This window comes from Luteibacter sp. 329MFSha (assembly GCF_900111665.1).
GTDB lineage: Bacteria > Pseudomonadota > Gammaproteobacteria > Xanthomonadales > Rhodanobacteraceae > Luteibacter.
Genome location: NZ_FOJE01000001.1, coordinates 1,720,357 through 1,775,953, shown reverse-complemented (window position 1 = coordinate 1,775,953; position 55,597 = coordinate 1,720,357). Strand labels below are relative to the sequence as shown.

Annotated in this window: 54 protein-coding genes (1 of these 54 cut by a window edge); 29 read left to right on the top strand and 25 right to left on the bottom strand. The window is 69.0% G+C overall.

Annotation, left to right across the window (positions count from 1 at the left end; genetic code table 11):
* The 7 genes from BMW54_RS07975 to BMW54_RS07945 all read left to right on the top strand — a co-directional run.
* On the top strand, positions 1–114 hold the 3' portion of the coding sequence (locus BMW54_RS07975; protein ID WP_090054446.1) for a hypothetical protein. 99 nt of this gene lie to the left of the window's left edge; the window shows 114 of its 213 coding nt (coding positions 100–213); its start codon lies beyond the left edge, outside the window; it ends in the stop codon at positions 112–114.
* A gap of 162 nt (positions 115–276) precedes the next feature.
* On the top strand, positions 277–477 hold the full coding sequence (locus BMW54_RS07970; RefSeq protein ID WP_090054444.1) for a hypothetical protein: 201 nt from the start codon (positions 277–279) through the stop codon (positions 475–477).
* 88 nt (positions 478–565) lie between these two features.
* Positions 566–1,291 carry a FadR/GntR family transcriptional regulator gene (locus BMW54_RS07965; RefSeq protein WP_090054442.1) on the top strand — a complete coding sequence of 242 codons (726 nt, stop codon included), beginning with the start codon at positions 566–568 and terminating at the stop codon, positions 1,289–1,291.
* A gap of 326 nt (positions 1,292–1,617) precedes the next feature.
* The gene (locus BMW54_RS07960) at positions 1,618–2,544 is read left to right on the top strand and encodes an aldose 1-epimerase (protein ID WP_175472806.1); all 927 of its coding nucleotides are present in this window, start codon (positions 1,618–1,620) and stop codon (positions 2,542–2,544) included.
* A 4-nt stretch (positions 2,545–2,548) separates the two neighbouring features.
* The gene (locus BMW54_RS07955; protein WP_254779153.1) at positions 2,549–4,795 is read left to right on the top strand and encodes an alpha-galactosidase; all 2,247 of its coding nucleotides are present in this window, start codon (positions 2,549–2,551) and stop codon (positions 4,793–4,795) included.
* Between the two features lie 100 nt (positions 4,796–4,895).
* Positions 4,896–7,118, top strand: a complete 2,223-nt coding sequence (locus tag BMW54_RS07950; RefSeq protein ID WP_090054436.1) for an alpha-galactosidase D — start codon at positions 4,896–4,898, stop codon at positions 7,116–7,118.
* A gap of 164 nt (positions 7,119–7,282) precedes the next feature.
* Complete coding sequence (locus BMW54_RS07945) at positions 7,283–7,492, top strand: hypothetical protein (protein ID WP_090054434.1); 210 nt, start codon at positions 7,283–7,285, stop codon at positions 7,490–7,492.
* A 5-nt stretch (positions 7,493–7,497) separates the two neighbouring features.
* On the opposite strand, the gene BMW54_RS18800 is transcribed toward BMW54_RS07945, so the two are convergent.
* Complete coding sequence (locus BMW54_RS18800; RefSeq protein ID WP_175472805.1) at positions 7,498–7,656, bottom strand: hypothetical protein; 159 nt, start codon at positions 7,654–7,656, stop codon at positions 7,498–7,500.
* A gap of 374 nt (positions 7,657–8,030) precedes the next feature.
* Between BMW54_RS18800 and BMW54_RS07940 the strand changes: the two genes are divergently transcribed.
* Positions 8,031–8,684: a response regulator gene (locus tag BMW54_RS07940; protein ID WP_090054433.1), complete on the top strand. Its 654-nt coding sequence runs from the start codon at positions 8,031–8,033 to the stop codon at positions 8,682–8,684.
* A 95-nt stretch (positions 8,685–8,779) separates the two neighbouring features.
* On the opposite strand, the gene rne is transcribed toward BMW54_RS07940, so the two are convergent.
* On the bottom strand, positions 8,780–12,190 hold the full coding sequence (gene rne, locus BMW54_RS07935; protein WP_090054431.1) for a ribonuclease E: 3,411 nt from the start codon (positions 12,188–12,190) through the stop codon (positions 8,780–8,782).
* Between the two features lie 350 nt (positions 12,191–12,540).
* On the opposite strand from rne, the gene BMW54_RS07930 reads away from it, so the two are divergent.
* Complete coding sequence (locus BMW54_RS07930) at positions 12,541–13,488, top strand: RluA family pseudouridine synthase (protein ID WP_090054429.1); 948 nt, start codon at positions 12,541–12,543, stop codon at positions 13,486–13,488.
* Positions 13,489–13,500: 12 nt separating this feature from the next.
* On the opposite strand, the gene BMW54_RS07925 is transcribed toward BMW54_RS07930, so the two are convergent.
* Positions 13,501–14,901 carry a CPBP family glutamic-type intramembrane protease gene (locus BMW54_RS07925; protein WP_090054427.1) on the bottom strand — a complete coding sequence of 467 codons (1,401 nt, stop codon included), beginning with the start codon at positions 14,899–14,901 and terminating at the stop codon, positions 13,501–13,503.
* Between the two features lie 2 nt (positions 14,902–14,903).
* Positions 14,904–15,245 carry a 4a-hydroxytetrahydrobiopterin dehydratase gene (locus tag BMW54_RS07920; RefSeq protein ID WP_090054425.1) on the bottom strand — a complete coding sequence of 114 codons (342 nt, stop codon included), beginning with the start codon at positions 15,243–15,245 and terminating at the stop codon, positions 14,904–14,906.
* Positions 15,246–15,384: 139 nt separating this feature from the next.
* On the opposite strand from BMW54_RS07920, the gene BMW54_RS07915 reads away from it, so the two are divergent.
* Positions 15,385–15,978, top strand: a complete 594-nt coding sequence (locus tag BMW54_RS07915) for an NfuA family Fe-S biogenesis protein (protein ID WP_090054423.1) — start codon at positions 15,385–15,387, stop codon at positions 15,976–15,978.
* Between the two features lie 148 nt (positions 15,979–16,126).
* On the opposite strand, the gene BMW54_RS07910 is transcribed toward BMW54_RS07915, so the two are convergent.
* The 6 genes from BMW54_RS07910 to BMW54_RS07885 form a co-directional block, all read right to left on the bottom strand.
* On the bottom strand, positions 16,127–16,477 hold the full coding sequence (locus BMW54_RS07910) for a c-type cytochrome (protein ID WP_090054421.1): 351 nt from the start codon (positions 16,475–16,477) through the stop codon (positions 16,127–16,129).
* Between the two features lie 17 nt (positions 16,478–16,494).
* A complete protein-coding gene (locus BMW54_RS07905) occupies positions 16,495–16,815 on the bottom strand; it encodes a c-type cytochrome (protein ID WP_090054419.1) in 321 nt (106 codons plus the stop codon).
* 96 nt (positions 16,816–16,911) lie between these two features.
* On the bottom strand, positions 16,912–18,144 hold the full coding sequence (locus BMW54_RS07900; protein WP_090054417.1) for a TraB/GumN family protein: 1,233 nt from the start codon (positions 18,142–18,144) through the stop codon (positions 16,912–16,914).
* Positions 18,145–18,166: 22 nt separating this feature from the next.
* On the bottom strand, positions 18,167–19,057 hold the full coding sequence (locus tag BMW54_RS07895; protein WP_090054415.1) for a carbon-nitrogen hydrolase: 891 nt from the start codon (positions 19,055–19,057) through the stop codon (positions 18,167–18,169).
* Positions 19,058–19,102: 45 nt separating this feature from the next.
* A complete protein-coding gene (locus tag BMW54_RS07890; protein WP_090054413.1) occupies positions 19,103–20,137 on the bottom strand; it encodes an agmatine deiminase family protein in 1,035 nt (344 codons plus the stop codon).
* 94 nt (positions 20,138–20,231) lie between these two features.
* Positions 20,232–20,516 (bottom strand): hypothetical protein, encoded by a 285-nt coding sequence (locus BMW54_RS07885; protein ID WP_254779255.1) that lies wholly within the window; start codon positions 20,514–20,516, stop codon positions 20,232–20,234.
* A 231-nt stretch (positions 20,517–20,747) separates the two neighbouring features.
* On the opposite strand from BMW54_RS07885, the gene BMW54_RS07880 reads away from it, so the two are divergent.
* The 7 genes from BMW54_RS07880 to BMW54_RS07850 all read left to right on the top strand — a co-directional run bounded on the left by BMW54_RS07880 (position 20,748) and on the right by BMW54_RS07850 (position 28,519).
* Complete coding sequence (locus BMW54_RS07880; protein WP_090055812.1) at positions 20,748–22,637, top strand: ATP-binding cassette domain-containing protein; 1,890 nt, start codon at positions 20,748–20,750, stop codon at positions 22,635–22,637.
* Positions 22,638–22,639: 2 nt separating this feature from the next.
* Positions 22,640–23,551 carry a hypothetical protein gene (locus BMW54_RS07875; RefSeq protein WP_090054409.1) on the top strand — a complete coding sequence of 304 codons (912 nt, stop codon included), beginning with the start codon at positions 22,640–22,642 and terminating at the stop codon, positions 23,549–23,551.
* Entirely contained in the window at positions 23,548–25,260 is a 1,713-nt protein-coding gene (gene recJ / locus BMW54_RS07870) for a single-stranded-DNA-specific exonuclease RecJ (RefSeq protein WP_090054407.1), read from the top strand. The genes BMW54_RS07875 and recJ overlap by 4 nt, the downstream gene beginning before the upstream one ends.
* Before the next feature lie 96 nt (positions 25,261–25,356).
* Complete coding sequence (locus BMW54_RS07865; protein WP_090054405.1) at positions 25,357–25,698, top strand: hypothetical protein; 342 nt, start codon at positions 25,357–25,359, stop codon at positions 25,696–25,698.
* On the top strand, positions 25,698–26,672 hold the full coding sequence (locus BMW54_RS07860) for a multidrug resistance efflux transporter family protein (protein ID WP_090054403.1): 975 nt from the start codon (positions 25,698–25,700) through the stop codon (positions 26,670–26,672). The genes BMW54_RS07865 and BMW54_RS07860 overlap by 1 nt, the downstream gene beginning before the upstream one ends.
* A 55-nt stretch (positions 26,673–26,727) precedes the next feature.
* On the top strand, positions 26,728–27,183 hold the full coding sequence (locus BMW54_RS07855; RefSeq protein ID WP_090054401.1) for a hypothetical protein: 456 nt from the start codon (positions 26,728–26,730) through the stop codon (positions 27,181–27,183).
* 103 nt (positions 27,184–27,286) lie between these two features.
* A complete protein-coding gene (locus BMW54_RS07850) occupies positions 27,287–28,519 on the top strand; it encodes an MFS transporter (RefSeq protein WP_090054399.1) in 1,233 nt (410 codons plus the stop codon).
* Here BMW54_RS07850 and BMW54_RS07845 read toward each other — a convergent pair.
* From BMW54_RS07845 to BMW54_RS07835, 3 genes are read right to left on the bottom strand one after another with little or no spacing between them, the layout of a single operon-like run.
* The gene (locus BMW54_RS07845; RefSeq protein ID WP_217642619.1) at positions 28,494–29,384 is read right to left on the bottom strand and encodes a LysR family transcriptional regulator; all 891 of its coding nucleotides are present in this window, start codon (positions 29,382–29,384) and stop codon (positions 28,494–28,496) included. The two genes, BMW54_RS07850 and BMW54_RS07845, sit on opposite strands and share 26 nt — an antisense overlap.
* A 5-nt stretch (positions 29,385–29,389) precedes the next feature.
* Positions 29,390–30,256: an acyl-CoA thioesterase II gene (gene tesB / locus BMW54_RS07840; protein ID WP_090054397.1), complete on the bottom strand. Its 867-nt coding sequence runs from the start codon at positions 30,254–30,256 to the stop codon at positions 29,390–29,392.
* Positions 30,257–30,305: 49 nt separating this feature from the next.
* Positions 30,306–30,860 carry an N-acetylmuramoyl-L-alanine amidase gene (locus BMW54_RS07835; protein ID WP_090054396.1) on the bottom strand — a complete coding sequence of 185 codons (555 nt, stop codon included), beginning with the start codon at positions 30,858–30,860 and terminating at the stop codon, positions 30,306–30,308.
* Positions 30,861–30,905: 45 nt separating this feature from the next.
* Between BMW54_RS07835 and BMW54_RS07830 the strand changes: the two genes are divergently transcribed.
* The 9 genes from BMW54_RS07830 to BMW54_RS07790 all read left to right on the top strand — a co-directional run bounded on the left by BMW54_RS07830 (position 30,906) and on the right by BMW54_RS07790 (position 40,328).
* Positions 30,906–31,424: an alpha/beta hydrolase gene (locus tag BMW54_RS07830; protein WP_090054394.1), complete on the top strand. Its 519-nt coding sequence runs from the start codon at positions 30,906–30,908 to the stop codon at positions 31,422–31,424.
* The gene (gene rlmKL / locus BMW54_RS07825) at positions 31,421–33,565 is read left to right on the top strand and encodes a bifunctional 23S rRNA (guanine(2069)-N(7))-methyltransferase RlmK/23S rRNA (guanine(2445)-N(2))-methyltransferase RlmL (RefSeq protein ID WP_090054392.1); all 2,145 of its coding nucleotides are present in this window, start codon (positions 31,421–31,423) and stop codon (positions 33,563–33,565) included. Before BMW54_RS07830 ends, rlmKL begins: the two co-directional genes overlap by 4 nt.
* Before the next feature lie 77 nt (positions 33,566–33,642).
* Complete coding sequence (locus BMW54_RS07820) at positions 33,643–34,062, top strand: hypothetical protein (protein WP_090054390.1); 420 nt, start codon at positions 33,643–33,645, stop codon at positions 34,060–34,062.
* A gap of 223 nt (positions 34,063–34,285) precedes the next feature.
* On the top strand, positions 34,286–34,912 hold the full coding sequence (locus tag BMW54_RS07815) for a GNAT family N-acetyltransferase (RefSeq protein WP_090054388.1): 627 nt from the start codon (positions 34,286–34,288) through the stop codon (positions 34,910–34,912).
* The gene (gene folC, locus BMW54_RS07810; protein ID WP_090054386.1) at positions 34,909–36,174 is read left to right on the top strand and encodes a bifunctional tetrahydrofolate synthase/dihydrofolate synthase; all 1,266 of its coding nucleotides are present in this window, start codon (positions 34,909–34,911) and stop codon (positions 36,172–36,174) included. Before BMW54_RS07815 ends, folC begins: the two co-directional genes overlap by 4 nt.
* A gap of 88 nt (positions 36,175–36,262) precedes the next feature.
* Entirely contained in the window at positions 36,263–37,303 is a 1,041-nt protein-coding gene (locus BMW54_RS07805) for an SPOR domain-containing protein (protein ID WP_090054384.1), read from the top strand.
* 43 nt (positions 37,304–37,346) lie between these two features.
* Complete coding sequence (locus BMW54_RS07800; RefSeq protein WP_090054382.1) at positions 37,347–37,979, top strand: CvpA family protein; 633 nt, start codon at positions 37,347–37,349, stop codon at positions 37,977–37,979.
* A gap of 16 nt (positions 37,980–37,995) precedes the next feature.
* Positions 37,996–39,474 (top strand): amidophosphoribosyltransferase, encoded by a 1,479-nt coding sequence (gene purF, locus BMW54_RS07795; protein WP_090054380.1) that lies wholly within the window; start codon positions 37,996–37,998, stop codon positions 39,472–39,474.
* A gap of 53 nt (positions 39,475–39,527) precedes the next feature.
* The gene (locus BMW54_RS07790) at positions 39,528–40,328 is read left to right on the top strand and encodes a ferritin-like domain-containing protein (protein ID WP_090054378.1); all 801 of its coding nucleotides are present in this window, start codon (positions 39,528–39,530) and stop codon (positions 40,326–40,328) included.
* A 181-nt stretch (positions 40,329–40,509) separates the two neighbouring features.
* Here BMW54_RS07790 and BMW54_RS07785 read toward each other — a convergent pair whose 3' ends face one another.
* The 9 genes from BMW54_RS07785 to BMW54_RS07745 all read right to left on the bottom strand — a co-directional run bounded on the left by BMW54_RS07785 (position 40,510) and on the right by BMW54_RS07745 (position 51,172).
* A complete protein-coding gene (locus tag BMW54_RS07785) occupies positions 40,510–41,238 on the bottom strand; it encodes a UDP-2,3-diacylglucosamine diphosphatase (RefSeq protein ID WP_090054376.1) in 729 nt (242 codons plus the stop codon).
* Positions 41,235–41,981 (bottom strand): peptidylprolyl isomerase, encoded by a 747-nt coding sequence (locus BMW54_RS07780; protein ID WP_090055808.1) that lies wholly within the window; start codon positions 41,979–41,981, stop codon positions 41,235–41,237. Before BMW54_RS07780 ends, BMW54_RS07785 begins: the two co-directional genes overlap by 4 nt.
* Before the next feature lie 65 nt (positions 41,982–42,046).
* Positions 42,047–43,564, bottom strand: coding sequence for a Ppx/GppA phosphatase family protein (locus BMW54_RS07775; RefSeq protein ID WP_090054374.1), 1,518 nt, complete (start codon positions 43,562–43,564; stop codon positions 42,047–42,049).
* Positions 43,565–43,608: 44 nt separating this feature from the next.
* Positions 43,609–44,130, bottom strand: a complete 522-nt coding sequence (locus BMW54_RS07770) for a hypothetical protein (RefSeq protein ID WP_090054372.1) — start codon at positions 44,128–44,130, stop codon at positions 43,609–43,611.
* On the bottom strand, positions 44,127–45,272 hold the full coding sequence (locus tag BMW54_RS07765; RefSeq protein WP_090054370.1) for an MGDG synthase family glycosyltransferase: 1,146 nt from the start codon (positions 45,270–45,272) through the stop codon (positions 44,127–44,129). Before BMW54_RS07765 ends, BMW54_RS07770 begins: the two co-directional genes overlap by 4 nt.
* Positions 45,269–47,341, bottom strand: a complete 2,073-nt coding sequence (gene ppk1 / locus BMW54_RS07760) for a polyphosphate kinase 1 (protein WP_254779150.1) — start codon at positions 47,339–47,341, stop codon at positions 45,269–45,271. The genes BMW54_RS07765 and ppk1 overlap by 4 nt, the downstream gene beginning before the upstream one ends.
* A gap of 100 nt (positions 47,342–47,441) precedes the next feature.
* Complete coding sequence (gene phoR, locus BMW54_RS07755; protein ID WP_090054365.1) at positions 47,442–48,719, bottom strand: phosphate regulon sensor histidine kinase PhoR; 1,278 nt, start codon at positions 48,717–48,719, stop codon at positions 47,442–47,444.
* 58 nt (positions 48,720–48,777) lie between these two features.
* Positions 48,778–49,467: a phosphate regulon transcriptional regulator PhoB gene (gene phoB, locus BMW54_RS07750; RefSeq protein ID WP_045827901.1), complete on the bottom strand. Its 690-nt coding sequence runs from the start codon at positions 49,465–49,467 to the stop codon at positions 48,778–48,780.
* An 88-nt stretch (positions 49,468–49,555) separates the two neighbouring features.
* Positions 49,556–51,172, bottom strand: coding sequence for a M48 family metalloprotease (locus BMW54_RS07745; protein WP_090054364.1), 1,617 nt, complete (start codon positions 51,170–51,172; stop codon positions 49,556–49,558).
* A 158-nt stretch (positions 51,173–51,330) separates the two neighbouring features.
* Here BMW54_RS07745 and grxC point away from each other — a divergent pair, with 158 nt between their 5' ends.
* The 3 genes from grxC to BMW54_RS07730 all read left to right on the top strand — a co-directional run bounded on the left by grxC (position 51,331) and on the right by BMW54_RS07730 (position 53,121).
* Positions 51,331–51,600, top strand: coding sequence for a glutaredoxin 3 (gene grxC, locus BMW54_RS07740; RefSeq protein WP_090054362.1), 270 nt, complete (start codon positions 51,331–51,333; stop codon positions 51,598–51,600).
* The gene (locus BMW54_RS07735; RefSeq protein WP_090054360.1) at positions 51,600–51,989 is read left to right on the top strand and encodes a carboxymuconolactone decarboxylase family protein; all 390 of its coding nucleotides are present in this window, start codon (positions 51,600–51,602) and stop codon (positions 51,987–51,989) included. The genes grxC and BMW54_RS07735 overlap by 1 nt, the downstream gene beginning before the upstream one ends.
* 109 nt (positions 51,990–52,098) lie before the next feature.
* Positions 52,099–53,121, top strand: a complete 1,023-nt coding sequence (locus BMW54_RS07730) for an isocitrate dehydrogenase (protein ID WP_090054359.1) — start codon at positions 52,099–52,101, stop codon at positions 53,119–53,121.
* A 50-nt stretch (positions 53,122–53,171) separates the two neighbouring features.
* On the opposite strand, the gene BMW54_RS07725 is transcribed toward BMW54_RS07730, so the two are convergent.
* From BMW54_RS07725 to thiD, 3 genes are all read right to left on the bottom strand, one after another.
* Positions 53,172–53,702 (bottom strand): hypothetical protein, encoded by a 531-nt coding sequence (locus tag BMW54_RS07725; protein ID WP_090054357.1) that lies wholly within the window; start codon positions 53,700–53,702, stop codon positions 53,172–53,174.
* A gap of 72 nt (positions 53,703–53,774) precedes the next feature.
* A complete protein-coding gene (locus BMW54_RS07720) occupies positions 53,775–54,701 on the bottom strand; it encodes an aspartyl/asparaginyl beta-hydroxylase domain-containing protein (protein WP_305791354.1) in 927 nt (308 codons plus the stop codon).
* Between the two features lie 100 nt (positions 54,702–54,801).
* Positions 54,802–55,578 carry a bifunctional hydroxymethylpyrimidine kinase/phosphomethylpyrimidine kinase gene (gene thiD, locus BMW54_RS07715; RefSeq protein WP_090054352.1) on the bottom strand — a complete coding sequence of 259 codons (777 nt, stop codon included), beginning with the start codon at positions 55,576–55,578 and terminating at the stop codon, positions 54,802–54,804.
* Positions 55,579–55,597 lie beyond the last annotated feature (19 nt).

The following is a 55,597-nucleotide window of genomic DNA, read 5'->3' as shown; positions in this document are numbered from 1 at the left end:
CCGGGTTCGGCGGCGCGCGAGGAAGACGTGGTGGGGCCGTTCCCCGACGAGGTATCGGCGCGCGAAGCCGCGCGCGAAGCGGGCAGGGCCCGGATCGATCGGCTGCGCGGGTAACCCTGCGCCACCGCGCGCCGGATCCTGATCGTCCTCTTCCACGACGGACGTGGGCGCTTGCCGGAATTGCCTGCAACTTGCGGCGTATCCGAGGGCCGTTTTCACGCGGCCGGCCGACATGCTGCGGCACTATTTCGTCAGGGGATCCACGGGGACGAATCGATGTGGGGCTTGCTCACACCGGAGCAGCAAGAGGCGTTGCTCAAGCTCAGCGATACACGGCACATGTGCGTGGGGACATTGTCCGAAACGGCGTGCCGCGAACTGCAGGCACAGGGCCTGGTCAGGCAGAACGACGACGGTTGCTGGCGCCTCAGCGCCAGCGGACGCGAGCTCGTGCTGGGTGCGGCCCAGCGGACCTGACGATCCGGCAATGCGAATGACGCAGCGCGACACCGCCGCGTTGCGCTAAGGTGGCTCGCAGACAGCCCTTCGCATTCGGGAGCAATGCATGGTCAAGCCCGTCGCCGCGCGCGGCCTGCACAATCTGGTGGTTCAGCAACTCGGCCGGTTGATCGTCAGTGGCGAACTGGCGCCCGGATCGGGGTTGCCGCGCGAGGAAGTGCTCGCCGAACGCCTGCAGGTGAGCCGCACCGCCTTGCGCGAGGCCATGAAGGTGCTGGTGGCGAAGGGACTGATCGAATCACGGCAGCGCACGGGCGCCAGGGTGCGCGACGAGGTCAACTGGAACCAGCTGGATGCCGACGTGCTCGGCTGGCGTTGCGCCTCCATGCCCACGGACAGTTTCGTCGAGAAACTCGTTGAGATGCGCGAGCTGATCGAGCCCGGTGCGGCGGCCGCGGCGGCGAAGCGCAGGACGGAAGCCCAGCTCGCCGATCTCAAGGCCGCGTACGAGGCGATGGCCGCGTCCGCGGACCTCGATGCGTGGGCCGAGGCGGACCTCGCCTTCCACCAGGCGCTGCTGAAGGCAACGAACAACGAGCTGATGGTCTCGTTGTTCTCGGTGATCGAAACGGCGCTGGGCACGTTCTTCCTGCTCTCCGCTCGCAACGCCGGGAATTTCAAGGCCGCCTTGCCCTATCACCAGGAAGTCTACGAGGCGGTGCGGCGCAAGCGCCCGGAAGTGGCGCGCAAGGCGATGGCGTCGATGGTGGCCGAGTCGCGCGAGAACATGGGCAAGCGGCCCCGGAAGAGGCGCGCCTCCGCCGAAGCGTGATGCATGTCGCATTCGCCAGGCGTGCCGCGCGGTGGCGTCTCGAGCCACCGCCGGCAGCAGGGAACGGCGAACCGCATGGTATGACTGCCGTCATCGCGAATGCTGCGACGCAGCTTGCGCCTCGCTACTCATAAAATACTACAATTAAGTCGCTAGATAATCCGCGGCACCCGAGTTCCAAGGGCGCCATTCGGGTGCCGTGCGAAAGCGCATCGACGCCGTGCACGTCGCCAGGGGAAATGCCGGACATCGACGGCCGTCCGATCGCAGCGCAGGCGACGGGCTCACCATCGTGGCCCGGTCTTCATGGATGCCACCGTGTGACGATGAGCTTGTCTGACGCGCTCCGGATCGGCAACGAAAGGCTCAGCCTGTCGGTTCTGCCGCGCGCAGGTGGCGGCATCGTCGCCTTCGATGCGCTCGTCGACGGCCACAGTGTGCCGCTGATGCGTCCGACCCTTCCATCGGACGTCGACGCCGCCGGCGTCGTCGATCCCAACCGCCTCGCCTGTTACCCCCTGCTGCCGTGGAGCAATCGTATCGCCCACGGCGGCTTTTTTTACGGCGGGCGACGGGTGGCATTGGAACTCAACCGTGCGGGCGACGCCTGGCCAATCCATGGCAGCGCGTGGCAGCGAGCCTGGACGACGCTGACCCACAGCGCGGACACGCTGCTGCTCGTGCTCGAGGACAGCACGCCCGACGCCTACGCGTACCGGGCGACGCTCGGCTACCGGCTCATGGGCGATACGTTGCGCGTCACGCTTCGCGTCATCAACGCCGGGCCCCACGCGCTGCCGTTCGGCCTCGGACTCCATCCATTCTTCCCGCTGCACGGTGGCGCCCGGCTCCACGCGCCCGCCACGGAGGTCTGGCTCAACGATGGCCACGATCCGATGCCCGTGCGCCGCGAGGCCGTGCCCGCGGCGTGGGATTTCAACGGCACGGTGCCGTTGCCCGCGGGTGGGCTCAACCATGCGTTTCAGGGATGGGATGGCCGGGCCACGATCGAATGGCCGGATCAATCGCTGCGTCTGCACGTGTCGTCGGATGTCGACACCTACGTGATCTACGTGCCGGAAGGCGAGGCGTTCTTCTGCTTCGAGCCCGTGGACCATCCCATCAACGCCGTCCACCTGCCCGGAGGCGCGATCGCCAACGGCATGACGGAGCTCGCGCCGGGCCGGAGCCTGGAGCACGCGTTCGCGTTTCGCGTGGAGGCGATGGATCGCACGCCACGAACCATGAGGTGAAGTGATGTTTTCTTCTTCGATGATCCGCGTGGCGGCCTGTCTCGCCGGCGGCCTGCTCGCGGTCCCCGCGATCGCCGCGACCCAGGGCGATGCTTCCGCGCGTTTCGACCCGTCGCAGCGTGTGTTTCGTCTGGACGCGGGTGCTGTGACCTACGCGATGGGCGTCAACGCCGACGGCATGCTGCAGACCCTCTACTGGGGCGCGCGCCTTCCGGCCGACGATCCCCTCGGCCCGGCGCTTCCCGCGCCGGAGCGTTCGTCGTTCGACTCCGCAGGCGCGCTCACACCGCAGGAATACGCGGGATGGGGCGGCAATCTGACCGCGACACCGGCGCTGAAGGTGAAGTTCGACGACGGCAACCGCGACCTGGTGCTGCGTTACGACAGTCACCGTCTCGAGAAGGACGCGCTCGCCGTGACGATGCGCGACGCGAAGGCGGGGGTGACCGTGATCCTGCGTTACACGGCGGACGAAGCGACCGGCATCGTCGGGCGCTCGGCGCACATCGAGAACACGGGCAAGCAGGCACTGACCATCGACAGCGCCGCCGCCGCGACGTGGAACCTCCCTCGCGCGCCGGATTACTCGCTGCGCTACCTGACGGGCACCTGGGCGGGCGAGTGGCACCTGCAGACGCGTCCGGTGACGCCAGGCGCGACCGTGCTCGAGAGCCGACGCGGAAGCACCGGCGACGAGAACAATCCGTGGTTCGCGATCGGTCGCGGCGACGCGTGGAACGAAGAGCACGGCGACGTCTGGTTCGGCGCGCTCGCCTGGAGCGGTTCGTGGAGCATCCGCGTGGAAGAGGACATCCTCGGCCAGGTGCGCGTGGTGGGCGGATACAACCCGTTCGACTTCGGTTATCGGCTCAAGCCCGGCCAGTCGCTCGACACGCCGGTGTTCTACGCGGGTTACACGAAGGACGGTGTCGGCGAGGCCTCGCGCCTGATGCACGCGTTCGAGCGCGATCGCGTGCTTCCCGGTGGCGCGTCGGCGCCACTTCGTCCGGTGCTGTACAACTCGTGGGAAGCCACGGAATTCAAGGTCGAGGAGCCGGGGCAGGAAAAGCTCGCGGAGAAGGCGGCGGCGCTTGGCGTCGAGCGCTTCGTCGTCGACGACGGCTGGTTCGGGGCGCGTGACAACGACCATGCGGGGCTGGGCGACTGGGTCGTGAATCGCCGAAAGTTTCCGAACGGCCTCAAGCCGCTGATCGACAAGGTCCATGGGCTCGGCATGACGTTCGGTCTCTGGGTCGAGCCCGAGATGGTGAACGCGGACAGCGACCTCTATCGCGCGCATCCCGACTGGGTGCTCAACTTCGCCGGAAGGCCGCGCAGCGAAGGGCGCCATCAGATGGTGCTCAACCTCGCGCGCGAGGACGTCAAGGCGCACGTGCTCGACGTGCTCGACCGCCTGCTCACCGAGAACGACATCCAGTTCCTCAAGTGGGATTACAACCGGAACTGGTCCGAGCCGGGCTGGCCCGAAGTCGCGCCCGAGGAGCAGCAGAAGGTCTACGTGACCTACGTGCGCAACCTCTACGACATCCTTCGCCAGTTGCGCGCGCGGCATCCGAAGGTGGAGATCGAGTCGTGTTCGGGCGGTGGCGCGCGCGTCGACCTCGGCATCATGGCGCTCACCGACGAGGTATGGCCCTCCGACAACACCGATCCGTCCGATCGCCTCTCGATCCAGGACGGCTTCAGCTACGCGTACGCACCCGCGACGATGATGGCGTGGGTGACGGGTTCACCGAACTGGGTGAACAACCGCGTCAGTTCGCTCGACTTCCGTTTTCTTTCGTCGATGCAGGGCGGCCTCGGCATCGGCGCGAACCTGCTCGAGTGGACGCCGGCGGAAGAGGCGACCGCGCGCGGCTACGTCGCGGCGTACAAGACCATCCGCGAAACGGTCCAGCGGGGCGACCTCTATCGCCTCCTCTCGCCGCGCGATCGGGCGCCCTGGTCGGCGACGCTGTCCGTCGCGCAGGACCGGCACCAGGCCGTGCTGTTCGCGTTCCAGCGCCAGGGCGAGGAAGCGCGTCCGTTCCCGACGCTCGCGCTGCGCGGCCTCGATCCGAAGGCGCGTTACCGCTATCGCCTGATCCACGGCAAGGTCGCGCCAGGTACCCCGGAGGTCGCCAGCGGCGCGTACTGGATGCAGCGCGGTATCGACATCGCGATGCGCGGCGACCTGCAGGCCGCCGGACTCGTGTTCGATCGCGAGGGCGCACCACGCGGATCGCGCTGACCTGCCCGCGTGCGCCGCCCTTTCGCGGCGCACGACACGTTCGACGAAGCTTTTCGATCGGTGCCCCGCCCCGGGGCGCCGCAACCATCGGAGTGCGCCAATGAACGCCAGTCATGCCGTGCCACCGTTCCCGCCCAGCCGTCGCCGCGAAAGCCGGCGACATCTCCCGAACCTCGCGCGCACCGCGCTCGCATGCGCGCTCGTCGCGTTCGCGGCCGATGCCTCCGCGCAGGTCAACGGGGCAGGGCAGAAGCCCTACCTCGGCTGGAGCAGCTTCAGCCAGCAGACCATCGAACCCGCGTTCCTGACGCAGGCGAACATGCTGATCCAGTCCGACGCGCTCGCATCGTCCGGATTGCAGGCGCATGGTTACACGTACATAAACCTCGATTCCGGCTGGCAGGGAAGCTTCGACGCGAACGGCCGACCCACGCCCGATCTCGCGACGTTCCCCGACATCAAGGCGATGGTCGACCATATCCACCGCAACGGGCAGAAGGCCGGCATCTACTGGATTCCCGGTGTCGAGGAGCCGGCGGTGCAGGCCAACTCGCCGATCCTCGGCACGTCGCTGCACATCCAGGACATCCTCGCGTTGCCACACCGCGCCGGCAACGCGTTCGGCGGGCCGGGCGAGAATCCGTACCATTACAAGATCGACTTCTCCAGGCCCGGCGCGCAGGAATACATCGACTCCGTCGTCGCGTTGTTCTCGTCGTGGGGCTTCGATTTCATCAAGCTCGACGGCGTCACGCCCGGCTCGTACAGCGACGACCTCTCGATCGACAACCGTGACGACGTGGTGGCCTGGTCGAAGGCGATCGCTCGCACCGGGCGGCCGATCTGGATGACGATCTCCTGGCAGGTCGACAAGGACTACCAGGACATCTGGATTCCCCATTCCAACGCGCGCCGCATCGACGACGACGTCGAATGCGAAGGGCGTTGCGCCACGCTGACGAACTGGCCGCGCATCGAGAAGCGCTTCCGTGACCTGCCGGGTTGGCAGGACGCCACGGGCCCCACCAAGGGCTGGAACGACCTGGATTCGCTCGACATCGGCGACGGCGAGCGTGACGGGCTCACGCTCGAGGAGAAGCGCTCGGCGGTGACGCTGTGGGCCATGGCCAACGCGCCGATGTACCTCGGTGGCGACCTGACAAAACTGGATCCCGCGGGCAAGGCGCTGGCGACGAACGACGAGGTGATCGCCGTAAATCAGTCGGGGCGGCCGGCGAAGCAGGCGCTCGGCGGCGACCTGCCGGTATGGGTGAGCGATCTCGGCAACGGCCGCTACTACGTCGCGCTGTTCAACATGAACGCGACGAAGGCGGTCGTCGAGTTGCCCTGGAAGACGATCGGCATCATCGGCGCGAAACGCACGCGCGACCTCTGGCGTCATCGCGAACAGGGACCGTCACTGGGAAGTTATCGCACGGAGCTTCCGGCGCACGGGACGCAGCTGCTGCTCGTCGACGCGCTGCCCGGGCAAGTGCCGTCGGAGCCGTCGACAAGCTACGAAGCCGAAACCGCATCGCTGTCGGGTAACGCCGCGCCGGCCTCGTGCAGCGGTTGCTCGGGCACGACGAAGGTGGGCGGCTTGGGTCTCGGCGCCGAGAACGCCGTGAGCGTGGACAACGTGTACGCGCCGCGAGACGGTACGTATCTGATGCAGATCGACTCGCTTACGCTCGGCCTGCGTTCTTACCTTTACCAGGTCAACGACGGCCCGCTGCAGACCTTCAATTCGGGCGGCGGCAGTTTCCAGCTTCCGTCGAGCAGCACGGTGCCGGTCTGCCTGCGCCGCGGTTACAACCGTATCCGGTTCGGCAACGCGGCGAGCTATCCGCCGGACCTCGATCGTATCGTGGTACGCGGTCGCGGGGATGCGGCGCTGCCGGCGTCGGCGACCTACGAGGCCGAGGCCGCGCAACGCGGTGGCGCCGTGACGGCGGGCTTCAGCAACTACTTCTCCGGTCTCGCGAAGGCGGGCAACGTGGGCGGTGGCATCGCCAACGACGTGGTGTTCCCCGCCGTCACGGTACCCGTGTCCGGGAAGTACCAGCTCGAGATCGATTACGCGACGAACGGGCCGCGCTCGCTGTACCTCACCGTCAACGGGGGCGCGCCGACGAAGCTCGACCTCGACGGCAGCAGTTTCGACGATCCGGTGGCGAAAGTGCTCGACGTGTCGCTGAAAGCGGGTACGAACACGATTCGCCTGGGCAATCCGGATGCGCCTGCGCCGGACCTCGATCGCATCGTCGTCGCGCCGCAGGTGTTGCCCGCATGGCTTGGCGCATCCGCCCGCAACTGTCGCTAAGGTGGAAAGCACGTCGCGGCGCGTCACGCCGCGACGTGTTCGTCGCCGATCGAGCCGTGAAATCGACGAACGTCGTGGAGATCGTCTAGCTCTCCGCTTCACGCTACCCGAATGCACGCATCGCGAGGCTACGCTTACTCGCGGAATGCAACGGGGAGACAGTCATGGCTACCGTCACAGAGGGTTCGCACGTCAACACCATCGGCGCGCTCGCGGCGGGCAAGTTGCTCGCGAAGGCGACGGGTGGGCGGTGGGGGCCGGCCATCCTCATCCTCGCCGGCATCGTGATGCTGAGGAAGCGCGCCGCCGCACAGGCGGCGCGCCGGGAGCGGGCCGATATCGCGGATGCGGGCGGTGTCGATCCGCTCCGCTAAAGGTCTCAGGAACCTTCTTTCTTCTTACGCTGGTTGTCTTCACCGGAACCGTCGAGGGCATCGCCGGAGGCGTCCGTGGGACGCTGCTCCGTGGGGCCCTTACGCTCTTCCGGCGGAATGTCCTGACCGGGCGTTTGTGGCGGGCGATTTTTCTCATTAGCCATGATGGATACTCACCTTTTCGGGGGGAAGTTCCACGATGACGCCGGGAGGCTCATCGTCGCGTGGCCGGCGCGTGATCGAACTGTCGCCGAATGGGCGCCCATGTTCTGAAAATGCTTGGGGCGGGCGCTGCGCAAGGGCAAGGCAGTTGCGCGTCAGGCCTTGCCTACAAGCGGCTGCGCTCAGGGATGACGCGGCCATCGGGTGATCACGCCTCACGCGCTTCGGCAAATCCCGCTACAGCGTGCGGCGGCCGACCCGGATCATAGCGCCACGCTGGTTGTCTCGCCTGCACATCTGGCATTGTATGCATCAGCAGGCGGCGCGCGGTCGAATCCATGCGCCCGAAGTACAGTCGGCCCAGGGAGGGCATTGAATGATTAGTGTTGTTTTGGTCGACGACCATGAACTGGTCAGGACCGGTTTCCGGATGATCCTGCAGCAGCAGGCGGATATCCGGATCAGGGGGGAAGCGAGTTCGGCGGAAGAGGGCCTGCGCCTCATCCGCGCGCAGTCGCCGGATATCGCACTCATCGACGTGCACATGCCAGGCATGAGCGGGGTCGAGCTGACGGAGCGCATCGTGCGTGCCAAGCTTCGCACGAACATCGTCATTCTGACGGTGGTCGACGACGCACGTTTTCCGAAGCGCCTTCTGGACGCCGGTGCGCTTGGCTACCTCACGAAGGGATGTTCGTCGGACGAACTGCTTACCGCCGTGCGCTCGGTCGCGTCGGGGCGCCGCTACCTCGCGCCGACTGTCGCTCAGCAGCTCGCGCTGGCCACGCTCGATGGCTCGGATTCGCCGTTCGACGCGTTGTCCACGCGAGAGATGGAGGTCGCGATGATGCTCGTGCGTGGCATGCCGCTCACCTCCATCGGCGAGCGGCTCAATCTCAGCCCCAAGACGGTGTCGACTTACAAGCAGCGGCTCATGGAGAAACTGCATGTCGACCACGTCGTGGGCCTGGCCCATCTCATGACCATCCATGGATTGCTCGACACGCACAATCACCAGGTCGGTAGCTGAGTTCGGGTTCGATCACGCATAAAAAACGCCGGGCAATGCCCGGCGTTTTTTATGCGTGATCGGACGGGAAGGGCAGGACCCTTCCCGTCGCACGATCAGTGCTCGCTCTGCTCGCCCTGCGGCTCCTGACGCGGACGCGTCAGCAGATCGCCCTGAGCGGGCGGGGTCCAGGCCGGACGGTCCGCGTTGGCAGGCGGCGCATGCGACACCGGCGACACGTTCGACGCCTCGGGCAGCTTCGGCGTCACGGGCGCGGGCGGAGCGGCCGGCGCGGTGGCCGGCGACGCAGCAGCCGGAGCCGGAGCCGCAGCAGCCGGAGCCGGAGCCGCAGCAGCCGGAGCCGCCGGAGCCGCCGGAGCCGTGACGATTTCCGGTGCGGGAGCGGCAGGTTTGGCCTGCGGCTTCTCGGGCGCCGGCGAGGCGTCCGCCACGGGCTCCACAGGTGCCGCGTCCGCGATGGGCGCCTCATCGGCCTCGGCCACCGGGTCGGGCAGGATGCCACGAGCCGGCGCGTCGAGGACGGACGCCGGCGGCGTGCGTTCGGTGGTTTCGATGGCCGCGGGAGCCTTCGCCACGGTTTCGGCGACCTCGGAAACCACCGGCTGAGCAGGCTGCGTCGCCGGGGCCGGAGCCTCGGTCGTCACGGCCGCCGTTTCCGTCGAAGCGGACGGGGTTGCCGCCGGGACTGGAGCGGATCCGGACACCGGTGCGGTCTTGAGCGGGGCGTCGGATTCCGTCTGGCGCCGTTCCGTGGTCCGCGTTTCGGCCGAATCCGCGGGGGTGGCCACGGCGTCGACGTCCACCGGCGCGTGCGGCGCCGGAGCGGCGTGCCCCGGGATCGGCGGCAGCTTGGGCAGCGACGGCAGCGTCAGCGCGGACGGCACGGACTCGTCGTCGGCGGGCTCGGCCGGGCGGCTGGCCACGGCGGAGGGTGCTTCGACGGCGAACGCGCTTTCCGCGGCGGCGGCGGTGTCGAGCATGGGCGGGATGCTCGGGCTCGCGCGGCCCGTCGTTTCGACGGCCTCGTCGTCGCCCTCGTCATCGTCGCCGTCATCGGCGCCCGGGGCGCCTTCGATGGCGCCAGCCTGCGCACCGTCTTCCTGGCGGCGACGGCGGCGACCACCACGACGGCCGCGACGGCGGCGCTGGCCACCCTCGGTGTCCTTCGTGCCTTCCGGCTGCGCATCGGCGGCTCCGGCGACGGCCGTGGCCTCGCCCTCGACGATGGGCGCATCGGTCGGCAGTTTCTCGTCCGCCTTCGTGACCGGCGCGCTGGCCGGCTTTTCGGCGGCCGGGCGCGACGCGACGGGCGCGCTCGCCTCCGCGGCGCTCACGGTCGTCACCGCGACGGCCGAGGTGGCGAGCGTGGCGGCCTTCTCGATGTCCTTGCCCGGCTTGTCGGCCTGCGGCTGACGCTCGCCGCGCGGCTGCTGCTGACGGCGGTTCTCGCCCTGCGCGGCCGGCGTTTCGGTGCGGCCCTGGCGGCCCTGACCCTGCTGACCGTCCTTCGGCCGGTTCTGCTTTTCTTCGCCCTGGCGCGGCTGCTCGCCCCGACCCTGGCCCTGCTTGTTGCCCTTGGCCTGCGGCTGACCGCGACCCTGCTGGGCGCCGTCCTTGTCCTTGCGCTGACCCTGGCCACGCTGCTCGTTTCCGCCCTTGTTGCGCGGCTCGTTGCCACGACGCTCGTCGCGACGACCGCCGCTACGCTCGTTGCGGCCGTTCGGGCGCGACTCGTCGCGACGGGTGGAGGAGGCCGTCTGGGCGGCCGCCGGTGCGGGCGCCGCGGCGCCGCCTCCGAAAAGGCTGCCGAAGAGGCGCGAGAAGAAACCGCCCGCCGGCTGGGCCGGCGCGGCGGGACGGGCCACCGGCGCGACTGGAGCCGCTTCGGTCTCGTCGTCGCGCAGCGGCGCGGGGGTGGACGGCACGACACCCGTGACCAGCGGCTGCTCGCCGCTGCCCAGGGCCTGGCCCATCTTCGGCAGCGCGGTCGCGACGGTCGGGGTGGTGCGCTCGTAGCTGGGCTTGCTGTGCTCGCCCATGTCCGCCTCGCGGATGCGGGTGATCTCGAGGTGCGGCGTCTCCAGCTTGTCGTCGGCGACGACGACCACGTGAACGCTGTGGCGCAGCTCGATCTCGACGATGCTGGCGCGCTTCTCGTTGAGCATGAAGTTGGCGACCGACGGCGGCGCCTGCACCAGGACCTGCCCGGTGTTGTCCTTCATCGCGTGCTCTTCGATCAGGCGCAGGGTCGACAGCGCGAGCGATTCCACGCTGCGGATGTGGCCGTGGCCTTCGCAGCGCGGGCAGACGATCTGGGTGGCTTCGCCAAGGCTCGGGCGGAGGCGCTGGCGCGACATCTCCAGCAGGCCGAAGCGCGAGATGCGACCGATCTGGACGCGGGCGCGGTCGGCCTTGAGGGCCTCCTTCAGGCGCTCCTCGACCTCGCGCTGGTGGCGCGGGCTGTCCATGTCGATGAAGTCGATCACGATCAGGCCGCCGGCGTCGCGGATGCGCAGCTGGCGGGCGATCTCGGTGGCGGCCTCGAGGTTGGTGTTGAACGCCGTCTCCTCGATGTCGCTGCCCTTGGTGGCCTTCGACGAGTTGATGTCGATGGCGGTCAGGGCTTCGGTCTGGTCGATGACGATCGAGCCGCCGGAGGGAAGGCGGACGTTGCGCTCGAAGATGCTCTCGATCTGCGTCTCGATCTGGTAACGCGAGAACAGCGGCGTCGGGTCCTGGTAGAGCTTCAGCTTGCGCAGGTTGTTCGGCATCACCTGCTGCACGAAGTCGCGGGCGTCGCTGAACAGCGATTCCTCGTCGATCAGGATCTCGCCGATGTCGTTGCGCAGGTAGTCGCGCAGCGCGCGGATGAAGAGCTTCGATTCCTGGTAGATCAGGAACGGCGCCTTCTGCGAGTTCCCGGCGGCCGAGATCGACTTCCACAGCTGCAGGAGGTAGTCGAGGTCCCACTGGAGCTCTTCGGCGTCGCGGCCCATGCCGGCGGTGCGCACGATCAGGCCCATTTCGTCGGGCACCGTGAGGTGCTCCATCGCTTCCTTCAGCGCCTGGCGGTCTTCACCCTCGATGCGGCGCGACACGCCGCCGGCACGGGGGTTGTTCGGCATCAGCACCATGTAGCGGCCGGCGAGGCTGATGAACGTGGTGAGGGCGGCGCCCTTGTTGCCGCGTTCTTCCTTCTCGACCTGGACGATGATCTCCTGGCCTTCCTTCAGGAGTTCGCGGATGTTCGATTTGCCTTCCGCGTTCGGATTGAAATACTCGCGGGCCACTTCCTTCAGCGGAAGGAAGCCGTGGCGCTCGGCGCCGTAATCGACGAAGCAGGCTTCGAGGGAGGGTTCGACGCGGGTGATGCGGCCCTTGTAGATGTTGGCCTTTTTCTGTTCCCGGGACGGGATTTCGATGTCGAGATCGTAAAGGTTCTGACCATCGACGATGGCCACACGCAACTCTTCGCGCTGAGTCGCGTTGATCAACATACGCTTCATTGTGGGTTCCTCGGCCTTGCCGCGCGGCCGCGCGCCGCGGTGGCGCCCGTTTGGCGGCCTGCCGGGGATCGCGCCGCAGCGGTGAGGCTTCAAGCGGCATGGGATCCGGGACCGATACCTGGACCCGGCGTGATTCGTGAATAAGCGCCTTGCAACCGGTCCGCGTCCCTACGGATTAGCCGGACAACCGCAACCCGAACCGCTACGATGTGGGGTGTCCTCGCCTACCGGCCCCTCGGACGGAATGGCGCGACACTCGCCCTACGCGGCGATACAGGCACCCCGCGAGAGATGAGTCTTCAGCGGAGCCTGGCGCTCGCCGAGTATCCTATCAATTTCGAGTTTTATCAATGCAGACGGCAACTTCCCTCGACGGCGGCCAAGGTGTGCGCCTGGTCGAAATCGGTCCCGAGCGGGACGGTCAGCGCGTGGACAACGCCCTGATGACCCTCCTGAAGGGGGTGCCGCGCAGCCTGGTGTACCGCATCCTGCGCACGGGGCAGGTGCGTATCAACGGCAAGCGGGCGAAGCCGGAAACGCGCCTCGCGGCAGGCGACATGCTGCGCATTCCGCCGGTTCGCGTCGCGGAGCGTGATGAGACCGTGGCCCCGTCCGGCATGGTCCGCGCGGTCGCCGACTCGGTCATCTTCGAGGACAAGCACTTCCTCGTGATCGACAAGCCGGTCGGCATCGCGGCCCACGGCGGCAGCGGCGTCAGCCATGGGGCGATCGAACTGCTCCGGGCTGCCCGTCCCAACGAACACCTCGAGCTCGTCCACCGGCTGGACCGCGACACCAGCGGCGTGCTCGTGCTCGCGCGCTCGCGATCCGGCCTGACGGGCCTGCAGGAGCTCATCCGCGAGAACCAGGTCGTCAAGCAGTACCTCTGCCTGATGACCGGGACGCCCCGCAAGGCGAAGTTCGACGTCAACGCGCCGCTGCTGAAGTCGGTGATGCACGGCGGCGAGCGCATGGTGCGCGTGGACGACGCCGGCAAGCCGTCGCTGACCTTCTTCCAGGAGCTGGAGCAGTATCCGGCCTCGCGCCTCATGCAGGCCACGCTGGGAACGGGGCGCACGCACCAGATCCGCGTCCACGCCCAGTACATCGGCCATCCGCTGGCCGGCGATCCGAAGTACGGCGACGAGGAGGCCAACAAGCGCTTCCGCGCCAAGGGCCTGAAGCGCATGTTCCTGCACGCGTCGCGGATGAGCTTCGACCTCGGGGGTAGGAACTACGACTTCTCGGCGCCCCTGCCGGACGATCTCAAGGCGTTCCTCGACAACCTCCGCGGGTAAACGGCGTGGCGTCTAGTTGAGGAAGCGCCCGCTGACCTCGAGCGAGCGCAGGATGCCGCCCGCCAGCCCGGCCTGCACCAGCAGGGCGCTCGCGGCGTGGGCGAGGGCGACGGGAAGCAGCGAGCGATGGCGCAGGAACCACCACGCCCAGCCCAGTTCGGCGACGAAGCACAGTTGCATGAGCACGCCGTTGGGGGTGTGCAGGAGCGCGAAGGCCAGCGCGGTCAGCAGCACGGCCCAGGCCCGGGGCAGGGCACGGTCGAGCAGCGCCCCGGCGACGGCCAGCACCAGCCATTGCTGGAAAACGGCCCAGGCGACGTAGACGAGGGCCCGTCCCGGCAGGGGCCACGCCAGGCGATGGCCGACGAGGGCGACGAGCGCCGCCGCGACGACGACGGCCAGGAAGGGCCAACCGGCGCTTCGCCAGGCCCCGCCCCAGTGCCATGCCGGCGGGTCGTGGCGCCACGCGAGCAGCGCGGCGTAGGCCACGCCGAGGCCGAAGGTGGCGATGCCCGCCAGCGCTGGCCTGCCGTCGAAGCCGAGGCTGGCGATGAACCACAGCGGCCCGGCCAGCACGAGCAAGGCCTTGGCGATGTCCTTGGCCCGTTGCGCCCCGGGCCGCCGCCAGGCGACGGCGGCGACGATCAGGAGCGCGGCGTAGACGGCCGGCGGTACCTCCTCGAGCCAGGCGGGCGCCGGCCGGCGCAGGCCCTGGTCGAACGTGACGAGGGGATCGGCGGCGCGCTGATTGTCCCGCCATGCCAGCAGCGCCTCCGCGCCGAGGCGCCCGGGAAGGCTGCCGGCGTGGGGTTCGACGATCCCGGACGAGGGCAGCAGGGCGGCCGAGCGCAGGACGACCGAGGTGCCGACAGGCATGACCACCCCGAGCCGGAGCATCGCCGCGCGCGTGGGCGCCGCGATCGGACGGCCGTCGTCGTCGCGCCAGTCCAGTGCCGGGAGGGCGATCCGCCGTCCCGCCGCCCCGGGCATCAGCTCGCCGACGTCCGCATGGCGCGTCGGCTCGTCGAGACCCTCGCGGACGGCCAGGAACGCGTGTACCGGGGCCGACGCCGCGACCTGAAGGTGCAGTTCGTCGATGCGGCGGATGTCCGCGGTGCGGAAGAGGGGGAACCCGACTTCGGCGGCCGAGCCATCGGTCGCCCGAAGGGTGAGTCCGTCGCGGCCGCCCTCGACGGTCGCGCCACCGAACGCACGGCCGGCGATGACGTCGTCGGGCGCGCGGAACCGCCACGACCATGGCGAGCCGCCCGCTTCGAACGTGGCGCGCTCGGCGGCGCTGTCGCGCTCGATGGCGCCGCGGACCACCACCGCGGCCAGCCGCGGCATCAGGGCGAGCAGCGCCAGCGCGACGATCGTCGCCGCGATGAACGACCATGGGCGGCCGGCGCGCACCGTCAGCGGTCCAGCAGGGCCTCGACCCGGGCGGCGCAGATGAAATCGTTGAGCGACAGCCCACCCACGTCGTGCGTGGACCAGAGGAGATGGCAGTGCCCGTAGCCTGCCTCGAGGTCGGGATGATGGTCCTCCTGGTTGGCCATGAATCCGACGGCGTTGATGAAGCCGAGCGTGTGGTGGAAATCGGGGAAACGGAAATCCTTCACGATCGCCTTGCCGTCGGGGCTGAGCTCCCAGCCGGGCAGGTCCGCCAGATAGCCGTCGATGGCGGCGCGATCGAGGGCGTTCTCCGCGCCCTTGCGGGGCTGGCAGTGCTGGGAGGCGAGCGGGGAGAGCGTCATGGCGGCGGATCCGTGCGTCGGGAAGCGCGAAGGGTCGCCGCGCGCGGTTGAATTGTCAAAAGCGGGCGCCCACGTGCAAAAGCGTACTAAAATGGTGCTGTTTCCGGCATCCCCGGGCCGGACCCCTTTCGGAGCCCCCATGATCGACATCTCGGAACGCGCCCAGGCGCACTTCCAGCGCCTGGTGGCGCAGCAGAACGAAGACGGCCTCGGCATCCGCCTGCGCGTCGTCGCGGCCGGCACGCCGTCGGCGCAGTGCGAGCTCGAATTCTGTCCGGCCTCCGAACTCACGGGTGACGAGTGGACCGTCGAATGCGACGGCTTCAACCTCTACGTCGACACGGAGAGCATGCGCTGGCTCGACCCGGCCACCATCGACTACGAAACCACGGCCACCGGCAGCCAGCTCAACATCCGCGCGCCGCGCATCAAGGGCGACGCGCCGGGCGAGGGCGCCGGCATGGTCGAGCGCGTGCAGTTCGTCCTGGAGTCCGAGATCGCGCCGCAGATCGCCTCGCACGGCGGGCGCATCTCGCTGGTCGAGGTCACCTCGGACGGCGTCGTCGTGCTCCGCTTCGGCGGCGGCTGCCACGGCTGCGGCATGGTCGACGTCACGCTGAAGAACGGCGTCGAGAAGACGCTGCGCGAGCGCATTCCGGAAATCACGGAAGTGCGCGACGCGACCGATCACGAAACGGGCGACAAGCCGTACTTCGCCCGCGCCGCGGGCTGATCGTCACGAAACGTCCGAAGGGCCGACGGTGGGAGCCGATCGGATCGGCGATCCCGCGGCAGCGGGCCAAAGACGAAAGACGCCGCCCCCTGTGCCAGACTCGAAAAAGCCCGCTCGCGCGGGCTTTTTCGAGTCTGGCACAGGGAGCTCAATCCCCCTGCACGTGCCCTTCGAGGCCGCTCAGCTTCGAGGGCATGCTGCTGAAATACGCCGACACATCGTCGATGTCCTGATCCGACAGCGTGGCCGCGAAGCCCTTCATGATGGCGTTGCCGCGGCGGCCGTCCTTGTATTCGTGCAGCGCCTGCGCGAGGTAGTCGGCGTACTGGCCCGCGAGGCGCGGATACTGCGGATCGACCGAATTGCCGTCCGTGCCGTGGCAGGCAACGCACGTCGCGATCTTCGTCTTGCCCCGCGCCGGGTCACCGGCGGCGAAGGTCTGGGTGGCGGTCAGCGCGAGCAGCGCACCGATGGCAATCAGGGAAAACCCACGGGTCATCGTTCGTCCTCGGCGGCTTACTTGGCGAGACTGGAGAGGTAGGCGGCGATGTCGGCGATGTCCTTGTCGGACATGCTCTGCGCCTGGGCGCCCATCGTCGGATGCTTGCGTTCGCCGGTCTTATAGGCCTTCAGCGCGTTGACGAGGTACAGCTCGTTCTGCCCCGCGATGTGCGGCACGTGGTAATCGGGATAGGCGTTGGCGTAACCCGGCACGCCGTGGCAACCATGGCAGGTGTAGACCAGCGTACGGCCCCTGGATTTGTCCCCTTCGGCATGCGCGGCGGATGTGGCGCACAAAGCTACAGCGATCAGTCCAACCAGATGCAGACACTTCATTAAGAGTTCCCTGGGTGCCGGGCGGGGCCGGGGTTGAATAGCCGTCGGAGTATAGAGGCGTGTCGCGACGGCGGACAACTCAGGGAGCCCGGGGCGTCAGAACAAGCTGCGGATGATGTGGATGCCCGCGATGTATTCGCCGGCGATCGTGCCGATGCTGACGAGGAAGAAGTTGAGCAGCGTGCGCGCCACGCGGTTCTTCCACCAGCCCGTCCAGTGCGTGATGTCGTCGCGCAGGCGTTCGAAGTCGAGGACGCGCGGCTTGCGCACCCAGGCTTCCGCCATGGCGCTGATCGCGCCGGACGGAATGCCGGGGCGGAACGGTTTCAACGGTGCCGCGACGAACGCCGCCACGATGGAGAGGGGATGCGCGCCTGCGATGAGCGCGCCGAGCGCCGAAAGGCCGCCGGTGAGCAGGATCCAGTTCTTCAGCGCATCGACGCCGAGGCTCGGGCTGCGATAGAAGGCGTACGCGATCGCGGCGAAGATCGCCAGCACGATGCCGACCGCGAGCACCTTGGGCCACTTCGCGGCCGGTGGCGTCACCGCCAGTTCGTCGGATAGCGCGCGAGCGTCGCCCTGCTGTCCGGCGAGTTCGGCGCTCATGCCCTTCAGGTGACCCGCGCCGATGACGACGAGCACCTTGCGGGTGGGCGCCGCGGCGTCCATGGCCGCGCCGTTCTCGCGGAGCTTCGCCGCCATGAATTCGTCGCGCTCGGCGATCAGCGCGCGATAGAGCGGCGCGGATCCCGAGGCGAAGTCGCTGAACGCGCTTTCGAGGAGATCGGCCTGCTTGAGCTTCTCGATGTCCTCCTCGGCGATCTCCTCGCGCTCGAACACGCTGCCGAGCATCCCGGCCAGCAGGCCGAAGCGCTGGAAGAAGCCGACGCTGCGCCACGCCCGCTTGAGCGTGGTGCCGACTTCGCGGTCGACCAGCCACACGGGGATGCCACGCGCGTCCGCGCCGTCCATCGCCGCCTTCATCTCGGCGCCCGGTTCGATGCCGTATTGCGCCGCGAGGCGCTTCTGGAACGAACCCAGCACGAGGCTCGCCGCCACCATCCCCGCCTTGCCCTGGCGGATGATCTGGAACAGGTCCATCTGCTTGAAGGCTTCCGGATCGCGGACGCCCTGGGCCCGGCTGGGGCAGAGCTCGACCGCGACGGCGTCGAAGCGTTCGGCTTCGAGCAGCGCGTCGACCGCCTGCACGCTCGCGCGCGACACGTGCGCCGTGCCGAGGATGACGTACTCGACGCCGTCGCGCGTCATGCGCTCGATGGGCTGGCCTTCCAGGGCGGCGGGCAGGGTGACGTTCTCGGCCGGAATCATGCGGTCGGTGGTCCTTGTGGGATCAGTCGCGGAAGCGTTTGGTGAGGTCGCCGTAGGCGTCGATGCGGCGGTCGCGGAGGAACGGCCAGATGCGGCGGACGTGCTCACTGCGCTCCATGTCCACGTCGCAGATCAGCAGCTCGCGGCCGTCGGTGCCCGCCTGGGCGAGGAACTCGCCCTGCGGGCCGGCGACGAAGCTGGAGCCCCAGAACTGGATGCCGCCGCCCACGCCCGACGGATCGGCCTCGTAACCCGTGCGGTTGCACGAGAGCAGCGGCAGGCCGTTGGCGACGGCGTGCCCGCGCTGCACGGTGATCCACGCTTCGCGCTGCCGTGCCTTCTCCTCGTCGGAATCGCTCGGATCCCAGCCGATGGCGGTCGGGTAGAACAGCAGGTCCGCGCCGGCCAGCGCCATCAGGCGCGCGGCTTCCGGATACCACTGGTCCCAGCAGACGAGCACGCCGAGCTTGCCGACGGACGTCTGGATCGGATCGAAACCGAGGTCGCCCGGCGTGAAGTAGAACTTCTCGTAGAACGCCGGGTCGTCGGGGATGTGCATCTTGCGGTACTTGCCCGCGATCGCGCGCGAGCGGTCGAACACCACGGCGGTGTTGTGGTACAGGCCCGTGGCGCGCTTCTCGAAGATCGAGGCGACGACCACGAGCTTCAGCTCCTCCGCGAGCGCGCCGATGCGGTCCGTGCCCGGGCCGGGAATGGTTTCCGCGAGGTCGAACACCTCGACGCTCTCGCGCTGGCAGAAGTACGGGCCGTTGTGCAGCTCCTGCAGCAGCACGAGTTCGACGCCGGCCTTCGCGGCCTCGCGCAGGCCGGCTTCGATCGCGTCCAGGTTCGCGTCGCGGCTGCCGCGGTCGGTTTCCTGGAGGAGGGCGACCTTGAGGGTCTTGCGGGTCATGGGCTCATTCCTCGCGCGGCGTCGGGCCGCGCATGCAGATGGGGATCAGGCGGCGACGGCGGCGGGCAGCTGCATGGTGATGCAATGCAGACTGCCGTTCTGCCAGATCAACGGACGGCACGGCACCTGGACCACCTCGCGGCCCGGGTGGGCCAGGCCGATGATGCGGGCCGCCGCGTGGTCCGCCTCGTCGCCATAGGCCGGCACGAGCACCGCGCCGTTGACGATCAGGTAGTTCGCATACGACGCCGCCAACCGGCGGCCTTCGTCGAGGATCGGCCGCGCCCAGGGCAGCGGGTGCAACGGGTACGGCTCGCCTTCCGGCGACCGCAGCGCCGCCAGCTCCGAGGCCATCCGGCCCAGTTCGGCGAAGTGCGGGTCGCTGGCGTCGTCGCAGGCCTGGTAGACGATGCCGCCGTCCGGGCTGAAACGCGCCAGCGTGTCGATATGGGCGTCGGTGTCGTCGCCTTCAAGGTAGCCGTGGTCCAGCCACAGCACGCGGTTGGCGCGCAGTGTGGTGGCGAGCGTCTCGGTCATCGCTTCGCGCGACAGCTCCGGGTGGCGCTGCGCGAGGCACTTCCAGGTGGTCAGGATCGTGCCCTTGCCGTCGCTCTCGATGCCGCCGCCTTCCAGCGCCCAGTCGATCCGCTGGTGCGGCAGGCCGGAGAGCACGCCGCGCTCCAGCAGGCCGGCGATGAGGGCGTCGTCCTGCTCGGCGCCGAACTTGCCGCCCCAGCCGGTGAACCGGTAGTCGTTGAGCAGCACGCCATCGGGGCCCGTCAGGGTGATCGGGCCGGAGTCGCGCAGCCAGGTGTCGTCGTAAGGGAGCTCGATGAAATGCACGCGCGACATGTCCGCACCGGCCTGCTCCATGGCCAGGCGCGCACGCTCGCGCAGGTCCGCGTCGGCGACGACGACGTGCAGCGGCTCGAAACGCGTCACCGCGGCGGCGAGCGCCACGTACGTCGTCTCGACCGCGGCCAGGCGCTCGGCCCAGTCGGTGTCCTCGTGGGGCCAGGCGATCAGGACGCCGGCCTGCGGTTCCCACTCGGCGGGCAGTCGATAGGAGGATTCGGTCATGTCGGACGGGGGCGAATGGGGGAAGCCCACCATTCTACCGTGCCGGGAGCGTGCCTGGGCGGGACGCCGCGGCCGCTCCCGCGTGCCGTCCGCGTTACTGCGGGTTGGCGGGGTTGGTGTTGTTGCCGGCCGGCGTGTTCAGCACGGTGTGGATCACGTGGCTGCGTTCGAAGTACACGATGTAACCCGGGTACATCCAGCGGTTGATCACGGGCTGCTTCCGGCTCCCGCCACCTCGGGCGTCGAGCTTCGAGGTCGGCTGGCCGAACCGGCGTTCGACCTCGGCCATGCTCATGCCCTTCCTCGGGAGGCTCATCGCCTGTTCCTGCTGCACGCGCTGCATGAGCAGGGTGTCGCCGGCGCGGGCGGACGGGGCCATGGCGGCCGACACGAGCGCCACGGCGATCGCGGTGAAAACAGGCTTGAAGGTCTTCATGATGGCTCCGTCGCGCTCCCCATGCGGCGCAGGACGCCGTTGTAACAGATCGCCCGGAGGCACGCCATGGGCGCCGCCGCGTCGATACGCCGGCTGTGGGCTGCGTCGCGTTTCCCGGACGGCGGCGGACTTGGCCGCTATCATGTGCAGTCGCCTCCAGCCGTGCCCGTCTCCATGATCTCGTTCCGCAATCTCGCCCTCCGCCGGGGCAGCCGCACCCTGCTGTCGCACATGGACCTCACCATCCAGACCGGATGGGCGCTCGGCGTCATCGGTCGCAACGGCTGCGGCAAGTCCACGCTGTTCGCGGCGCTCAAGGGCGAACTCGAGCCGGAAGTCGGCGACCTCGACATGCCGTCGAAGGTCCGCCTGGCCTCCGTGGCGCAGGAAACCCCCGCGCTTCCCGATCCGGCGATCGAATACGTGCTGGGCGGCGACGTCGAGGTCGCCGCCGCGCTCAAGGCGGAATCCGACGCGCTCGACGCCGGGGACATGGAGGCGGTGGCCGCCGCGCACCTGCGCATCGAGGAAGTGAACGGCTACGACGCGCGATCGCGCGCGGGGCGCCTCATGCACGGCCTCGGCTTCGCGCCGGAGACGCATGAACAGCCGGTCGCCTCGTTCTCGGGCGGCTGGCGCGTGCGCCTCAACCTCGCCCGCGCGCTGATGGCGCCGTCCGACCTCTTGCTGCTCGACGAGCCCACCAACCATCTCGACCTCGACGCCGTGCTCTGGCTCGAGGAATGGCTGCGCCGTTACCAGGGCACGTTGCTGATCATCTCGCACGATCGCGAGTTCCTCGACGGCGTGATCTCGCACACGATGCACCTGCACGACGGCACGGCGAAGCTCTACACCGGCAACTACACGGCGTTCGAGCGCCAGCGCGCCGAACACCTGCGCCAGCAGCAGATCGCGCACGAGCGCGAGCAGGCGGAGCGCGCGCACCTGCAATCGTTCATCGATCGGTTCAAGGCGAAGGCGAGCAAGGCCAAGCAGGCGCAGTCGCGCATGAAGCGGCTGGAGAAGATGGCGGGTACCGAAGCGGTGCGCGCCGAGCGTTCCTTCAGCTTCTCCTTCCCGGCGCCGGACCGTCTGCCCACCTCCATGCTGCAGCTCGACCACGTCGACGCGGGTTACGGCGAGCACGTCGTGCTGCACGACGTCGCCTTCGGTCTCGAAGCGGGCGATCGCATCGGCCTGCTCGGCCCGAACGGCGCCGGCAAGTCGACGATGGTGAAGTCGCTGGTGGGCGAGCTCGCGCCGCTGGTCGGCGAGCGTGGCTTCCACAAGGACACGCGCATCGGTTACTTCGCGCAGCACACGGTGGAGAGCCTGCAGGAAGGGCACAGCCCGTTCGACCATCTTCAGCAGAAGGCGCCCATGGCCGGCGCGCAGGCGTTGCGCGATTACCTCGGTACGTGGAACTTTCCGGCGGATCGCGCCTTCGAGCCCGTCGACGCGTTTTCCGGCGGCGAGCGCGCGCGCCTCGCGCTGGCGCTGATCGCGTGGGACAAGCCGAACCTCCTGCTCCTCGACGAACCGACCAACCACCTCGACCTCGACATGCGCGAAGCGCTCGCCGATGCGCTCGCGGCCTTCGACGGCGCGCTGGTGCTCGTGTCGCACGACCGCCATCTGCTCGGCATGGTCTGCGACGAGTTCTGGCGCGTGGCGGACGGCAAGGTCGAGCCGTTCGACGGCGATCTCGACGACTACGCGAAATGGCTGCGCACGCGCGCCACCACGCGCAAGACCGCCGCGGTCGCCTCGGCACCGGCCGATGCGCCGGTGCAGGAGTCGGCGAAGGAACGACGCAAGCTCAGCGCCGAAGAGCGCGAGAAGGAAAAGCCCCTGCGTGCTCGCGTGAAGAAGATCGAGTCGCTGATCGCGTCGATGGACAAGGAACTGGCCACCATCGAAGGCAAGCTCGCCGACCCGGCGATCTACGGCGGCGCGACGGCCGAACTGATGAAGCTCGGCCAGCGACAGGCCGAACTGCGCGGCGAGAAAGAGTCGCTGGAGCTGGAGTGGATGGACATCCTCGAGAAGATCGAGGCCTGACCATGGGCGACGTTCTCCACGTATTGCTCCCCGGCCGCGACAAGCTCGCCGGCGTGCCCGCGTTCGCGGCATGGCTCGCGCGCGGTACCACGCTGCCCGCCGCCGTGCCGGGCTATCTCGCGGCGCTCGCCGAACACTTCCGCTGGCCGCACGGCCCGTTGCCCGCCGCCGCGCTCATGCGCCAGTCGGTCGCCGGCGATGCCGGTACATCGCTCTGGCTGTCGGCGGATCCGGCCTGGGTGCAGCCGGAGGTGAATGGCGCGCGTCTCCTCGCGATCGGCAACCTCGGGCTCACGGCGGAGGATGCCGCGAGCCTCGTCGACGCGCTCGCCGAAACCTTCCAGGCCGAAGGCATGACGCTCCTCGTCGGCGACGCGCAGCACTGGCAGTTGCGGCTGCCCGCGTACGTCGACGTGCCGCCGTTCCCCGATCCGGAAGACGCGCTCGGCGCGGACCTGTTCGAGCAGCTGCCCAAGGGCGATCAGGGCAGGCAATGGCGCGCGCTCATCAACGAGGCGCAGATCGTCCTGCACAACCACCCCGTGAACCGCCGCCGCGTGGCGCAAGGCTTGCCCCCGGTCAACAGCGTGTGGCTCTGGGGGCCGGGCGCGTTGCCCGAATGGGTCGAATGCGGCCTGTCGCGCATCTACAGCGACGACCTGCTGGCCTGGGCGCTCGCGCATCGCGCCGATGTCGACGTTCAGGGGCGCGCGGCGTTCGCCCCCGCGGCGGACTCGCCGGCGATCGGCTTGCTCGATCTGCAGGACGTCCAGCCCGGCGAGTTCGCGCAGGCCTGGTGGCCCGCGCTGGAGACGCGCCTGGCGCAAGGCGCGGATCTACGGCTCGCCTTCGCGGACGGCGTCCGCATGGTGCTGCGCAAGCATCACCGCCTGCGCTTCTGGCGCAAGGCATGACGACACGCGTCTGGCGCCGGCGCGTCATCGCGTCCGCCCCGAGCGGCTGGCCCGGGCATGTGCATCCGGTGATCCAGCGCGTTTACGCCGCACGCGGCGTCTGCACGCCCGACGGTGCGGAACACCGCCTCGCGCGGATGCTCGCGCCCGACCTCCTCGGCGGCATGGATCGCGCGGTGGCGCTCCTGATGCAGGCGATCGCCGGCGATCAGCGCATCGTCGTCGCGGGTGATTACGATTGCGACGGCGCCACCGGAACCGCGGTGGCCGAGCGCGGCCTTCGGCTGCTCGGCGCGCGCCACGTCAGCCACGTGGTGCCGAATCGTTTCGTGCATGGCTACGGCTTGAGCGAAGCGCTCGTCGCCTCGCTGGACCCGGCGCCCGACCTCATCGTCACCGTCGACAACGGCGTGGCGAGCGTCGCCGGTGTCGCGGCGGCGCGCGCGCGCGGCATCCGCGTGCTCGTCACGGACCACCACCTTCCTGGCGACACGCTTCCCGACGCCGACGCGATGGTGAACCCGAACCTCGCGGACGACGGTTTTCCCAGCAAGGCGCTGGCCGGCGTCGGCGTCATGTTCTACCTGCTGCTCGGGGTGCGCGCGGCGATGCGCGACGCGGGTCTGTTCCCCGACGGCGCGCCCGACCTCGCGTCGCTGCTCGACCTCGTCGCGCTCGGCACCGTGGCCGATCTCGTGCCGCTGGACTTCAACAACCGCGTGCTCGTCGAGGCGGGGCTGAAGCGCATGCGCGCGGGGAAGGCCTGCGCGGGCATCACGGCCCTGGTCGAGGCGAGCGGACGTTCGCTGGCGACGGTGGGCGCGACGGACCTCGCGTTCGCCATCGGCCCGCGCCTCAACGCGGCGGGAAGGCTCGAGGACATGTCGCTCGGCGTGGCCTGTCTGTTGACCGACGATCACGGCATCGCGCGGCGCTACGCCGAGCAGCTCTCGGCGATCAACCAGGAGCGCCGCGAGATGCAGGCGGGCATGGTCGAGGAGGCCGAGTCGATGGTGGCACGCGCGGCGCACGTCGACGCCGTCGGTGTCGCGCTCTTCGACCCCGGCTGGCACGCCGGCATCGTGGGGCTCGTCGCTTCGAAGCTGAAGGAGAAGCTGCACCGCCCGGTGCTCGCGTTCGCGCCGGCAGGCGACGACACGGACGAGCTGCGCGGCTCCGCGCGCTCCATTCCCGGGTTCCACATCCGCGACGCGCTCGCGGCGATCGATGCGAAGCATCCGGGGCTGATCCTGCGCTTCGGCGGCCACGCGATGGCCGCGGGACTGAGCCTGCGGGCGGCGGATTTCGATCGTTTCGCGGCGATCTTCGACGCCACCGCGCGGGCCCAGCTCGACGACGAGCACCTGCAGGCGCTCGTGCAGACCGATGGCGAGCTCGACTACCGCGACCACACGCTCGACCTCGCGAAGCAACTCCGCCACGCGGGACCGTGGGGCCAGGGATTCCCGCCGCCGTTGTTCGAAGCGCGCTTCGACTGCGCGTCGTGGAAACCGATGGGCAGCCGTCACCTGCGCCTGCAGCTGCGCCACACGCAGGGCGGCGCGCCGCTCGACGCGGTCATGTTCAACTGCTTCGACGGCACGCCGCCGCCACCGCGCATGCGCGTGGCGTACGAACTGTCGGTCAACGACTGGCAGGGCAGGGAGAGCGTGCGCCTGCTGCTGACGCACATGGAACCGATGGGCTGAGCGATATCGTCGCTCCGCGCCGGTGCGTGCCGACGTGACGGTGACGGTATCGTCGATCGGTGTTCCAATGCGTCATCCCACGCCCGAGGCCCTCCGATGACCCCCGAACGTTTCGTCCTGGCGCTGCAGAAGGCCGTCGTTCACGACAACCTCGCCGTCTACACGGAGCTGTTTCGTGGCACGCCCGTCGACAAGGCGGTCGATCCGCACTGGGTGCGCGCGCTCACGTTGTTCAATGGCCTCGACGAGGAGAACAAGCACGTCCTCATCGAGATCATCTGCCACACGATGGTCGAGACCACCGCCAACCTCCTGGGCATCCTCGACGGCGGCTGTCCGGTCGCCGGGATGGAAGGCGACGTCTCGCTGCAGGTCGATGGCCGGCCGATCGGCGGCGAGCTGCAGGAGCTCTTCCTCGAACTGAGCGAGTCGGCCTGATGGGGTCGAACGCGCTGAAGGCGGTGGGCATCGCGCTGCTCTCGGCGCTGTTCTTCACCTTCACGTATGTCTTCAATCGCGCGGTGGTCAGCGGCGGCGGCCACTGGCAGTGGGCGGTGATCCTGCGTTACCTGATCACGCTCCCGTTGCTCGCCGCGGTGCTGCCGTTCCAGGGCGGGCTCGGCGACCTGCCGGGCGAATTACGGAAGCATCCATTGCCCTGGATGCGCTGGAGCGCGGTTGGTTTTTTTCTTTTCGGCATTCCGCTCACGTGGGCGGCGAGCAGCGGACCGTCGTGGCTCATCGCCGGGAGCTTCCAGATGACGGTCCTCGCCGGTCCGCTCATGGCGCCCTTCATCTACCAGGACGCTCGAGCTCGCTGGCACGGCGGCGCGCTGGCGATCGGCCTGCTCATCGTCGTGGGCGTCGCGTTGCTCCAGTACGGTCATGCCAATGGTGCGCTCGACACGCAGGCGTGGCTCGCGGTCGCCGCGGTGGTGTTCGCGGCCTTTGCGTACCCGCTCGGCAACCGGAAGATCCTCCTCCACCTCGAACGGACGGGTACGCGCCTCGGAGCGGTGCAACGCGTCTTCGGCATGACGCTGGCGAGCTGGCCGCTATGGATCGTGTTCGCCGCGGTGACGTGGGTCCAGGTCGGGCCCCCGACCGCGCGCGAGGTCCTGCTCGCTGGCGGCGTCGCGCTATCGTCGGGCGTGATCGCCACCGTCCTGTTCTTCCACGCCACCGAGCGGGTGGGCAGGCAGCCCACCGCGCTCGCGGCCGTCGAAGCCATGCAGGCGGCGGAGCTCCTTTTCGCGGCCGTCATCGGCGCGGCGTTCCTCGGCGAAGCCACGCCCGGTGCGCTGGCCGGTCTGGGCGCGCTGGCGATCATCGTCGGCATCGTCCTCTTCGCGTGGGCGAGCAGTCAGGAAGCACCGCCCTCCGAGGTGCTCGAAGGCGACCGAGGCGGTTGACGTCGTCGTGACGGCGGCAGGGTAGGCTGGTCGGCGTCTTCCGGGAGTCCTCGCCATGAAATCGCTCGCCGTCGCCATCCTGCTGGGCTTCCCGATGCTCGCCGCCGCGCAGACACCGCCAGGCGCGCATCGCGCCGACGCGCCGGCCGCGCAGCCGATGAAGCGGTTCGTCTGGCGCGACGAAGCCGCCGGATACACGTTCGTGGGGCCCCAACGATGGGTCGGCAAGGTGCGCGCCGCGCCGCTCGCGTCGAAAGCCCTCGCCACATCCGGCGCCACGAGCGGGGTGCGCTTCCTTGATGGAAAGTACGTGGTGCTGGAACTCCTCGCCGCCGACGACGGGCGGGAACAGGCGCTGAAGAGCGCGGGCACGACCGAGCTGTCGCGCCACGCGGGTCACGTGGTCGCCGTGAAGAGCGCGGCGGACGGCGGCGAACTGGCACTGACGAGCGAGGAACTCGCCGCGGCGGTGCAGTGGGATGGCGGGGCGGCGGGCACGGTGTCGCGCTAGGCTCTGCGATACGTCCGACGTATCGAACGGGACGTTCCGCGGTATCGATTCGACTCAATTCAGGGTCTAACCTTTTCCCAGGTTCAATCCCTGGAGGTGACCCGTGGACGGTTCGTCGTCCGCCACGCCGGCGTTTCCCGACCAGCGCATCCGGCATGGCACACCCGCGTTCCGGCGCACCAATCTGGCGCTGTTCTCGTCGGGCTTCGCCACGTTCGGGCTGCTCTATTGCGTGCAGCCCCTGCTGCCCGCGTTCTCGCACGCGTTCGGTGTCGACGCCGCGTCGAGCAGCCTCGCGCTGTCGCTGACCACCGGCGTGCTCGCCGTCGGCATGCTGTTCGCGGGGGCGATCTCGGACGCGTTCGGGCGCAAGCCCGTCATGCTCGCCTCGCTGCTGGGTTCATCGCTGCTCGTGCTGGCGACCGCGGTGGCTCCGAACTGGCCGTCGCTGCTCGTCCTGCGTGCCTTGCTCGGCGTGACGCTCGCAGGCCTGCCGGCCGTGGCGATGACCTACCTCAGCGAAGAGGTGCACGGCGAATCCATCGGCCTCGCGATGGGCCTCTACATCGGCGGTAACGCGATCGGCGGCATGGGTGGCCGACTGATCTCGGGCTTCGCCGCCGACCATGCGTCCTGGCGGATCGCGGTGGGCGTCATTGGCGCACTCGGCCTGATCGCGGCGGCGCTCGTGGCGCGCGGCCTGCCACCGTCGCGGCATTTCGAGCAGCGCCGCGTCGACCCTCGCGCGTTCCTCGGCACGTTCGCCGCGCTGTTCCGCGACAAGGGCCTCCCGTGGCTGTTCGCCGAGGGCTTCCTGCTCATGGGCGCGTTCGTCACGATCTACAACTACGTGGCGTTCCGCCTGCTCGCGCCGCCGTTCTCGCTGTCGCAGTCGCACGTCGGTGCGCTCTTCATGGTCTACGTCGTCGGTGTCATCGGCTCGGCGTGGGCCGGATCGCTCGCCGACAGGGTCGGGCGTCCGCGCCTGCTCTGGGCGACGCTGCTGCTGATGGGGGCCGGTGTCGCGCTGACGGCCAGCGCGTCGCTCTGGGCCATCGTCGCGGGTATCGCGATGCTGACGTTCGGCTTCTTCGGCGGGCATTCGATCGCGAGCAGCTGGGTGGGCAAGCGCGCCGCGTTCGCGCGCGCCCACGCCTCGTCGTTCTACCTCGTCTCGTACTACATGGGTTCGAGCATCGCGGGCTCGCTGGGTGGCATCGCGTGGACGTGCGCGGGCTGGAACGGTGTCGCCGCCTACGTCGGCGTGCTGGTGCTCGCGGGGCTCGCCATCGCGGTGAAGCTGCGCACGGTCAGGCCTTCCGGATCAGCCGCGTGAAGGCCCTGACCAGCGGCGACGGGTCGTCGCGCCGGTGGGTGATGTAGAGCGCGCTGGCCGCATCGGGCGACGCGATCGGTACATAGGCGACTCCCTCGATCTGCACGTGCTGCAGCGAGCGCGGCAGGATGGCGACCCCCATGCCTGCCGCGACGAGGCCGACCATCGTGGAGGACTCGCCGGCTTCCTGGGCGATCCGCGGCATGAAGCCCGCCTGGCGGCACAAAGTCAGCAATTGGTCGTGGATGCCCGTGCCCGAGGCGCGCGTGAACACGACGAAGCTTTCTTCGGCGAGCTCTTCCATGCGCAGCGACGCCTGGCGTCGCGTCGCGAGCGGGTGATCGGCGCGCAGGACGGCCACGAGCGGGTCGTCGACGAGCTTGTGGGCGACGAGCGGCGCGGGAGGGGCGACGCCGCGGATCAGTCCGACGTCCTGGCGATCGTCGAGCAGGCACTCGAACTGCTGCAGCGTGGTGCGCTCGAGCAGCACCAGCCGCACCGCGGGATATGCCTCGCGAAACGCGCGGATCGCGCGCGGGAACCGCTCGATCAGCGGCATGCTGCGTGTGAACGCCACGCGCAGCTCGCCGATCTCGCCCCGCTCGGCGCGGCGCGCCGTGTCGCCGGCGACGTCGACCCGGCCAAGGATGTCGCGGGCCGCGTCGAGGTAGGCACGCCCGGCGTCCGTGAGTTCCACCCGGCGGTTCGTCCGTCGCAGCAGGCGGACGCCGAGGTGTTCCTCCAGATCGCGGATCTGCTGGCTGAGCGGCGGCTGCGAGATGCCCAGGCGCTCGGCCGCGCGGCCGAAGTGGAGCTCGTCGGCCACGGCAATGAAGTACCGCAGGTGACGGAGCTCGATGCCCAACGGCGTCAGTCCGGCCGGACGCGGATCAGGCCTTCCTGGGCCGTGGATGCGACGAGCACGCCGTCGCGCGTGTAGATCATGCCGCGCGCGAGGCCGCGCGCGCCCTGCGACGTCGGGCTGTCGAACGAATACAGCAGCCACTCGTCGATGCGGAACGGGCGGTGGAACCACAGCGCGTGGTCGAGGCTCGCCATCTGCATGTTGCGCGTGAGATAGGAGATGCCGTGCGGCAGCGTGGCCGTGCCGACGAGGTGGAAATCCGACGCGTACGCGAGCAGGGCCTGATGCAGCGCGAGCGCGTCGTCGATGGGCGCGGTGAGGCGGAACCAGATGTGCTGGTACGGCGGGCGCTTGGCCGGACGCAGTTCGTCGCGCGGCCAGACATGGCGGAACTCGAATGGTCCGTCGATGCCGAGCCAGCGCTGCGTCTTTTCCGGCAACCGCGCCAGCTGTTCCGCGGACATCGCGGGCATGGGATCGATGTCTTCCGGCGCCGGGACTTCTGGCATCGACATCTGGTGCTCGTAACCCGTTTCCGGCTCCTGGAACGAGATCGAGCCGTTGAGGATCGGCTGCCCGTGCTGGATGGCGACGACGCGGCGGGACGAGAACGAGCCGCCGTCGCGCGTGCGTTCGACGCTGTAGACGATCGGCGCGTTGATGTCGCCGGCGCGCAGGAAGTAGGCGTGCAACGAGTGCGCCTCGCGCCTCGGGTCGACGGTGCGCTGCGCGGCCGAGAGGGCCTGGCCGAGCACCTGGCCGCCGAACACGAAGCGGGTGCCGATGTCGCGACTCTGGCCGCGGAAGAGGTTGTCTTCGAGGCGTTCGAGTTCGAGCAGTTCGACGAGTTCGCCGACGTGGTTGTCCGACATGGGTGTCCCTGGCAGAGGCGGCAGTGCGTAGGCGGCGAGTATAGCGGGGCTATGCGGCGAGCCGGCTCAGGCGGGAGGCGTCGTAGGCGCGTGCCCAGGGGAACTGCGGACCGGGATCGCGCTTGCGCGGCACCTCGTTGTCCGGGTCGTCGCTGGCCGGGACCATGGCGGTGTCGAGGTCTTCGTGGCCCGCGATATGGCGCAGCGACGGGAAGCGCTCCACGAGATGGTCGAGCAGGGCGCGCAGGGCGTCGATCTGGCGGGCCGGGTAAGGCTCGGTCATCACCTGATGGTCCGAGTGGAACCAGTCCGGATAACGGCCGGTGTTGACCAGCTCGATGCCGATCGATCGCGGGTTGTAGCCGCGGGTGTGGTTGGCGACCCGTAGCGGATCCACGTAGCACAGCACCGAGCCGTCGCGGTCGATGTAGTAGTGGCCGCTGGCGCCGGCGCCGGAGTCGTAGAGCACGCGCTCCCCGTACTCGCGGGCCATGGCGAGGTCGGGCAGTTCGGTGCAGTGGATCACGACGAGGTCGACGGCGTCGGGCGTCCGTTCGGGGAGCAGGCCCTCGTAGGGCAGGGGGGCGTGAAGGATGTCGATCATGCCGCTTTGATAACATAGGCGGTCATTCCGCGTACGGAGACCGCCATGCGCGGCCACATCATCCTTTCCCATGGTTCCGATTCGGGCCCCGACGCCACCAAGGTCAGCGCGCTGGCCGCCGTGGCGGAGTCGCTCGGCTGGACCACCGTGCGCCCCGATTACCGCGACGACGACGCCCGCGGCCATGCCGGCTCGGTGCCGCCGCGCCTGGACCGCCTCGCCGCGGCGATCGCCGCCTCGCCGGTGCCGCCGGTGCTGGTCGGTTCCAGCATGGGCGCCTTCGTGTCGGGTCTGGCCTCGCTGGATGCCCCCGTCGCGGGCCTCTTCCTTCTGGCGCTGCCCGCCCGCATCCCCGGCTACCCGCGGGCGTTCGGCGCCCGGACCGGCGTGCCGTCGTTCCTCGTGCACGGTTACGCCGACGACGTGTGTCCCCTCGACGAGGCCCTGGCGTTCGCCCGCGGCCATGCCATGCCGGCGCTCCTCGTGCAGGACGACCACCGTCTCGGTGCGACGCTGCCCGACATCGAAGCGGAGTTCCGCCGTTTCCTGGGTGGCCTCGCATGAGCGCGTTCTTCGCCACCTGCCCGAAGGGCCTCGAATACCTGCTCAAGGACGAACTCGTCGCCCTCGGCGCCACCGACGTGCGCGAGGCGCTCGCGGGCGTGTCCTTCGCCGGCACGATCGAGACGGCGTATCGCGCGTGCCTCTGGTCGCGCATGGCGAGCCGCGTGCTGCTGCCGCTGGCCGAGTTCGACGCGGCCGACCCGGACGCCCTCTACGCCGGCGTTCAGTCGATCGACTGGTCGGAGCACCTGGCGGCGCATGGCACGCTGGCCGTCGATGCCAACACCGCGCAGAGCAAGCTCACCCACAGCCAGTTCATCGCGCTGAAGACGAAGGACGCGATCGTCGACCAGTTCCGCGCCGCCAGCGGCGCGCGCCCGGACGTCGACCCCGAGGAACCGGACCTGCGCGTCAACGTGCGCCTGCGCCGCGACCGCGCGACGCTGTCCATCGATCTCTCCGGTTCGCCGCTGCATCGCCGTGGCTGGCGCGAGCAGCAGGGCGAGGCACCGCTGAAGGAAAACCTGGCCGCCGCCATGCTGGTGCGGGCGCAGTGGCCGCGTATCTACGCCGAGGGCGGTGCGCTGGTCGATCCGATGTGCGGATCGGGCACGCTCCTGATCGAAGGCGCGCTCATGGCCGCCGGCGTCGCGCCGGGTCTGCGCCGCGACTATTTCGGATTCCTCGGCTGGCTCAAGCACGATTACGCCCTCTGGCGCACGATCTATGACGAGGCGAAGGCTCGCGCGGACGAAGGCCTGCGCGGCCTGCGTCCGGTCTTCTTCGGCAGCGACGCCGATCCGCACATGGTGCAGACCGCCAAGCGCAACGCGCAGAGCGCGGGTGTCGCCGGCTTCGTGCACCTCGACAAGCGCGACGCCGTGCACGTCGCGCCACCACCCGACACACCGCTCGGATTGGTGATCACGAACCCGCCGTACGGCGAGCGTCTGGGCGATCGCGCGGAGCTGCCCGTGCTCTACCGCGACCTCGGCCAGGCCCTGAAGGATCGGTTCGCCGGCTGGCGCGCGGCGGTGCTCGCGGGAGACGAGGAGCTGGGGCGCGCGCTGCGCCTGAGTCCGGACAAGCGCTACGCGCTGTACAACGGCGCGCTCGAGACGCCGCTGCTCACGTTCGCGCTGCGCGCGCGCGACGAGGCGCCCCGCGAGGCGAAGCCGCTTTCGGACGGCGCGCAGATGCTGAAGAACCGGCTGGAGAAGAACGTCCGCCACCTGCGCAAGCGCCTCGCCCGCGAGGGCATCACGTGCTGGCGCGCGTACGACCAGGACCTCCCCGAGTACGCCGCCGCCATCGACGTCTACGAAGAGTGGCTGCACATCCAGGAATACAAGGCGCCGCAGGACGTGCCGGTCGACGTGGCCCGCATCCGCATGCGCGAGATCGTGCGCGTCGCGGGCGAGGTGTTCGGCATCCCGCGCGACCGCATCGCGGTGAAGACGCGCGAGCGTGGCAAGGGCGGGTCCAAGTACGGGCAGTTCGACCAGAAGGGCGAATTCATCGAGGTCCACGAGGGCGGGCTTTCCTTCCTCATCAACCCGACCGATTACCTGGATACCGGCCTGTTCCTCGATCACCGGCTGGTCCGCGCGAAGATCCGCGAACTGGCGGCGGGCAAGCATTTCCTGAACCTGTTCGCCTACACGGGCACGGCCAGCGTTTACGCCGCCGCCGGAGACGCCCGCGACACCACCACGGTCGACCTGTCGGGCACGTACCTCGACTGGGCCTCCCGGAACCTCGCGCTGAACGGGTTCACGGGCAATCGCCACCGGCTCGTTCAGGAGGACTCGCTGACCTTCCTGGAGAAGCGTTCGATGCAGTACGGGCTGATCTACGTCGATCCGCCGACCTTCTCCAACTCCAAGAAGGCGGACGACTTCGACGTGCAGCGCGATCACGTGAAGCTGCTGATGCTCTGCGCGGACCGCCTCCTGCCCGATGGAGTGATCGTTTTCTCCAACAACTTCCGCCGCTTCCAGCTTGATCGGGCGGCCCTCGAACCCCATTTCTCCATCGAAGACTGGAGCGCACCGAGCATCCCGTTCGACTTCGCCAGGCGCCACGACATCCATGGCTGCTGGCTGCTTCGGAAGCCGTTCGTGAATCCATGGAAAACGTGAAGGTTCGGTCGAGAAAACTTCAGTCCGGATTCAGTGCCGGAGCGCGAATCTGCGCTCAACACCCGGAGGTAACTGTCATGAAAGCTAAGTTCGTCAAGCCGGTTCTCGCCCTCGCCGCCGCGGGCCTCATGGCCTTCGCTCCGGGCGCGTTCGCACGTGGCCACGGCTACTACGGCGGTGGCTACGGCTACCATGGCGGGCACGGTTACTACGGTGGCGGTTACGGCTATCGTGGCGGCTATTACCGCGGTGGCCACTACGATCACGCGGGCCGCTGGATCGCCGGCGCGATCGTCGCCGGCGCGGTGGTCGGCCTGGTCGCCAATGCCACCCAGCCGCGCACGGTCGTCTACGACCGCCCGGTGTATTACAGCCGCCCGGCCACGGTGGTCTACGACGACGCGCCGGTCGTGACCCGCCGCGTGACCACCACGACGACCTACGTCGACGACGGCTACGGCACCCGCTACGTCCGCGACGACGGTTACGGTTACTGATCGCCGCGTGTTCCCGACAGAAGCCCCGGCACCGCCGGGGCTTTTTTTGTGCGGCGAGGACGGCCTGTAGGAGCGGACCTGGCCGCGACAGCTATTGGCCTGTGAGCAGCAGGGCCTATGGCTTTTCGCGAGAAGCCGTCGCGGCCAGGTCCGCTCCCACAACTCGCCCACGGCGGGCACGCGAGCCGCTAAGCTTGCCGCTTTCGCTCCGGCCCATCCTTCCATGCGCGACATTCCCGGCATCGACGTGCGTGTCCACATCGGGCAGGACATCCTGCGTGTCGTCGACGAGATCGCGGGCCTGCGCATCGCGGTTTTCCGCGAGTGGCCCTACCTGTACGACGGCGATCGCGATTACGAGCGCGACTACCTCGCGGCGTACGCCGCGTCGTCCCGCAGCGTGTGCGTGGTCGCGCGCGAACAGGGCGGCCGCGTCGTAGGCGTGTCCACCGGCATTCCGCTGGCCGACGACGGCGAAGCGTTCCACCAGCCGTTCCTGGAGCGCGGCCTGCCGATCGACGACGTCTTCTATCTTGGCGAATCGGTGCTGCTGCCCGCGTTTCGCGGGCGTGGGATCGGGCATGCCTTCTTCGACGCGCGGGAAAGCCACGCGCGTTCCGCCGGGCCGTTTCGCTGGACGGCGTTCTGTTCGGTGCGCAGGAGCCCGGCGGACCCTCGTGCGCCGGCCGGTTATCGTGGCAACGAGGCGTTCTGGCGCGGTCGCGGTTACATCCCGGCCGAAGGCATGCATTGCGCACTGGCCTGGAAGGAAACGGGCGACGCCGAAGCGACGCCCCACGTTCTCGATTTCTGGATGCGCGAACTCGATCGCGCCAAGGTATCCGCATGACCCGCACGCTCGCCGAATGGCTCACCTACCAGGAGCGGACGCATCCGCGCGACATCGAGCTCGGTCTCGACCGCGTCCGAGGCGTCTGGCATGCGATGGGCGCGCCGCGTCCGGCGCCGGTCGTCATCACCGTCGGCGGGACGAACGGCAAGGGCTCCACGGTCGCGCTCCTCGAGGGCATGCTGCGGGCGGCGGGCTATCGCACCGGCTGTTACACGTCGCCGCACCTGCTGCGTTACAACGAACGCATCCGCATCGATGGCGTCGACGCGGACGACGACGCGCTCGTCGCGTCCTTCGAGCGCATCGAGGCCGCGCGCGGATCGATCCCGCAGACGTATTTCGAGTTCGGCACGCTGGCCGCCATCGACCTGATGTCGCGGGCCGCGCTGGACGTCGCCATTCTCGAGGTTGGCCTCGGCGGGAGGCTCGACGCCGTCAACATCGTGGATGCGGACGTCGCCGTGGTGACGACGGTCGACCTCGACCATCAGGACTGGCTCGGCGGCGACCGTGACAGCATCGGACGGGAGAAAGCGGGCATCGCGCGGGCGGGGCGGCCGGTCATCGTCGGCGAGGCATCGCCTCCGAAGGGTCTGCTCGACGCGCTGGGGGCGATCGGTGCGGCGATCGTCCGGGCCGGGATCGATTTCGTCGCGGAGGACGCCGCGCCAGGGTGGCGCTGGACCCATCGCGACGGTACGTCGCTGGAGCTCCCGTCGCCGGCGCTCGACGCACCCGTGCAGAGGGCGAACGCCGCGGCGGCCATCGCGGCGCTACATGCGCTGGGTGGCCGGGTGACCGTCCCGGTCGCGGCGATCGCTCATGCGCTGACGACGGTGCGGGTCGGAGGGCGACTGCAGCGCATAGCGGACCGGCCGCGGACGCTCGTCGACGTCGGCCATAACCCACAGGCTGCGCGAGCCCTCGCCGATTGGCTGGACGCGCGGAACGACGGTGGCCGCGTGCTGGCCGTCTACGGCGCGCTGGCGGACAAGGACGTGGCCGGTGTCATCGCCGCGCTCGGCGACCGCATCGATCATTGGTTCCTCGCCGGTCTGGACGCCGACACGCCGCGCGGGCTCCCGGCGGAGGCCCTGGCGACGGCGCTGGCGGGCGTCTTTCCGGCTGCCGCTTTCGATCGCCATGCGACGGTCGGCGAGGCATGGGCCGCGGCGCGATCCGCGGCGGCCGACGACGATACGGTGCTGCTGTTCGGCTCGTTCTTCGTCGCGGGCGCGGCGCTCTCCGCATCGGCGTGAACGCCGGCGCGACCGGAAGCATCGGGCGGACCCCGATGCCGGGTATAATCGTCGCGATCCGCTTTGCACCGGTCGTATGGAGCCTTCCTTGAAAACACGCCTGTTGGGTGCCGCTGTCCTGATCGCGCTGATCGTCCTGTTCGTGCCGATGATGTTCTCCAGCACGCCGCCGAAGACGGACACCGACCAGACCGTGAGCCTCGCCATCCCGCCGGCGCCCGACCGCGACCTGCAGACGCGTACCCTCGACGTCGCCCCGCCCGGCACGCCGCCGCGCGCGCCGGCCGGCCAGGCCGCGCAGACGTCTCCTGCTGCGACGCCAGCCGCCCCGGCCTCGGCACCCGCCGCGACCGTTACCCCGGCCGCCGGTGGCAAGCTGGCCTCCGTGGATATCGCCTCGCGGAAGCCGGCGGACGCGCTCCCGGAAGACTTCGCCAACGCGCCGGCCGCGAGCAAGCCCGCTCCGGCCGTGCCCGCGCCGTCGCCCAAGCCCACGAAACCCGCGCCCGCCGCGACGCCCGCCGAGGCACCGGCGCTGCCGCCGGGCACCGCCGCGCGCGGCAGCTACAGCATCAATCTCAGCGCCTACGCGGACCGCTCCAAGGCCGATGCGCTGGTGCAGAAGGTCAAGGCGCTCGGTTATCCGGTCAGCACCGCGTCGACCACCCAGGCGGGCAAGGCGCTCACGCGCGTCAACGCCGGTCCGTTCGAGACCCGTGCCGCCGCCGAGGCGGCGCGGCTGAAGATCGTCGCCGCGGTACCGGGCGCGCCGGCCAGCCTGTCCACGAAGGCGGAGAACCAGACGGCCGACGCGCCGGCGCCCGCTCGCGCCGCACCCGCATCGGCCCCGGGCGCCGCGACGCCGGCCGTGCCGGCCGCCGCGCCGCGCGCCGGTGGCTTCGCCGTACAGGTCGCCGCGGTGTCCAGCGAGGCCGAGGCCGGGCGCCTGCGCGACCGGCTGCGCGCCGCGGGCATCCCGGGCTACGTGGACAGCATCGCCTCGTCGAGCGGCGCGAAGCTCTGGCGCGTCCGCGCCGGGCCGCAGACCCAGCGCGACGACGCGGTGCGCCTGAAAGATTCGATCAAGGCCAAGGTGGGCCTCGATGGCGTCGTCGTGACCGCGCCGTAAGGCGCTTTCGACGACAACGCCACCGTCAATCCGGGAGCGCCGTGTGAACTGGGCCGATTACGTCATTCTTGCCGTGCTGTTCCTCTCGGTCTTGATCGGCCTCATGCGAGGCCTCATTTCCGAGGTGCTTTCGCTCGTGATCTGGGTCGCGGCGTTCTGGCTGGCGTGGATGTTCGGCCCTACGGTGGCGACGTATTTCGAAAGCAGTGTCCCGCTGCCCACCGCCCGGATGGCGATCGGCTACGGGTTGTGCTTCATCGTGGTGCTGCTGGTGGGTGCGGTGTTCCGGTTCCTGATCGGCCGGCTGGTGTCCGGCACGGGGCTGGGCGGCGTCGACCGGTTTTTCGGCTCGCTGTTCGGGCTGGCGCGTGGCGTACTGATCGTGAGCGCGGTGGTGTTCATGCTGGAATTCACGCCGCTGCCCGCCCAGCCGCTATGGCGCGAGTCGACGATGCTGCCGCAGTTCGCGGCGCCGGCGGCCTGGCTGGGTCAGCAGATTCCCGCGAACGTGCGCGACTACATGCATCCGCCCGAGTCGCTGAAAAACATGAAGATGCCCGACGTCGCCTTGCCGAGCCGGGAACAACTGATGAAACTGCGCGACCTCACGGTACCCGCGCGGCCAACGCAAGATTCGAAAGCTCACCCAGCCGCCGCATCCACGGCGGCTCCTTAAAGCAGAAGGCAACACCATGTGCGGAATCATCGGCATCGTCGGTACCACGGAAGTGGCATCGGCCCTGTATGACGGCCTGACCGTCCTGCAACATCGCGGGCAGGATGCCGCCGGTATCGCCACCGTGGATGGCGCGCGCCTGCGCCTGCACAAGGGCAACGGACTCGTTCGCGACGTCTTCAATTCGGCGGGCGTGAGCAAGCTGCGCGGCCGCATCGGCATCGGTCATTGCCGTTACCCCACGGCAGGCTCCGAAGGCACGGAAGAGGCCCAGCCCTTCTACGTGAACTCGCCCTACGGCATCGCCTTCGCGCACAACGGCAACCTCGTGAACACCGAGACCCTGCGCAAGGAGATGTTCGAGGACGATCGCCGGCACATCGATACCGATTCGGATTCCGAAGTGCTGCTCAACGTGCTCGCGCACGAACTGCAGGTGGAGGATCGCGGCGACCTGACGCCCGAGCACGTGTTCAAGGCGATCGCCGGCGTGCACGCCCGCGCCCGTGGCGGCTATGCCTGCATCGCGCTCGTGCTCGGCTATGGCCTGATCGCGTTCCGCGACCCGAACGGCATCCGTCCGCTCGTGCTCGGCGAGCGCGACACCACCGAGGGCCGCGAGTACGCCGTGACGTCCGAATCCGTGGCGCTCGACATCCTGGGTTTCCGCCGCGTGCGCGACATCGAGCCCGGCGAAGCCGTGATCATCACCGAGGGCGGGCAGTTGCACGCCCAGCGCTGCGCCGAGGGCGCGGTGCACGCGCCGTGCATCTTCGAGTACGTGTACCTCGCCCGTCCGGATTCGATGATCGAGGACGTCTCGGTCTACAAGGCGCGCCTGCGCATGGGCGAGAAGCTCGCCGAGAAGATCCTGCGCGAGCGTGGTCCCGACCACGGCATCGACGCCGTCATTCCCATCCCGGATACGTCGCGCACCGCGGCCAGCTCGCTGGCGCAGGCGCTGGGCGTCCCGATGCGCGAAGGCCTGGTCAAGAACCGCTACATCGGCCGCACGTTCATCATGCCGGGGCAGGGTGAACGCGTGAAGTCGGTGCGCCGCAAGCTCAACGCCATCGACCTGGAGTTCCGCAAGAAGAACGTGTTGCTCGTCGACGACTCCATCGTGCGCGGCACCACGTCGAAGCAGATCATCCAGATGGCCCGCGACGCGGGCGCGAAGAACGTCTATTTCGCCTCCGCCGCGCCGCCGGTGCGCTACCCGAACATCTACGGCATCGACATGCCGGCTGCGTCCGAACTGATCGCCGCGGGCCGCACGGTGGAGGAGGTCGAGAAGGCGCTCGGCGCCGACTGGCTGATCTACCAGGATCTCGACGACCTGATCTGGGCGGTCACGGACGGCAACGAAGACCTCAAGCAGTTCGACACCTCGTGCTTCTCCGGCGAGTACGTCACCGGCGTCGCGGAGGGTTTCCTCGAACAGCAGGAGACCCTGCGTTCCGACGCCGCGAAGAACGAACGGCGAAGCGCCTGACGACGGTCGTGGGAAGCGTGCTGGCGCGCTTCCCACTAGCGTTTTTTACAGCGATGAACGATCTCCATGCCGCCGCCCGCCGCTGTCTCGATGCGACCGAGCCCGCGGAGAAGGTCCGCCTGACCTTCGCGGCGTGGACCGCGCTGAACGCCGGCACGCTCGGCCCTGACGCCGCATCGCCGCCACCGGATCCCATCGGTCTTCCGGGCCGCCCCGCGCGGCCCCGGCTCGTTCCCGCCCGCGAGCTCGCGCAGCGCGGCCTCGGCACGGAGGCCGGGCGCGCCGCGCTCGTACACGCGATCGCGCATATCGAATTCAACGCCATCGATCTGGCATGGGACGCGATCTATCGTTTTCGCGGCAAACCCGACGCCTATTACCGCGACTGGGCATCGTGCGCCAACGACGAAGCGCGGCACTTCACGATGCTCTCGGAAAGGCTCGCCGAACTCGGCCACGCGTACGGCGACTTCGACGCGCATAACGGCTTGTGGGAAATGGCGGAGAAGACCGCCCATAGCGACACCGCCCGCATGGCGCTGGTGCCGCGCGTGCTCGAGGCGCGTGGCCTCGATGTGACGCCGGGCATGATGGAACGGCTACGCCGTCAGGGCGACGATCGCACCGTGGCGATCCTCGAGGTCATCCTTCGGGAGGAGGTCGCGCATGTCGCCGCCGGCACGCGCTGGTTCCACTGGTGCTGCGCCCGCGATGGCATCGATCCCGAAGCGACGTTCGCGACGCTTCTCGACGACTACATGAACGGCTCGCTGCGCGGGCCGTTCAACCTCGATGCCCGCCGCGCGGCCGGCTTCTCGGAATCCGAGCTCGTCTGGTTGAAAACGCTGGCCTGACCGACGGCCCGAGGACCAAATGGTGGGAGCCGATCGTATCGGCGACGGCGCTGAGAAGTTGCCGCACGGGTGCCTCTGCAGCAAACGAAGCGGCGTTGCGTTGGGAGGCCTCGTCGAGCGTGCCCGCTGCCGCGGGATCGCCGATACGATCGGCTCCCACCCGGCTCCCATCCTTTGGTCGCTACGGGACCGTGAGTCCGCGCAGTTCCGTCGATTCACCGTCGATGCGAAGCACCGACCCGTGGTCGTACCAGTCGCCCAGCACGATGCGCTGGGCGGGTGCGCCGTCGAGCGCGAAGTCGTGGATGGCCGGCCGGTGCGTATGGCCGTGCACCAGGCGTACGACGCCGGCATCGCGCATCGTCGCTTCGACCGCGCCCTGGTTGACGTCCATGATCGTCTCGTCGATGCGGCCGGTGCGCGACTTGCTGTCGCTGCGCGCCTTGGCGGCGAACGCGCGACGAGCCTCCAGCGGCATCGAGAGGATCTGTCGCTTCCAGGCGTCGGTGCGCACCTGCGCGCGCACCGCCTGGTATTCGACATCGTCGGTGCAGAGCACGTCGCCGTGCATCAGCAGGGTCGGGACGCCTTCGATCGTGTGCACGGTGCCATCGTCGAGCAATTCCATGCCCGCCCGTCCGGCGAACGACTCGCCGAGCAGGAAATCGCGGTTGCCGACCATGAAGTAGACCGGGACGCCCGCGTCGCGCAGGCCGCTCGTCGCGGTCGCGATGCGCGCGGGCAGTTCCGCGTCGTCGTCGTCGCCGATCCAGGCTTCGACCAGGTCGCCGAGAATGTAGAAGGCACTCGCGCCGCGCGCCTCGTCGGACGCGAGGAAGCGCTCGAAGAGGGCGGTGATGTCGGGCCGGGCGTCGTCGAGGTGCAGGTCCGCGATGAACAGCGTGCTCATGCCGGCTTCGACGACGTCGCCGCGGGCTTCTTCTCGCCCTTCTTCGGCTCGGGGGCCTTCGCCGGCGTGGCCGTCGCGGGGGCGGCCTTGGCCGGAGGACCGGCGGTGGCGGCGCCGGCGGGCGCCGGCTTGTCCTCGCCCACGACACTCGCGGAATCGATGATCACCAGGGGATTGGGGACGTCGCCGACGAACGGACCCTGCGGACGCGTGGGCAGCTTGGCGATCTTGTCGATGGTATCCATGCCGGCGACGACCTTGCCGAACACGGCGAAGCCCCAGGTCATGCCGCTCTGGTTGCTGACGTAATCCAGACGACGGTTGTCGACCAGGTTGACGAAGAACTGCGAGGTGCCGGAATTGGCGTCCGTGCCACGCGCCACGGCGACGGTGCCGCGCAGGTTCGACAGCCCGTTGTCGGCCTCGCTCGGGATGGCGGCACGCGTGCGGCGCTGGGTCAGGTCGCGGCTGTAGAGGCCACCCTGCACCATGTACCCGTCGACCACGCGGTGGAAGACCGTGCCGTCGTAGAAGCCGTCGCGCACGTACTGGAGGAAGTTCGCGACGCTCTTCGGGGCTTTCTCGGGGAACAGCTCCAGCGTGAAGTCGCCCTGCGTCGTGTGCATGACGACGCGCGGATGCTCGACCGCCGCTGGCGCCGATGCCGCGGGCCGGGCCGCCTGCTGCGCGAGCGCGGCGACGGGCAGGGCGAGGAAGACGCTGGCAAGTACGGCTCTGAACATGGGCGACCGGTCGTGACGCTGGAACGATCCCGCCATGATACCCCCCTTCGCGGGTGCGATCGCCCTCATTCGGTCACGATCTCCAGCTCGAGGCCCAGTTCGGCCAGGGGCTCGCGCTCCTGCTCGAGGTCGGCCTCGGTCAACGGATGCTGGTCGAGCCAGTCCGCCGGGAGGGACAGGCGCAGCCGCTGGCGCGTCGCCACCACGCGGATCCTGGGCAGGGCTTCGGCCCGGCGCGCGCGACGGAAGAGGACGGCGAGGCGCAGGATCGCCGTGATGTGCCGGGCCAGCACGCGGTAGCGCACGGGCAGGGCGGAGATCGTGGATTTCTCGGGCTTGCGCCGGTGCGACTCCACGATCGCGGCGAGCAGCTGCTGCTCCTGGCGCGAGAAGCCGGCCATGTCCGCGTGCTTGAGGATGTAGGCGCCGTGACGCTGGTGCTGGCTGTGGGCGATCGCGAGCCCCAGCTCATGCACGCGCGCCGCCCACGAAAGCCATTCGCGTGCGTCGTCGTCGAGCTTCCAGACTTTCGCCAGCTGATCGAACAGCGACAGCGCGGTGGTTTCGACGCGACGCGCCTGCGCGCGATCGACGCCGTAACGCGCGGCCAGCGAATCGATGCTGGCCATGCGCGGGTCCGTGCCGGCCGAACGGCCGATCAGGTCCCACAGCAGGCCTTCGCGCATCGAGCTTTCCGATACCCGCAGGCGATCGATGCCCAGCGCGTCGAAAGCGGCTTCGAAGATCGCCACGCCGCCGGCGAAGACTTCCGCGCGATCGTCGGCGAGGCCGGGCAGCTTCAGCGTCGCGGAGGAGCCCTGCTCGATCAGCGCCTCGCGGATCGCGGCGAGCGACTCCGGCGTGATGCCGTCCTCGGAGAGCTTCATCGCGCGAACGACGGCACCGATGGCCTTCGCCGTGCCGGACGAACCGTAGGCGTCACCCCAGCCGGCTTCGCGATAGTCCTCGGAAAACTGCTGCAGCAGCACGCCGATCTCGCGGCGCGCGCGCTGCCAGCGCTTGCGCGTGATCTTGCCGCCGGGAAAGAAGCGCAGCGTGGAGGCGATGCAACCGACCTGCACGCTTTCCGTCAGCACCGGCGACGTGCCGCGGCCGATGATGAACTCCGTGCTGCCGCCGCCGATGTCGATCACGAGGCGGTGGTCGCGCGACGCCGGCAGGTCGTGCGCGGCACCGAGGAAGATCAGGCGTCCCTCCTCGCGTCCCGAGACGATTTCCACGGGGTGGCCGAGCGCGGCCTCGGCGGCCGAAAGGAACGCATGCGGCGAGGCGAGCCGGCGCACCGTGTTCGTCGCCACGGCGCGCACGTGCAGGGCGGGAATGCCGGCGATCCGCTGGCCGAAACGGGCGAGGCTCGCGAGCGCCGCGGCGCGGTGGCTGGCGTCGAGCGTCCCGTCGGGGCGCAGGCCGACCGCCATGCGCACGGAGTCGCGGAGGCGATCGATCACCCGGGGTTCGCCGTGTTCGTAGCGCGCCACCACCATGTGGAAGCTGTTGGAGCCGAGGTCGACGGCGGCAAGGAGCTCGCCTTCGTTGATCTGCGATTTAGCTGTCGGTGCCAAGGGGAAATGTCCGCAGCGGGCTATCGGTTGATTCTGGCATGGGGTCAGGGCTTGCGTGCAAGCGAGCGATCGTGGGAAGGACGGGCTTTCGGCATCGCCGATAGCGCGAACAGCAGCAGGCAGAGAAATCCGAAGACCCAGTAGTCCGTCGGCGCCGGGCCCCACCAGTGCCGGTGCCAGGGCACGTCGACCGGGTCGAAGCGCGCGAGTCCGAAGGCCGGGTTGAGGACGAACCACAGGGCGTCCTCGGCCACCCAGAACAGCATCACGCACGCGATGGCGCGCACCTGGGCCCGCCAGCTCCAGAAACCACGGAACACCATCGGAAAGTGGAAGAACAGGGCGATGAACGGAAACACCCAGGCGTGGTAGCCCGTCATCGCGCGGCCGCCCCAGAGCAGGTCGAGCAGCCAGTGATTCTCCACCCGCCAGGTCGGCAGGCTGCTCGCCCAGCCATGCGGGCCTTCGATCTCGATCTCCACGTGGGCGAACAGGAAGGCGAGCAGCAGCGTGAACAGGAATGTGGCGACGACGGACGCCACGCGCCGTCCGGGAGAATGGATCATGCGGCGTCCAGGTGGGCGATGACGGTGTGGATCACGTCGCGCGCGGCGTGGGGCCGTCCGATCGCGCGTGCCCGCTCCGCCATCGCGGCGAGTCGCGGCGGGTCGGCGCGCAGCTGGCCGATCCGCCAGGCCAGCGCGACGGCGTCGATCGCCTTCCACGCGGCGCCCTGTTCGAGCAGATAGTCGGCGTTGCGTTCTTCCTGGCCGGGGATCGGCGCGTTGACGATCATCGGCAGGCCCATCGCGAGGCATTCCGACGTGGTCAGGCCGCCGGGCTTCGTGACGGCGAGATCGCAGCAGGCCATGAGCCGCTCGACATGGGGCGTGAAGCCCTGCGGGAAGAGGCGGTCCGGGTAGCGCGTGGCGGCCAGCGTGCGCAGGCGTTCGAGCATCGCGGTGTTCCGCCCCGCGAGCACCACCAGCTGGAAGCCGTCGCTGTCCGTGAGGAGCGCTTCCGCGAGTTCGTCGAGCGCGCCGACGCCGGCCCCGCCACCCATCACGAGGTAGGCGGGCCGATCGGGGTCGAGACCGAACGAGGCGGCGAGCGCGCGCCGGTCGTGCGCCTGGGCGAACGCCGGCATGATCGGTATCCCGGTGGTATGCACGCGTTCCGGTGGCAGTCCGACGGCGGCCATGCGCCGCGCGATCTCGGGACTGGCCGCGAAGTAACCCGCCATGCCGGGGATGATCCACATGCGGTGCAGGTCGAAATCCGTGACCTGCAGCCAGACCGGGGCATCGATGCGCCCCTTGCGTTTCTGCCGGGCGAGCATCTCGGCGGGAAGGAAATGAGTGCAGACGATGGCGTCCGGCGCGAAGGCGGCGATCGCCGTGCGCAGGCGGCGCGTGTGCACGCGCTCGATGGTGCGGCGCATGCGCTCGGTCACGGCGTCCGGCCGCGTGTCGTCGGTGATGCGATAGAGCATGCCCCACAGCTGCGGATGCCGCGTGATGAGGCGCAGGTAGAAATCGGCGTAGATGCGGCGGAAGCTCGACGGGACGTAATCCATGACATCGAGGTGCCGCGCTTCGACGTCGTGGCCTTCGGCGGCCAGGGCGGCCACGCTGGCCTCCAGCGCCTCGGCGGCGCGCACGTGTCCCGCTCCCGCGGATACCGACAGGAGCAGGATGCGCTTCGTCATCCGCTATAGGCCGCGAGCAGCGCCTGCTGGGCGCTGTGCGGCGCCTCGCCGCGGCCGGGATGGCTGCGCGTGTAGCGGCCGTCGCTGCCGAGCAGCCACGCCTGCGTGTTGTCGCGCAGGTAGTTGTCGAGTGTTTCGTCGTAGACGCGGCGCGCGAGTTCGGGATCGAGGATCGGCACGCCGATCTCGATGCGTCGCATGAGGTTGCGCTCCATCCAGTCCGCGCTCGCGCAGTAGAGTTCGGGGGCGCCGTCGTTACCGAACCAGTACACGCGGCTGTGTTCGAGGAAGCGGCCGATGATCGAGCGCACGCGGATGTTCTCGGACACGCCGGGGATGCCCGGGCGCAGCGTGCAGGCGCCACGGATGATGAGGTCGATCTGCACGCCGGCGACCGACGCGCGATACAGCGCCTCGACGACGTGCGCTTCGTTGAGCGCGTTGAGCTTCGCGACGATGCGGCCGGGCCGGCCATTGGCGGCATGTTCGATCTCGCGCTCGATCTTCGCCATGACGCTGCTGTACAGCGTGAACGGCGAATGCAGCAGGCGCTTCAGCTGGATCATGGGGCCGAGGCCCGAGAGCTGCTGGAACACCTTGTGGATGTCCTCGCCGATCTCGGCGTCGGCCGTCATGAGGCCGATGTCGGTGTAACCGCGGCTGTTGCCCTGGTGGTAGTTGCCCGTGGACAGGTGCACGTAGCGGCGCAGACCGCTGCCTTCGCGACGCACGATGAGCAGCATCTTCGCGTGCGTCTTGTAACCCACGACGCCGTAGACCACCTGCACGCCGGCCTCCTGCAGGCGGTTGGCCAGCCCGATGTTGGCCTCTTCGTCGAAGCGCGCGCGCAGCTCGATGACGACGGTGACGTCCTTGCCGTTGCGCGCGGCCTCGACCAGCAGGTCGACCAGGGGCGAATCCTTGCCGGCGCGATACAGCGTCTGCTTGATCGCCAGGACGCCCGGGTCCTGCGACGCGCGGCGCAGCAGCTCGACCACGGACGCGAAGGATTCGTACGGATGGTGCAGCAGCACGTCGCGCGTGCCGAGCACGTCGAACTCGTTCACGCCTTTCTCGAACGCGGGCAGCAGCCGCGGCGTGAAACGCGGGAACTTCAGTTCCGGCCGGTCGATCTGGTCGTAGACGAGCCCGGCGCGGATGATGTTCACCGGGCCGTCGCAGCGATAGACGTCGGCTTCCTCCAACTGGAAGTTCGCGATCAGCATGTCGGTGATCGCGCGAGGGCAATCCTCGCCCACCTCCAGGCGCACCGGTCGCGCGTAGCCGCGTCCGGCGAGCTCTTCGCTCAGGGCGCGTGCGAGGTTCTCGACCTCCGCTTCCTCCACCACCAGTTCGCTGTTTCGCGTCACCCTGAACTGGTACGCGGCGCATACCTGGAAGCCGGGGAAGATCTCGTCGGCGAAGGCCTGCAGGACCTCGGCGAGGAAGACGAAATCGCCGTCGCCGCCGGAGACTTCGGCGGGGATGTGGATGATGCGGGGCAGGGAGCGCGGCGCGCGCACCAGCGCCATGTGGCCCTCGCGGCCGAACGCGTCGCGGCCCTTCAGCACCACGGCGAGGTTCAGCGTCTTGTTGAGGATGCGCGGGAACGGATGCGCGGGATCGAGGCCGAGCGGCGAGAGCACCGGCATGATCTCGTTCTGGAAATAACCCAGCAGCCAGCGGCGCTGCTTGTCGCTCCAGGTGTCGCGCGTGAGGAAGCGGATGCCGTCGGCGGCGAGCGCCGGCTGCAGTTCCTCGCGCCAGATGGTGAACAGCTCGTCCACGAGTTCCAGCGTGCGTTCGCGGATGCGCGTGAGGATTTCCGTGGACGACAGGCCGTCGGCACCGGGGATGGCCGCGCCGAGCGCATGCTTGTGCTTGAGCACAGCCACGCGCACTTCGAAGTATTCGTCGAGGTTGTTGCTGACGATCGTGAGGTAGCGCAGCCGCTCCAGCACGGGGACGTCGGGATCGCGCGCCTGCGCCAGCACCCGGAAGTTGAATTCCAGCGCCGCGAGCTCGCGGTTGATGTAGAGCCCGGGGGCGCCGAGGTCGATGTCGCTCATTCGTTTGGCCACGCGCTTCATGACAGCCGATGGTGTCTCATCCGCGATCATGCCGGAAAGCGGCGATGCAGCAAGCCCCGGAACCATCGGCCGCCCCCGCCTACGGGTGCTGCCCCGCGGCTTCCTGCAGGCGCGTGCCGTCGAGCAGGCGATCGCTGCCGAAAACACAGGCGAACGTCGAACCCTTGCCGGGCTCGCTCTCGATCACGAGCCGGGCCTGGTGCAGGTTCAGCACGTGCTTGACGATCGACAGGCCGAGGCCGGTGCCGCCCGAGTCGCGCGAGCGGCTCGACGAGACGCGATAGAACCGTTCCGTGAGTCGCGCGATATGCGCGGCGGGAATGCCGAAACCGGAATCCTGCACCGCGAACCGGGCGCCGTCGTCGGTGCCCGTCCAGCGAATGGCGATGCGGCCGCCGGTCGGCGTGTAACGCACGGCGTTGCTCACGAGGTTGGAGAACGCGCTGTGCAGGTCCTTCGGCGAGCCGAGCAGGTCGTACGACGTGGCGATGTCGAGCGTCACGGTGTGCCGCCCCTGGCTCAGGGCTTCGGCCTCCTTGCGCAGGCTCGCCAGCAGCGGTGCCATCTGCACCTGTTCGTCGGCCACATGGTCCTGCGTTTCCAGGCGCGACAGGGTCAGCAGGTCCTCGACGATCTGGCCCATGCGCTTGGACTGCGCGCGCATCTCGTCGAGCACCGGCGCGAGTTCGGGGACGTCCTCGGGATCGAGCAGCTCGAGGTAGCCGTGGATCACGGTCAGCGGCGTGCGCAGCTCGTGCGAGACGTTCGCCACGAAGTCGCGGCGGATCTGTTCGAGGCGGGTGAGGTGGCTCGTATCGCGCGCGAGCAGCAGGCGCTGGCGGCTGCCGAAGGGCAGCAGCGTCGCGGTCACGTGGCGGTTCGGATGACCCGGCGCCGTCGCGTCGTTGAGCGGCTCGCGGCCACCGTCGGCCAGCCAGTCGGCGAGCTCCGAGTTGCGCAGCAGGTCTTCGATCAGGCGGCCGCGATCGCGCGGACGCTTCAGGCCGAGCAGGTCCTCGGCCGCATGGTTGAACCAGCGCACGTGCCAGGAGTGGTCCAGCAGGACCACCGCGTCGGGCAGGGTTCCGGCCGCGCTGCGCAGGTCGCGCAGGCGGGAAGCGATTCGACGGGTGCGGGTCATCAGACGGTCATGTTCGGAGCGGGTCGACGCGGACGGCTGCAACATTGGCCGCGTTTTATGACGGAACAGCGACAGCAGCACGACGGTTTCCAGCAGCGCGACGAGGGTCACGCCGGCAAGCGGCGCGCCCGCGAGCGCACCGAATCCCGTGCCTGCCGCCAGGAGGGCGAGGCACGCGGCGGGCAGGCGCCAGGAAGCGAGGAAGCGGTCGAGCATGGAAAGGGCCGGTGACGGTCTGGTGGATCGCACCATAGCGCGCCCGGCCCGCGAATACCTAGGTGTTCGCGGAGAACCGGTAACCGGCGCCGCGGACGGTCTGGACCATGTCGTCCAGCTTCCAGGGTTCCAGCGTCTTGCGCAGGCGACGGATGTGGACGTCGACCGTGCGTTCCTCGACGTAGACGCTGCCGCCCCAGACGTGATCGAGCAACTGGGCACGCGAGTAGACGCGCTCGGGGTGCGTCATGAAGAAGAACAGCAGGCGGTATTCGGTGGGGCCGATGGGCACGGCGTCGTCGCCGGCGAAGACGCGGTGCGCCGGACCGTCGATGCGCAGGCCGCCCAGCTCGACGACGCCGGAGCCGTCGTCACCCTGGCTGCGGCGCAGGACGGCCTTGATGCGGGCGATCAGCTCGCGCGTGGAGAAGGGCTTGATGACGTAATCGTCGACCCCTGCCTCCAGGCCGTTGACGCGATCCATCTCCTCGCCGCGCGCGGTGAGCATGATGATCGGAATCTCTCGCGAGAGTTCCTCCCGACGCAGGCGCCGGGCCAGTTCCAGGCCGCTGGTGCCGGGGAGCATCCAGTCGAGCAGGATCAGGTCGGGGACCCGCTCGGAGATGGCCATCTGTGCGGCGCGGGCGTCGGCGGCGTGCGCCGCGTCCATGCCCGCCTTGCGAAGCGCGAAGGCGACCATGTCGCGAATCGAAGCCTCGTCTTCCACGATAAGGATGCGTTTGTGCACGCTGGGGCCGCTCATTGGCTATGACGGTCATATTGCAGCCATGCTGTGTTACACGGCAATGACAATCGTCACAATTGGCCGGAACCTCTTACTGGCTCCGGCCGTCGGGGTTGTCGTCGGTGCTGACCCGGCGCTTGCGTAGCTCCAGCAGCAGGGGCGTCAGGTCGCTGATCCGGGCCTGGATGCGGGAGCGCTGGTAGTAGTCGAGGTCGTCGCGCTTCAGGAGCCGCTTGAGCTGCTCCATGGCGTCGAACGGCCGTCCTGCGAGGTAGGCGCTATCCGCGTAGGCTTCGGCGGCGCGCACGGTGTCGCCGGAGCGCTCGCTGGCCCGCGCGAAGGTGCGGAAGATCTCCGGATCGTCGCTGTCGTCGAGCATGGGCCTGAGCAGGCTCGTGGCGGCGCGCGCGTCGTCTGCCCGGCCGGTGTCCGCCAGCGCTTTCGCGTAGCCCAGGGTCACGGCGCGGTTCCGGGGCGAGTTGGCGTGCAGCGCCTTGTAGATCGCCATGGCGTCGCCGTGCCTGCCGGCGTCGACGTACGCGTCGGCCATCGCCAGGCGGATGACGACGTTGTCGGGCTGCTGCGCGAGCAGCGGTTGCAGCTGACCGATGGCCTGGGCGCCGCGGTTCGAGCGGATGAGCGCCACCGCGTAGCCGTAGCGGTTCGCGGCGGTGTCGAAATCCTTCCGTTCAAGGTTCGTGGCGTAGTACGCGGCCAGCTTCTGGACATCGCCGGACAGCACGCGATCGCGTTCGCGCATGAGCGCGTAGGTATCGGCGACGCTGTCCTTCGCCACCTTGGCGCCGGCGGAGATCAGGGTCGTGGGATCCTTGACGAACAGCACCGGTGCGGTGGATTTCTCCCACGTCGCCTTGTCGATGGTGGGCAGAGGTGGCCGGTTCGCGATCCGCTCCTCCAGCACGCGCGCCCGCGCCCGCGCGTCGCTGATGCGGGCGAGGGTGACGGGGTGGGTCTGCAACAACGCCGGCAGGGCTTCCTCGCCTTCGCCGACGCGCATGGTGTCCTGCATGCGGCCGAAGAAGTCGGCCATGGCGTCGGGATCGTAGCCCGAGTTCGCGAGCGTCTGGATGCCGACGCGGTCGGCCTCGATCTCGTCCTTGCGCGTGAAGTTGATCTGCCGCTGCAGGAGCAGGCCCTGGCCGCCCATCAGCACCGCGGGCGCGGCATCGCCCGCGCCGCCGCCGGCGCCCGCCGCGATGGCGCCGAGCAGGACGAGGGCCATCAGGGGCGCGTTCTTCTTGGAATCCTCGAACGCCCGATACAGGTGGTTCTGCGTGATGTGCCCGATTTCGTGCGCGATGACGCCCGCCAGCTCGGCCTCGCTGGTGGTGATGTTGATCAGGCCGGCGTTCACGCCGATGTAGCCGCCCGGCGCGGCGAACGCGTTGATCTGGGTGTCGCGGACGATGAAGAACTGGAAGTGGTCCTTCGGCCGGTCGCTCGCCGCGACGAGGCGGAACCCGAGGTCGTTGATGTACTGGTCGAGCAGGGCGTCGTCGACCGTGAGGTCGAGCGCGTGCATCTGGCGGAGCATCATCGCCCCGTACTGATCGGCCTCGCGGGGGCTGATCAGGGCGTTCGCCGAGCTGCCCAGATCGGGCAGGCGGACGGCGTCCTGCGCCCCCGCGACGAGCGTGACGAGGGCGGTGGCGGCGGCGAGGGCGAGGCGGGAGAACGAGGGGCGCATAGGTCCGGCGACGATACCATCACTTAACGATGAGTCGACCTCCACGGCGGAGGCGCTCGGATGGCCTTGGACCGCGGCGCTGCCCAACGGTTCGTCCGCCTTGTAAAATGAGCGCCAAACCGTCATTTAGCGGTCATCCGGTTTCAGGAAATCCTCCCATGTCCACCCCCGACATCACCATCTATTCCACCGCCGTCTGCCCCTATTGCGTGGCGGCGAAGAACCTCCTGAAGGCCAAGGGCCTGGCCTGGAACGAGGTGCGCATCGACATGGATCCGGCGCAGCGCGACGTCATGCTCGAAAAGAGCGGCGGCCGCCGCACGGTGCCCCAGATCTTCATCAACGGCACGCACGTGGGCGGCTTCGACGACCTGGCGGCCGCCGACCGTAACGGCCGCCTGGCCGAAATCCTCGAGGCGGCGCACTGATGGCTGGCGATCGCGTCGAGGAATTCACCGCGTTCCGCAAGCGCATGAACGAGCGGATCCTCGGTGAGGACAACCAGGTCGTCCGCCGTTTCTTCGCCCTGGATACCCAGACCTACCGGGCCGGCGCGCTGGACGTGAAGACCAAGGAAATGCTCGGTCTGGTCGCCTCCATGGTGCTGCGCTGCGACGACTGCATCAGCTACCACGTCGCCCAGTGCAAGGAAGCCGGGGTCAACCGAGACGAGTTCTTCGAGGTGTTCAGCGTCGGCCTCGTCGTGGGCGGCTCGATCGTGATCCCCCACCTCCGCCGCGCGGTCGATTTCCTCGATTCGCTCGAGGGCGAAGCCCCGGCGGACGCGGCGGCCTGCGAGGACCATCCGGCCGCCTGAGCCGCAGTGAACCTTGAAGGAAGCGGGCCGGATCGCCGATAATTAGGCGATTTTCTCCCCGCGCGCGTCCCCAGCGCGCATGCGCCCGCCTTCCTCCAGGAGTTACCCCATGAGCAAGACCATTGCCGTTATCCCCGGCGACGGCATCGGCCCCGAGATCATGGACGCGACCATCCGCGTCCTCGATGCCCTCGACTGCGGCCTGACCTACGACTACGTGGATGCCGGCGTGGTGGCCCTCGAGAAGCACGGCGACCTGCTCCCGCAGGGCACGCTCGATGCGATCGCGAAGCACAAGGTGGCGCTGAAGGGCCCGCTGACCACGCCGATCGGCGGCGGTTTCACCTCGATCAACGTCACCCTGCGCCGCAAGTTCGACCTCTACGCCAACGTGCGTCCGGCGATCAGCTTCCCGGGCACGAAGGCGCGTTACGACAACATCGACATCATCACGGTCCGCGAGAACACCATGGGCGCGTACATGGCCGAGGGCCAGACGCGTGAGGGCGAGGGCGAGAACGAGGTCGCCGTGTCGGTGATCCGCAACACCCGCCCGGGCATGGAGCGCATTTGCCGCTACGGCTTCGAGATGGCCCGGCAGAAGGGCCGCAAGAAGGTCACGGCCGTGCACAAGGCCAACATCATGAAGACCTCGTCGGGCCTGTTCCTCGACGTGGCGCGCGAAGTGGCGAAGGACTTCCCGGACCTCGAGTTCCAGGAAATGATCGTCGACAACGCCTGCATGCAGCTGGTGATGAACCCGTACCAGTTCGACGTGATCGTCACCACCAACCTGTTCGGCGACATCCTCTCCGACCTCTGCGCCGGTCTCGTCGGCGGCCTGGGCCTCGCCCCGGGCGCGAACATCGGCAAGGACGCCGCGATCTTCGAGGCCGTCCACGGTTCCGCACCGGACATCGCCGGCCAGAAGAAGGCCAACCCGTGCGCGCTGCTGCTCGCCGCGGCCGACATGCTCGATCACCTCGGCATGGTGGCCAAGGGCACGCGCCTGCGCGCCGCGATCAGCGACGTCATGAACGCCCGCGACCGCACGACGCCCGACGTCGGCGGCACCGGCACGACCGATACCTTTGGCGATGCCATCGTCGAGCGGATCAAGGCCACGGCCTGATGACAACGAAAACCCCGCGAAAGCGGGGTTTTTTTCGTCCGGAAGGGTTGTCAATCCTCGCGACGAACGATCGTCTCGCCGCGGACTCCAGCGTGCGTCGGGGCGACGGCGACGCCCGAGTTGCACACCTTCGCCTGCGCGGGATAGCGCTCTTCGCAATACCGCACCCACTTGCGCACGCTGCGCTCCCGCTGCGACGGCAGCAGGTGTCCTGTGAGTGGCGCGCGGGAATACCCCGTGATTTCCTTCAGCACCGCGAGCAGTCCGTCGTGCACGAACCAGGGGTGGTACTGCGTATCCGCGCGTCCCGTGGGTGCCCGTATCCATATCGAGCGTTCGGGCAGGCGTCGGCCGTCGCCGAGGTGCGATACCACATAGGGAACGGCCGGGCGGCCCAGTCCTATCAGAGCGCGGAACGCCAGAGCCTGGCTTTCCGCGTCCGTCGTCGTGGCGTCGACGAGGCGCGCCACGACGGGCCCCAGGTCGCGCGGGGCCTGCGCGGGCACCGTCCCTCCGTGCGCCGCGGCCACGAAGGCGGCCAGCGGAACGAGTAGCGTGACTTTCCAGCCAGGTCGCTTCATTGCCGGTGTCTCCGTCGGGGGCTCACCCGATCGGAGTATCGCGCCATCGGAGCGGCGGCGCGTGAAGTCGGTTTAACCCCGGATGAAGGGGTAGGGCGCCAGGAAAATCAGCCAGACCATCAGCACGATGCCGATGTACTTGGCGACGCGGAAGAGCTTCGGGTTGGCCTTCTTGAAGCGACGCGTGCGCTCGCGGCCACGCTGGTTCAGCGCGAACATGCGATTGACGAAGCCGACCTGCTCCTTGCCGTCGTCGCTGTTCGGCGACGCGGTGATCGAGCCCATGAAGGCGCCGACGCGCTTGTTGATCGCCGTCATCATGCCGCTTTTCAGCGGGCGCTCGACGTCGGCGAAGAGGATCACGCGCGTCTGGTCGGTGCGGTTCTCGGCCCAGTGCACGTAGGTCTCGTCGAAGACGACGTCCTTGCCGTCGCGCCAGGCGTGCATCTCGCCGTCGACGAAGATGCGGCAGTCGTCCGAGTTCGGCGTGATGAGGCCGAGGTGGTAGCGCAGGGAGCCGGCGAAGGGATCGCGGTGCGGGTTGAGCTTGCTGCCGGGTGGCAGCAGCGCGAACATCGCCGCCTTCACGCTCGGGATCGAGTTCAGCAGCTTCACCGTTTCCGGGCAAAGGGCTTCGGCGGAGGCGAGCGGCTCGCCGTACCACTTCAGGTAGAAGCGCTTCCAGCCCTGCTTGAAGAACGAGTTGAACGAGGCGTCGTTGTGCTTTTCCGCCGAGCGGATGAACCCCTCGTCGAAGAGGTGCATCGCTTCCTCGCGGATGACCTGCCAGTTGTTCTGCAGCAGGTCGAGTTGCGGGAACCCGCGGCGATCGAGGATCGGGCGCGCCGGCACCGCGGAGAACGCGTACATCAGCAGGTTGTATGGGGCGAAGATCGCCGAGTGATCCACCAGCTGGCGATCGAAGCGCAGGCGCGAGCGGCCGCGCAGGTGCACGAGCAGGACGCACAGCGTGAAGAGGATCAGGATGTACAGGACGATGAAGCGCGGCCCGAGGAAATTCATGGGGTTGGACTCGAGGGTGACGGGCGATATCTGGGGCCCCGGGGGCCGGTATCAACGCGGATAGGATACTCCGCGCTCAATGTCCGAGCACGTGGACGGCGCTCGCGCCTGGCCGCCAGCCCCGCCGTAACGCCTTGTCCACCCACGCGATCGCCGCGCGGACGGCCGCGTGCGGCGATTTGCCCCGCGCGAGGCCCGCGGCCACGGCGGACGCGAGCGTGCAACCGCTTCCGTGGCCTTCGATCGGCAGGCGGGGATGGCGCACCTCGAACATGCCGTGGGCATCGTAGTAGCGGTCGACGACCTCCGCCCCGCGCCCGTGCCCGCCTTTCAGCAGTACCGCACGTGCGCCGAGGGCCAGCAGGTCGGCCCCGGCCGCATCGAGATCGCGCCCCGGCGCCCTGCCGAGCAGCGCCTCGGCTTCGGGCAGGTTGGGGGTCAGGACGTCGGTCAGCGGAATCAGGCGGGTCAGCAGCGTTTCCATGGCGTCGTCGTCGAGCAGCCGCGCGCCGGTGGTGGCGACCATCACGGGGTCGACGACGAGCCAGGCGGGCTTCCGCCGCCGCATCTGGGCCGCGACGTGGCGTGTGACGGCGGCGCTCCCCAGCATGCCGGTCTTCACCGCGGCGATGGGGAAGTCGTCGAAAACGGTATCGATCTGGCTGCGGACGTGCGCGAGCGGTAGCGCATGGATCGCCGTGACCCCTCGGGTGTTCTGGGACGTGACGGCGGTGATGGCGGTCAGGCCATGCGCGCCGAGCGCGTGGAACGTCTTAAGGTCGGCCTGGATCCCGGCACCGCCGCCCGAGTCGGAGCCTGCGATGGTGAGAATGTTGGGTTTCACGGGATGCATGGTGGGACAGCATAGTGGG

What these genes read in the sequence shown, in the direction of transcription:
- BMW54_RS07960 (WP_175472806.1), top strand. Translation starts at nt 1,618, where the DNA reads ATGAGCTTGTCTGACGCGCTCCGGATCGGCAACGAAAGGCTCAGCCTG.
- BMW54_RS07735 (WP_090054360.1), top strand. Translation starts at nt 51,600, where the DNA reads ATGGCTGGCGATCGCGTCGAGGAATTCACCGCGTTCCGCAAGCGCATG.
- BMW54_RS07945 (WP_090054434.1), top strand. Translation starts at nt 7,283, where the DNA reads ATGGCTACCGTCACAGAGGGTTCGCACGTCAACACCATCGGCGCGCTC.
- BMW54_RS07725 (WP_090054357.1), bottom strand. Translation starts at nt 53,702, where the DNA reads ATGAAGCGACCTGGCTGGAAAGTCACGCTACTCGTTCCGCTGGCCGCC.
- BMW54_RS07765 (WP_090054370.1), bottom strand. Translation starts at nt 45,272, where the DNA reads ATGACGAAGCGCATCCTGCTCCTGTCGGTATCCGCGGGAGCGGGACAC.
- BMW54_RS07950 (WP_090054436.1), top strand. Translation starts at nt 4,896, where the DNA reads ATGAACGCCAGTCATGCCGTGCCACCGTTCCCGCCCAGCCGTCGCCGC.
- BMW54_RS18800 (WP_175472805.1), bottom strand. Translation starts at nt 7,656, where the DNA reads ATGGCTAATGAGAAAAATCGCCCGCCACAAACGCCCGGTCAGGACATT.
- BMW54_RS07855 (WP_090054401.1), top strand. Translation starts at nt 26,728, where the DNA reads ATGAAATCGCTCGCCGTCGCCATCCTGCTGGGCTTCCCGATGCTCGCC.
- BMW54_RS07860 (WP_090054403.1), top strand. Translation starts at nt 25,698, where the DNA reads ATGGGGTCGAACGCGCTGAAGGCGGTGGGCATCGCGCTGCTCTCGGCG.
- BMW54_RS07970 (WP_090054444.1), top strand. Translation starts at nt 277, where the DNA reads ATGTGGGGCTTGCTCACACCGGAGCAGCAAGAGGCGTTGCTCAAGCTC.
- tesB (WP_090054397.1), bottom strand. Translation starts at nt 30,256, where the DNA reads ATGTCGGACAACCACGTCGGCGAACTCGTCGAACTGCTCGAACTCGAA.
- BMW54_RS07790 (WP_090054378.1), top strand. Translation starts at nt 39,528, where the DNA reads ATGAACGATCTCCATGCCGCCGCCCGCCGCTGTCTCGATGCGACCGAG.
- BMW54_RS07915 (WP_090054423.1), top strand. Translation starts at nt 15,385, where the DNA reads ATGATCGACATCTCGGAACGCGCCCAGGCGCACTTCCAGCGCCTGGTG.
- rne (WP_090054431.1), bottom strand. Translation starts at nt 12,190, where the DNA reads ATGAAGCGTATGTTGATCAACGCGACTCAGCGCGAAGAGTTGCGTGTG.
- folC (WP_090054386.1), top strand. Translation starts at nt 34,909, where the DNA reads ATGACCCGCACGCTCGCCGAATGGCTCACCTACCAGGAGCGGACGCAT.
- BMW54_RS07910 (WP_090054421.1), bottom strand. Translation starts at nt 16,477, where the DNA reads ATGACCCGTGGGTTTTCCCTGATTGCCATCGGTGCGCTGCTCGCGCTG.
- BMW54_RS07730 (WP_090054359.1), top strand. Translation starts at nt 52,099, where the DNA reads ATGAGCAAGACCATTGCCGTTATCCCCGGCGACGGCATCGGCCCCGAG.
- BMW54_RS07880 (WP_090055812.1), top strand. Translation starts at nt 20,748, where the DNA reads ATGATCTCGTTCCGCAATCTCGCCCTCCGCCGGGGCAGCCGCACCCTG.
- BMW54_RS07890 (WP_090054413.1), bottom strand. Translation starts at nt 20,137, where the DNA reads ATGACCGAATCCTCCTATCGACTGCCCGCCGAGTGGGAACCGCAGGCC.
- BMW54_RS07865 (WP_090054405.1), top strand. Translation starts at nt 25,357, where the DNA reads ATGACCCCCGAACGTTTCGTCCTGGCGCTGCAGAAGGCCGTCGTTCAC.
- thiD (WP_090054352.1), bottom strand. Translation starts at nt 55,578, where the DNA reads ATGCATCCCGTGAAACCCAACATTCTCACCATCGCAGGCTCCGACTCG.
- BMW54_RS07815 (WP_090054388.1), top strand. Translation starts at nt 34,286, where the DNA reads ATGCGCGACATTCCCGGCATCGACGTGCGTGTCCACATCGGGCAGGAC.
- BMW54_RS07895 (WP_090054415.1), bottom strand. Translation starts at nt 19,057, where the DNA reads ATGACCCGCAAGACCCTCAAGGTCGCCCTCCTCCAGGAAACCGACCGC.
- phoR (WP_090054365.1), bottom strand. Translation starts at nt 48,719, where the DNA reads ATGCTCGACCGCTTCCTCGCTTCCTGGCGCCTGCCCGCCGCGTGCCTC.
- grxC (WP_090054362.1), top strand. Translation starts at nt 51,331, where the DNA reads ATGTCCACCCCCGACATCACCATCTATTCCACCGCCGTCTGCCCCTAT.
- BMW54_RS07930 (WP_090054429.1), top strand. Translation starts at nt 12,541, where the DNA reads ATGCAGACGGCAACTTCCCTCGACGGCGGCCAAGGTGTGCGCCTGGTC.
- rlmKL (WP_090054392.1), top strand. Translation starts at nt 31,421, where the DNA reads ATGAGCGCGTTCTTCGCCACCTGCCCGAAGGGCCTCGAATACCTGCTC.
- BMW54_RS07920 (WP_090054425.1), bottom strand. Translation starts at nt 15,245, where the DNA reads ATGACGCTCTCCCCGCTCGCCTCCCAGCACTGCCAGCCCCGCAAGGGC.
- BMW54_RS07905 (WP_090054419.1), bottom strand. Translation starts at nt 16,815, where the DNA reads ATGAAGTGTCTGCATCTGGTTGGACTGATCGCTGTAGCTTTGTGCGCC.
- ppk1 (WP_254779150.1), bottom strand. Translation starts at nt 47,341, where the DNA reads ATGAGCGACATCGACCTCGGCGCCCCCGGGCTCTACATCAACCGCGAG.
- purF (WP_090054380.1), top strand. Translation starts at nt 37,996, where the DNA reads ATGTGCGGAATCATCGGCATCGTCGGTACCACGGAAGTGGCATCGGCC.
- BMW54_RS07955 (WP_254779153.1), top strand. Translation starts at nt 2,549, where the DNA reads ATGTTTTCTTCTTCGATGATCCGCGTGGCGGCCTGTCTCGCCGGCGGC.
- BMW54_RS07830 (WP_090054394.1), top strand. Translation starts at nt 30,906, where the DNA reads ATGCGCGGCCACATCATCCTTTCCCATGGTTCCGATTCGGGCCCCGAC.
- BMW54_RS07940 (WP_090054433.1), top strand. Translation starts at nt 8,031, where the DNA reads ATGATTAGTGTTGTTTTGGTCGACGACCATGAACTGGTCAGGACCGGT.
- BMW54_RS07875 (WP_090054409.1), top strand. Translation starts at nt 22,640, where the DNA reads ATGGGCGACGTTCTCCACGTATTGCTCCCCGGCCGCGACAAGCTCGCC.
- recJ (WP_090054407.1), top strand. Translation starts at nt 23,548, where the DNA reads ATGACGACACGCGTCTGGCGCCGGCGCGTCATCGCGTCCGCCCCGAGC.
- BMW54_RS07770 (WP_090054372.1), bottom strand. Translation starts at nt 44,130, where the DNA reads ATGATCCATTCTCCCGGACGGCGCGTGGCGTCCGTCGTCGCCACATTC.
- BMW54_RS07745 (WP_090054364.1), bottom strand. Translation starts at nt 51,172, where the DNA reads ATGCGCCCCTCGTTCTCCCGCCTCGCCCTCGCCGCCGCCACCGCCCTC.
- BMW54_RS07820 (WP_090054390.1), top strand. Translation starts at nt 33,643, where the DNA reads ATGAAAGCTAAGTTCGTCAAGCCGGTTCTCGCCCTCGCCGCCGCGGGC.
- BMW54_RS07780 (WP_090055808.1), bottom strand. Translation starts at nt 41,981, where the DNA reads ATGTTCAGAGCCGTACTTGCCAGCGTCTTCCTCGCCCTGCCCGTCGCC.
- BMW54_RS07885 (WP_254779255.1), bottom strand. Translation starts at nt 20,516, where the DNA reads ATGGCCCCGTCCGCCCGCGCCGGCGACACCCTGCTCATGCAGCGCGTG.
- BMW54_RS07965 (WP_090054442.1), top strand. Translation starts at nt 566, where the DNA reads ATGGTCAAGCCCGTCGCCGCGCGCGGCCTGCACAATCTGGTGGTTCAG.
- BMW54_RS07785 (WP_090054376.1), bottom strand. Translation starts at nt 41,238, where the DNA reads ATGAGCACGCTGTTCATCGCGGACCTGCACCTCGACGACGCCCGGCCC.
- BMW54_RS07900 (WP_090054417.1), bottom strand. Translation starts at nt 18,144, where the DNA reads ATGATTCCGGCCGAGAACGTCACCCTGCCCGCCGCCCTGGAAGGCCAG.
- BMW54_RS07835 (WP_090054396.1), bottom strand. Translation starts at nt 30,860, where the DNA reads ATGATCGACATCCTTCACGCCCCCCTGCCCTACGAGGGCCTGCTCCCC.